The organism is Streptomyces sp. NRRL WC-3605, from assembly GCF_001509795.1.
In the GTDB taxonomy this organism is placed as follows: Bacteria; Actinomycetota; Actinomycetes; order Streptomycetales; family Streptomycetaceae; genus Streptomyces; species Streptomyces viridochromogenes.
The window spans coordinates 112,301-167,067 of the sequence record NZ_LLZN01000102.1 but is presented as its reverse complement, the minus strand read 5'-3'; the positions used below and the strand labels follow the sequence as shown (position 1 = coordinate 167,067).

Here is a 54,767-nt window from a genome sequence, read left to right as displayed (position 1 = left end):
GGGGACGGGGCCCTCGACGGGTTCGTCGGTGAGGCCGACGTACACCCGGCCGTCGCCCTGCGGCAGGACCAGCACGAAGCGGTTGGACTCCCCGGGGACGGGCACGTGCAGCCCGGCCGGCAGCGGGCCCAGCCGGTCGGAGCGCAGCACGAGGTGGGTGCCCCGGGAGGGGCGGATGCGGATGCCCTCCACCAGGCCGTCCGCCCAGACGCCCGTGGCGTTGACGACGACGCGGGCCTTGATCTCGCCCTCCTCGCCGGTCAGTTCGTCGCGGACGCGGGCCCCGGACGCGCCGAGCTCCAGCGCCCTGACCCGGGTCAGTACGCGGGCGCCGTGCCCCGCGGCGGTACGGGCCACGGCGGTGACCAGGCGGACGTCGTCCGTGAGCCGGCCGTCCCAGGACAGCAGTCCGCCGCGCAGGCCCTGGGTGCGCAGGGCGGGGGCGAGGTGCCGGGTCTCGACGGCGGAGAGGCGGCGGGGGGCGGGCAGCGTGGCGCGGGCCGTGCGCGCCGCGAGGCGCAGCGTGTCGCCGGCCCGGAAACCGGCCCAGGCCAGCGCGGACTGGGCGCGGGAGACCATCGGCGTCAGCGGCAGCACGAAGGGCTGGGCGCGCACCAGGTGCGGTGCCGTGCGCTCCATCAGCACCCCGCGTTCGACCGCGCTCTCGTGGGCGACGTCGAACTGGCCGGAGGCCAGGTAGCGCAGCCCGCCGTGGATGAGCTTGCTGCTGAACCGCGAGGTGCCGAAGGCGAGGTCGTGCGCGTCGATCGCGGCGACCGTCAGCCCGCGGGAGGCGGCGTCCAGGGCGGCGCCCGCGCCGGTCGCGCCGAGCCCGACGACCAGGACGTCGACGGCCGGGCCGCCGACGGTCGCGGCGAGTTCCCGGGTGCGCCGGGCGGCGGAGAGCGAGGCCCCGCCGGGCGGGGGAGTGGCGGTGCTCATGGCGTCAGGGTCCTCTCGATGATGCCGCGCAGCTCCGCCAGGAAGGCGTCGCCGTTCAGCTCGGTGTCGTCCGCGTCGGTCATGGTCCGCAGGGACAGGGCGAAGGACTGCACGATCAGCAGCAGGGCCCGCGCCTGCCGTTCGACGTGCCCCTGGCGCACCGACCCGTCGGCGTGGCCCTGGCGCAGCACGTCGGCGAGCTGGGCGAGCAGCGCCTCCTGGCTCGCGCCGCGCCGGTCGAGGACGTATGGCAGGAGCAGTTCCGGATCGACGTCGACGATCTTGTGGAAGAGCGGGTGCGCACGGAACGCGGCCACTCCGGCGACCAGCCCGTCGGCGATCAGGTCGCGGGTGAGGACGCCGGGCCGCCGCTCGGGCATGGCGCCGGTGGCGGCCGCGACCCACTCGCGGGTCATCAGGTCCCCGACCAGGGAGCGCACGTCGGGCCAGCGCCGGTACAGCGTCATCCGGGAGACCCCGGCGCGGCGGGCCACGTCGGTCATCGTCGTACGGCGGACTCCGACGGCGAGGACGCAGTCCCGCACCGCGTCGAGGACCGCGTCACCGTCCGAGTGGTTGTGACGAATAGGCGTCATGTGTCACAGTGTAACGCCTGCGAGGCCGTCCGGGACACGGCATCGCCCGATTCGACCGGTGAGGACGACAGCCGATGGACATGCTGTGGAGTGGCTGGGGCGACCCCGCCGAGGCGGCACCCCTGCCCGAGACCGTGACCGGGCTGCTGCGCGACCTGCTCGGCGTGAAGCCGCGCACCACCGCGCCGGTCGCCCTCGCGGACATCGCCGTGCCCGAGCCGGATCTCGCACCGGCCGCGCTCCAGGCCCTGGCGGCCGCGGCCGGCGGTGAGGAGCACGTCCACACCGACGCCGAGGCACGCGTCCGGCACACCCGGGGCAAGTCGACCCCCGACCTGCTCCGCATCCGCGATGGCGAGGTCGACGGCGACCTCCCCGCCGCCGTCGTGCTGCCCGCCGATCACGACGAGGTGGTCGCGGTCCTGCGGGCCTGCGCCGAACACGGCCTGTCCGTCGTCCCGTTCGGCGGCGGCACCTCCGTCGTCGGCGGCCTCGCGCCCACCCGCCGGGGCTCCTTCGTCGCCCTGGACCTGCGCCGCATGGACCGGATGCTCGCCCTCGACCCCGTCTCCCGCACCGCCACCCTGCAACCGGGCCTGCGCGCCCCCCAGGCCGAGGCGCTGCTCGCGGAACACGGCTTCACCCTGGGCCACTTCCCCCAGTCCTACGAGTGGGCCACCATCGGCGGCTTCGCCGCCACCCGCTCCAGCGGCCAGGCGTCCGCCGGGTACGGCCGCTTCGACGAGATGGTCCTCGGCCTGACCGCCGCCACCCCCGAGGGCACCCTCGACACCGGCCGCGCCCCGCGCTCGGCCGCCGGCCCGGACCTCCGCCAGCTCCTGCTCGGCTCGGAGGGCGCCTTCGGCGTCATCACGTCCGTGACCGTCCGCGTCCGGCCCGTCCCGCGGACCCGTGTGTACGAGGGCTGGCGGTTCGCCTCCTTCGAGGAGGGCGCCGCCGCGCTGCGCCGCCTCGCGCAGGACGGCCCGCGCCCGACCGTGCTGCGCCTGTCGGACGAGACCGAGACCCTGGTCGGCCTCGCCCAGCCCGACGCGATCGGCGGCTCCCTCCCGCAGGACGCGGGCTGCCTCGCGATCACCGGCTACGAGGGCACCGAGGAGGACACCGCCCACCGCCGCGAGCAGGCCGCGGCCGTCCTGCGTGCCTGCGGCGGCACACCCCTCGGCGAGGAGCCGGGCCGGCGCTGGGCGCACGGCCGCTACTCCGCCCCCTACCTGCGGGACTCCCTGCTGGACGCCGGCGCGTTCGCGGAGACGCTGGAGACGGCCACCTTCTGGTCGTCCCTGCCCGGCCTCTACGCCGCCGTCCGCGAGGCCCTCACCGGCACGCTCACCGACGCCGGCACCCCGCCGCTGGTGATGTGCCACATCTCCCACGTGTACGAGAACGGCGCCTCGCTGTACTTCACCGTCGTCTCGGCGCAGGGCGACGACCCCGTGGCCCACTGGGACCGGGCCAAGCGCGCCGCCAACGACGCGATCCTCGCGGCCGGCGGCACCATCACCCACCACCACGGCGTCGGCACGGACCACCGCGACTGGTACGTCCGCGAGGCCGGGGTCCTCGGCGTCGCGGCGCTGCGCGCCGTGAAGCGACGGCTGGACCCGTCGGGCCTGCTCAACCCGGGCGTCCTGCTGCCCCTCGACTGACGCGCCCGCGCACCACCCCGGTACATTCCCCTCCACCTCCCGCCTCTGGCGGCTCCTGACCGCCGGCCCGAAAGGCACACCGATGCGACAGTTCACGGCCATCGTCAACCCCACGGCGGGCGGGTCCGCCGCGGCTGCCGCGCTGCTGGACGTGGCCCGGCCGCTGCGGGAGGCCGGGGCCGGTCTGGAGACCCTGTACAGCCGCAGCCTGGCGCACGCCCAGGAACTGGCCCGGGACGCCGGGGAGCGCGGGCGGGTGGTGCTCGCCGTGGGCGGCGACGGCATGGCCGGCGGTGTCGGCGGCGCCCTCAGCGGCACCGACGCCCTGCTCGGGCTCGTCCCCGCCGGCCGGGGCAACGACTTCGCGCGCGCCCTCGACCTGCCCACCGATCCGGCGGCGCTCGCCCGGGTGCTGCTGGACCACGAGCCCCGCGCGGTCGACACCATCGAGGTCGAGTCTGCCGTCCACCCGCGCACGGCCGTCCTCGGCAGCGTGTACGCCGGGGTCGACGCCCTGGCCAACCGGCACGCGAACAACTCGACCCTGCTGCGCGGGGCCGCCTCCTACTACGCGGGCGGCCTGCGAGCCGTCACGACCTGGCGGCCCGCCCGCTACCGGGTCACCGTCGACGGTCACGAGCACCTGCACGTCGGCTACACGGTGGTGGCCGCCAACTCCGGCTACTACGGTTCCGGCCGCCGGATAGCGCCGGACGCGCGCGTCGACGACGGACTGCTGGACGTCGTGATGATCCGGCAGGCGCCGCGCCGGCTGTTCTTCGCCCTGATGAACGAGCTCAAGACGGGCGCGCACGTGCGCCGCCCCGAGGTGGAGATCCTGCGGGGCAAGGAGATAAGGATCGCCGCCGACCGGGACGTGCCCTACGGCGCGGACGGCGAGGTGGACGCGACGCTGCCGGTCACCGTGCGGGTCCTGCCGGGCGCCCTGCGCGTCCTCTGCTGAGCGGCCGCGGCCCGTGCCAGGGTCGTCCGTCAGTCGCCCTCGGCCTGGACGGACGAGCCCTCCATCTGGATCGGTGAGCGTGGCGCCCGCAACTGCTCGGACGCGGTCTCGCGCTGCGCGTGGTCCTGGATGAGCAGACCGATCAGCGCCGCGACGGGGAGCCCCGCCTCGGCGGGATGCCGCAGCAGCTTCCCCGACTCGACCCGGTAGGTGTTGGTGCGTCCCTCGCGCTTGTGGGACAGGTAACCGTCCCTCTCCAGCTCCGAGATGATCTTCTGGACGGCGCGTTCGGTGAGCCGGCAGTGCGCCGCGATGTGCCGGATACGGACATCCGGATTGTCGGCGATCGTGGCCAGCACGCGTGCGTGATTGGTGAGGAACGTCCACCCGGTGTGCGGCTCAGGGACTGCATCCATGGCGTCAGCATACGACCAGGCATTCACGTATACAAAAACACGTACTGCGTTTCATGTATCGGTTGACGTGTACGGCGGTTCGGGTTCAAGCTGTACGGGAGACGGGGAGATCTGAGGGAGAGGCGGACATGCCCGAGCTCGCGTCGGTACACCTTTCTGCCGTAGGCGACGCCACGGACGCAGAGGTCGCGGGGGCGCCGGTGATAGAGCCGCTTCCACTGGTCGCGGCCCTGTGCCCGGACGGCGACCGCATGAAGGTGGTCGTCCGCGGGGAGCTGGACCTCGACTCCGGGGGCCGGTTCCAGCGGATCCTCCGGGACGCCCTGCACCGCTCGGTGCGCGGCGTCGACCTCGATCTGCGCGGCGTCACGTTCTGCGACTGCGCCGCACTCAACATCCTGCTGGCCGTGCGCCAACGGGCCCTGGCCGACGGCAAGACCGTCGCGCTCCACGGCAGCAGCTCCATGGTCGACCGGCTGCTCGTGCTGACCGGCACCCGGGACCTGTTCGCCGGCCCGGACCGTCCCGACGTCACGCGCCCGCCGGCCCAGGGGGCCGCGGACGTGACCGACCACGAGCTGCGGGCCGAACTCACCCAGCTGCGGCAGGCCATGCGCACCCGGCCCACCGTCGACCTCGCACGGGGCATCCTCATGGCGTACTACGGCCTGGGCCCGCAGGACGCCTGGGCGGTGCTCGTCTCGGCCGCCGAGCGCGCCGGCACCGAGCCGCACACCCTCGCCGGGGATCTGGTGGAGTGCGCCCAGGGCGGCGCGCAGTTGCCCGCCGGACTGCGGGCGGAGCTGTCCTCGGCCATCGCGCGCGTGCACGTCACCGACGGCTGAGCGCCGCCCGGCGCCGGGCGTGGCGCTTGCGCGGAGCGGCGTCGCGAGGGCAGGGTGCGGTCGTGCCCACCTTGCTGATCGTGCATCACACGCCGTCGCCCAACTGCCAGGCCCTGCTGGAGGCCGTCGTCTCCGGTGCCACCGCGCCCGAGATCGAGGGCGTCGACGTCGTACGCCGCCCGGCGCTGTCCGCCACCGCCTCCGACGTGCTGGACGCGGACGCCTATCTGCTGGGCACCCCGGCCAACCTCGGGTACATCTCCGGCGCCCTGAAGCATTTCTTCGACCAGATCTACTACCCGTGCCTCGACGCCACCCGCGGCCGCCCGTTCGGGCACTACGTGCACGGCGGCAGCGACGTCACCGGCGCCCTGCGGGCCGTCACCACCATCACGACCGGACTCGGCTGGCAGCCCGCGTCCCGGCCCGTGACGGTGACGGGCGAACCCGCCAAGAGCGACATCGAGGCGTGCTGGGAGCTGGGCGCCACCCTGGCCGCGGGTCTCATGTCCTGACCGACTCGCCCTCGGTCCACCTGTGTTGACCCAGGCCAGAGCGTTTCAAACCGCCGGGCACTGAGAAACTTGTGAGAATTTCCGATGCGGTTGAACACACCTGGGATCGCCTCCGTATGAGAGCAGGGGGATTTTCATGCCCTGACCGATCACGAGGCGATGGAGTAATTCCTTGGGACGCAGCACGCGGAGACGCCCCACGGGCGCACGGCGCGCGACCTTTGCAGCGGTCGCGCTGATGTTGGGTGGTGGCGGCCTCGTCGCGGCCAACGTCTATGCCTCGGCCACCGAGGAGGGCGGGACCGACCCCGCCCAGACGCTGTCCACCCCGGCCGGCACGATCGACTGCCCCGACGTGGGCACCAAGCTGACGAACGTGCCGGAGGGGGCGAAGGAGGACGTCGCCAAGGAACTCGCCCTCCTGGACCAGCAGATAGCCGATGCCTACCAGCGTCTGATGAACGCGGGGCAGGCCATCGAGCAGGACGCGGCGTTCGCCGACAACTCGATCATGAACCCGCTGAAGGAGAAGCGCGCGGCGACGATCGAGCGGATCGCCATCGCCGTGGACCGTCAGGGCGACCGGCCCGAGGGCCTGGACGCCCTCGCCGCCTGCACCCTGCGCGCCCCTGAGAGCAGCGCCCCCGCCGGCGAGGAGAGCGACGGCGCCCAGAACACGGGCGACGCCGGACAGGGCGGCCAGCAGGGCGGCGACGACCAGAACGCCGGGAACGGCCAGAACGGCCAGAACGGCAACGGCGGTCAGGCCGGCAACGGGCCCGTCGCCGAGGACTACGTGGACATCAAGTCCGTCCAGCCGAACGTCTCCGAGCCCGCCGTGCGCAAGGGCGGCTCCCGCGGCACCTTCGCCACCAGCTGCGGCGTCAACGAGAACGGGCTGTTCAACTCGGACAACGTGATCGTGGCTCCCGGCGTCTCCAACGGAGCCCACCACTTCCACGACTACATCGGCAACCAGTCCAACACCGCCTTCGCGAGCGACGAGGACCTGGCCAACGCCGAGACCAGCTGTGTGGACCAGAGCGACAAGTCCACGTACTACTGGCCGGTGCTGCGCCTGCAGAACGGCAAGCAGGAGCAGGACGCGGACAAGCCCGGCGGCGGCATCGAGGGCAACGCCGGCGAGATCGTCCGGGCCAAGGAGGTGACGCTGAACTTCGTGGGCAACCCGCAGAGCAAGGTCACCGAGATGCCGCGCCTGCTGCGCATCATCACCGGCGACGCCAAGGCGTTCGTCAACGGACCGGCCAACGCCAACGCCTCCTGGAGCTGCACCGGCTTCGAGGACCGGCAGCTGAAGGACAAGTACCCGCTGTGCCCGAAGGGCAGTGACGTGGTGCGCACCTTCAAGTTCCAGAGCTGCTGGGACGGCCAGAACATCGACAGCGCCAACCACCGCGCCCACGTGGCGTTCGCCGCGGCCGACGGCAGCTGCGGGAACGGCTTCAAGGCCATCCCGCAGCTCGTGCAGCGGATCGTGTACGACGTCGACGCGCCCAGCCTCCAGGACGGCGGGAAGACCACGCCGCTGTTCGCGGTGGACTCCTTCCCGGAGCAGCTGCACAAGCCCATCACCGACCACGGCGACTTCATCAACGTCTTCGACGAGAAGCTGATGAGCGAGATGGTCGACTGCATCAACGCGGGCCGCACCTGCGGTGTCGGCGCGGGTGACGGCGGTGACGGCGGTGACGGCGGCCAGGAGGAGCCGACCCAGGCTCCCACCACCCCGCCGGCCGACAACGACGGCGGCAACGGCGGGAACGACGGCGGCAACGGCGACGACCAGACGGAGCCGCCCGCCACGCAGGACCCGACGACCGAGGCCCCGCAGACCGACCAGCCCGGCGACGGCAAGGACGACGGCGGCAAGGGCGACGACGGCCAGGGCGACGGCGGAAACGGCGGCGCCGGCAACGGAGACGACGGCAACGCCGGCACCGGACAGGACGACGAGCCGACCGGGGCCACCACGGTGGCGCCGAAGGTCAGCGGCCAGCCGGACGCCGGGAACGACGCGGGTGACGACCAGGCCGAGGTCATCGGCACCCCGGCGCAGACCCAGCCCCCGACGAGCGACACCGACTCCCTCACGGGGGGTGCGCGCGCGCAGGCGGTCGGCGGCGACCTCGCCGAGACCGGTACGTCGCTCTGGCCCGCCGCGGGCGGAGCGATCCTGCTGATCGCCGGGTTCGTGGTGCTCATGCGCACGAGGCGTCACGCGCGCTGACGCCGACGCACAGCTGAAGGGCCCGGACCGGGAACACCGGTCCGGGCCCTTCGGCGTCAGGGGGTGGGCAGACCCGCCGGGCGCGCCGGACGTCCCAGCCTGACCGGCACACCGGGGGAGTAGAGCACACTGACCGGGTCCCCCGCGGGTGCGGGCAGACCGGCCGCCGTGATCAGGTCCTCCTCGCAGGTGAGCACCTCGGCACGGTGCAGCGGCCAGCGCGGATGGTCGTTCGGCAGGTACGCCGACGGTCCGGACGCGCCGAAGAAGGCGTTGTGCATGCCCCAACGAGCCGTCAGGAAGTGCTCCAGCCCCGTCGGCTCCGCGATCCGGTCCCCGATGCGCACGGTGAGCCGGCTGGACGCCCCGCGCGGTCCCGGCCACCTGCGCGAGCTGGTGTACGTGACGGTGTCGCCGACCCGCCGCACGGACATCCGCGCCCACACATACGGCAGTCGGAAGCCCAGACGGCCCATCACGACCGGGATCAGCCGGGAGGCGTCCATGGAGCGGAACACCACCCCGCGCCGGCCATGTGCGTCCACCGAGTACAGCCGCACGTTGGTCTCCGGGAACGTCCCCAGATACGGCACCCCGGGCAGCCCGAGCCAGCCGACCCGGTGCATCCGGAAGGCGACCAGACCGACGTAGGTCGCCCCGTCGTGCGTGTCGGGGGCGGTGCCGCGCGGCAGCAGCCCGGCGACGGCTCCGGGCTCGACCGCCCAGTGCAGGAAGGCGAGATCGAGCCACTGCTGGGTGAGCAGCGGAATGCGGACACGGGCGGGGGCGTCCGGGGAGACCGGCGACGGCTCGAACACACGCCCAGCATGCCAGAGCGCCACCGGCCGGCCGGCGTCGAGCCGGTGGTCCGCCCGGACGCGGGTGGCGGGCAGCAACTCCCGTACGGACACGGCCCGCAGGCCGTCCCCGGAGCCCGACGCCGGTCCGGCCGGAGACGGGGGAACCGGCGGGCCTCAGGCCGGGTAGGCGTGGGTCTGGGCCGCCTTGACCGTCGCCCAGACCGTCGCGCCGGGCCGCAGGTCCAGTTCGGCGGCGGCGATCGTCGTCAGGTCGGCGGCCAGCGGGAGTTCACCCGAGAGCGCCGCGCGGATCTGGTCGCCGTGCGTCTCCAGACCGGCCACCTCGCAGCGCCACAGATTGCGGGCGCTCGAACCGGTCGGCCGTTCCCGGTGCAGGGTCACCGCGCCGGGCGGGAAGGCGACGAAGACCGGGCCGGTCAGCTCCTCGGTGGTCGTCACCACCGGCCCGCCGTCGACCCGGACCGCATGCCCGTCCGCCTCGCCCCTGTACAGGTTCAGGCCCACCAGCCGGGCGATGTAGTCGCTGCGCGGATGCCGCGCGATGTCGGCCGGGCCGCCCTCCTGGACGACGCGTCCGTCCTCGATGACGACGAGGTGGTCGGCCAGCACCATCGCGTCCAGCGGATCGTGGGTGACCAGGACCGCGACCGCCTCGAAGTCCGCCAGGTGGCGGCGCAGCCGCGCCCGTACGTCGAGCCGGGTGCGGGCGTCGAGCGCGGCGAGCGGCTCGTCGAGGAGGAGCAGCCGCGGACGGGTCGCCAGGGCGCGGGCGAGCGCGACCCGCTGGGCCTGCCCGCCGGACAGCCGGCGGGGCCTGCTCGCGGCGTGCGCGGCGAGCCCCATCCGCTCGAGCCAGTCGGCGGCCTGCGCACGGGCGGCGGCCTTGGGGACCTTCTGGCAGCGCGGCCCGAACGCCACGTTGTCCAGCGCGGACAGATGGGGGAAGAGCAGATAGTCCTGGAAGACGACCCCGACCGGGCGCGCCTCGGGCGGCGTACGGGCGAGGTCGGCGCCGTCCAGGAGCAGATGCCCGGCGGACAGGGGGACCAGCCCGGCCAGGGCGCGCAGGGCCGTCGTCTTGCCGGCCCCGTTCGGGCCGAGGAGCGCGACCACGTCACCGGGAGCGGCGCGCAGCGCCACGTCGAGGCGGAAGGCGTCCCGCTCCACGACCAGACGGGCGTCCAGGCCCTCGCCGCCGCGCGAGGACCCGGTCCCGGTCGTCCCGTGGCCGGTGCCGGTCGTCCCGTGACCCGTCCCGGTCATCTCGTGGCCCGGGCCGGTCATGAGGCCGTCATCCAGCGGTCACGCAGCCCCGCGAGCACCGCGACCGACACGGCGAGCAGGACCAGGCTGAGGGCGATCGCGGCCTCCGGGTCGTTCTGCAGGGCCAGGTACACGGCGAGCGGCATGGTCTGGGTCCGGCCGGGGAAGTTGCCGGCGAAGGTGATGGTCGCCCCGAACTCGCCGAGCGCCCGCGCCCACGCGAGCACGGCGCCGGCCGCGATCCCGGGCGCGACCAGCGGCAGCGTGACCCGGCGGAACGCGGTGAACCGGGAGGCGCCCAGGGTGGCGGCCGCCTCCTCGTAGCGCGGGTCGGCGGCCCGCAGGGTGCCCTCCACGCTGATCACGAGGAACGGCATCGCCACGAACGCCTCGGCCACCACCACCCCCGCCGTGGTGAACGGCAGCGTCACCCCGAACCAGTCGTCGAGCAGACGCCCCACCACACCGTTGCGGCCCAGCGCCATCAGCAGGGCCACACCGCCGACCACGGGCGGCAGCACCAGCGGCAGGGTGACCAGGGCCCGCACCAGCCGCCGCCCCGGGAACTCGACCCGCGCCAGCAGCCAGGCCAGCGGCACGCCCACGACCAGGCTCACCGCGGTCGCGGCCGTCGCGCAGACCAGGGACAGGCGCAGCGCCTGCCACACCTCGGTGCTGGTCAGCAGCTCGGGCATGCTCCGCCAGGGCGCCCGGACGAGCAGGGCGGCCAGCGGCAGGACGAGGAAAGCCACCCCGATCAACGCCGGGACGAGCAGCGCCGGCGGAGCCCCACGGCTCAGCGGGCGGCTCCGCCGGGCGGTGGCGCGGGGAGCGGCGGCGTCCTTCTCCACGTCGGCCTCCTCCACTCCCTCGGGCGCGCTTCCGGATCACGCACGCGTACGCCGATGATACTGACGCAGATGCGAGGGACAGGAGCCCTGTCGCTTCGCACGAGCTGGCATCCCGGCTCAGCGACCTCGCATGTGCGTTCGTACGGAACCGCCGGGCCGCTCAGGTGCGGTCGACATGGACATTCGTCGACTTCACGCGTGCCGTGGCCTCCATGCCCACTTCCAGACCCAGCTCCTCCACGGCCTCCCGGGTCAGGAGCGACACCAGCCGGTGCGGTCCGGCCTGGATCTCCACCTGGGCCGCCACGTCCCCCAGCTTGATCGCGGTGACGATCCCGGGGAAGGCGTTGCGCACCGAGGTGGAGGAGGGTGCCTCCTCGCCCGTACCGCTGCGGGCGAGGTCCACGGAGAACGCGGCGAGGTCCCGGCCGTCGATGAGGCGCCGGCCGCTCTCGTCGCGATGGGTGGCCACTCTGCCCGCGTCCGCCCAGCGCCGGGCCGTGTCCGGACTGACGCCCAGCAGTCGCGCCGCCTGGCCGATCGTGTATGCCTGCATGGCGCCAAGATAGGTCAGCCACCGGGGTGTGCCGCCGCCGGACCGGGCGGACCGCGGCCGGCATGCGCCGTACGCATGAGGCATGAGCGGCCCGCGCTAGAGTCGCCCCCATGCGTATGGGTCTCGACGAGCGGGCGCGGGCGGCGGTCGCCGCGCTCCTGCACGCCACCGGTGAGTCGCAGACCGCCCTCGCGGCGGCACTCGGTGTCAGCCAGGCGCAGGTGAGCCGGCGTCAGTCCGGCGGGGCCGTCTGGAGCCTGGCCGACTGCGACGTCGTCGCCGCGCACTACGGCATCGACGTGCTCGACCTCCTCGCCGGCCCGACCCGCGCCACCGAGGCCCTCCCCGCCGAGCGCCGCCGCCGGCCGGCCCGCCCGGCCGCCGCCGCCCGCGCGGACGTACCGGACGGGGTGGCCCGGTGACCGGCTTCGACGCGATCGACGCCCTGCTCGCCGGGGCCAGGAAAGAGGTCCCGCTGCCGCCGGTGCCGGAGCGCCGCACCCTGCGGGAGGAACTGGGCCTGTCCCGGCCCCAGCTGGCGCAGGCCCTCGGCGTCGGACCGTCCACGATCGCCGGCTGGGAGTCCGGCCGGGACCCGAGCGGCGAGGTCCGGGAGAAGTACGCCTACTTCCTGGAAGGCGCCCGCACGAAACTGTCCGCCGCCCCCACGCCTCAGGCCGCCGAGCCCACGCCCCAGGCTGCCGACCCCACTCCTCCTGCCGCCGACCCCACACCTTCGGCCGCCGAGCCCACGCCTCAGGCCGTCGACCCCACGCCTCTTGCCGCCGAGCCCGCACCTTCGGCCGCCGGCTCAACGCCCCCGGCCGCCGACTCCCGGCCCGAGCCGGCCCCCGCTCCCACCCCGGCGCTCTCCGCCACCGCGAGCGGCCCCGGCGACGGTGACGAACTGGCCGTCCCGCAGCCCTGCGTCCTGTGCGGCCGGCCCGCCCGGCACCAGGTGGAGGGCTTCCCGCAGCACCTCGACCCCGCCGAGTGCGGCACGGACGCCGAGCACCCCCCGGTCCCCGCCGAGACCGCTCCGCGTGAGGAGCCCGGCCCCGCGCCCGCCACCGCCCCACGCCCCCAGAAGGTCGTACCGGCCGGACGGCGGCTGCGTACGGCCGAGCCCCCCGACCCGATCGCCGCCGCCGTGGCGGCCGCCCTCGACCAGCACTCCGGTGACGTCGAGGCCGCCACCGCCGCCCTGGTCAGACGGGCCATCCCGGACGCCATGGCGCTGCTGGACCAGACCCGCAAGGGCGGCCGGTACGACGTCGTCGCCCACCCCTGGCTGCCCGACGTCCTGCGCAAGCCCACCGCCCGCGGCGCCGACGAGATCTGGGAGGCCCGGCCCAAGTGGAGCCGGCCCACGCTTCCGCCCGGCGAGCACCAGGTGACCGCGCTCGACGTCAACGGCGCCTATCTGTCCGCCCTCAAGACCCATCTGCCGATCGGCCGGCTCGAACACTCCACCGGCGACCACCACGACCGGCGCCGCGCCGGCGTGCACCTCGTCACCCCGCCCGAGTGGGAACACGACGCCTGTCTGCCCAACCCGATCGGCAACCGCGACGAACCCGGCCCCCTGTGGGTGACCGAGCCGACGCTGCGCCTGCTGCAGCGGCTCTCCGGGCCCCGGTACGGCCTGTGCGACCCGCCCGTGATCCACGAGTCGTGGACCTCCGGTGCCACCGAGAACCTGCTGGAGAAGTTCCGGGTCCTGCTGAAGGACGCCCGGGACCGGGCGATCGCCGAGGGCGACGAGGTCACGCTGGAGTACGTGAAGGCGATGTACTCGAAGTTCGTCTCCACGATGGGGGAGTCGAACTACAACCGGGAGCTGTACCGCACCGACTGGATGCACCTGATCCGCTCCCAGGCCTTCGTGAACCTGTGGTGGAAGGCGCACCGCGCCTACGACGAGGGCCTGATGGTCGTCCGCGCCATGGGCACCGACGAGCTGCACGTGATCGGGGACTGGCGCGCGGTGTTCCCCGAGGGGCGCGCCGTCACCGAGGTGAAGGTCAAGGACGTCTACACCGTGGGCGAGGCCGTCCCGCCGGAGTAGTGGCGCCCGAGTTGCCCGCTGATGGCACTCGGTGTCCTGTGTGAGCACCCCGCCGCCGGGGAACCTGGCAGGCTGCACCTGGTTCGGGACGCGTATCCGCGCTCTCGTTGGGAACCAGCAGCGGAGGAAGCAGCAAGGACAAGTCACCGCGGCCGAAACGGCGGACGGGGCCGAAGAAGGTGTGATGGCGACCGAATCGCAGGACGGCGGCAAGAAGCCGTCGATGGAACAGACACAGGAGTGGGGGGCCCGCTTCGACGGGGGGTTCGGCGATGTGACGCGTGCCCGTCTGGGCGCGGAGGAGTATCTGAAGAGGCTCGCGCGGGCCTCGCCGCCGGCGACCCCGGAGTACCGGGACGACATCCTGCTGGTGGTGAGCGAGCTCGTCTCGAACGCGATCCAGTACGCGCCGGGGCCGATCGAGCTGACCATGCGCAAGGCGTTCGACGGTGTCCATGTGACGCTCGGCGACACCAGCACCACACGCCCCGCGCCACGCCCCTTCCACCCCGGGACGGGCAAGGGCGGGGGCATCGGCTGGTACCTCATCCACACGCTGTGCGACCAGGTCAGCGTGGTGGTGCGCGAGGACGGCAAGGACGTCCACGCCTTTCTGCCCTGGTGAGCCGGGCCGCGTGACCGTCCCGAAGGAGGGCCGCCCGGCGGCGGGACGGACGGTCACGTGAGCGGTGCCAGCACGCTGACCGTCTTCCCTCCCTCACGGCGGCGGTCGATCCGGATCTCCCGTGCCAGCCGGATGATCAGCGGCCAGCCGTATCCGCTGCCCTCGTGCGTCTGCGGCAGCGTGCCCGGGCCGAAGGCGGCCGACGGCACGGTGTCGCTGTAGTCGTGCACATGCAGCCGCAGCCCTCCCGGTTCCACGGCCACCTCGAACCCGGCCAGGCCGTCGCCGTGCCGGATCGCGTTGGTGACCAGCTCCGACACCACCAGCATCAGATCCATGACGGCGCGCTCGTCCACCGGGGAGGTGCGCGCGTGCTCCTCGACGACCGACTTCACGAAGCCGCGTGCCGAGGCCGCGCTGCCGATCTCGGCCGGCCGGAAACGCAGCGTGCCGCCGTCCCCGGCCGGCCGGTGCTCCGCCGGCCTCACGATCGCTCACCCGTGGTGCGAGCCCCGCGCCCGGGCGGCCGGGCCTTCCGGGCGCGCACCCGGCGCTCCGCGGCTGTGGTCACGTCACCGACCTCCGGACACGTTCGGCCCGTGCCCCTGGTCCCGTCTCCGTGCATGACCACCCTGCTACCCCGAAGCCCGCGACGCATGGGACAGAGCCGCGTAGTACGCGCCGACGGCGGCCAGATAGCCGGGATCACGGGTCTCGCGGTCCGTCTCGAACCGGGGCGCGTCCTTCGCCTCGGCGCGCGTGCACGCCACCGTGACGGTCCGCGCCCGCTCGTCGATGCCCGTGACCGTGCCCGCAGGCACGACCAGGCTCCTGCCGAACACCCAGGCTCCCGTGTCGACGATCAGATGGCGCGGGCCGGTGTCGTCGGCCTGCCGGTCGACGTGCCCGATGATCCCGTCGGTCGCCTCGACCCTGAACCCGGTGAGCGCGAGCCCTTCCCGGTGCCCGCTGCCGGGCGCGTAGGACCAGATTCCGTCCGTGCCCACATCGTTCCCTTCCATCGTGACCGTTCCGTCCGTGCCGGCGCGCTACACGGCGGCCCCCGTGCGGCGCGCCGGGACCTCGTCCAGCGAGGCCGCGAGCATCTGCCGTGCCCTCTCCAGGGCGTGTCCCACGTCGCGGGTCCCGGTCGACACGCACAGCGTGTACGCCAGGTCCTGGGCCCGCACGTCGCGCCGCCCGTGGACCTCGCCGGGGGCCGTCCGCGCCAGGAGCGCCTCGTACTCGTCGACGAGCCGGCGCAGCAGCGTCGGGTGGGGCATCAGCATCGGTGTCCGCTCCTGGGATGAAGTCGTGACGTACGGGGGAGGTCCGCGGGCCTCATCCGGCCCGGCCTCCGCCGCTGCGGCGCGGCGCGGCGTCCTGGTCGAGCACCTCGGCCCGCACCTTCGCGCAGCACCGGCTGATCAGCCGCGAGACGTGCATCTGGGAGATCCCGAGCTGCTCGGCTATACGGCTCTGCGTCATGTCCTCGAAGAAGCGCATGTAGAGGATGGTCCGCTCGCGCTCCGGCAGCCGCCGCAGCCCTTCCTTCGCCGCCTCCCGGTCGACGACCACGTCGTACGCCTCCTCGCAGCCGCCGATCGTGTCGGCGAGGCTGAAGCCGTCGTCGCTCGCGGACATCTCGGCGTCCAGGGAGAGCGTGCTGTAGCTCTCCAGGGCCTCCAGGCCGGCGTTGACCTCGTCCTCGGTGAGCCCGGTGTGCGCGGCGATGTCCGCGACGGACGCGGTGGCCCCCGACCCCGACTCGGTCAGCTCGCGGCGCGCGATGCGCACCTTGTTGCGGAGCTCCTGGACACGGCGCGGCACCCGCAGGGCCCACATCCGGTCGCGGAAGTGCCGCTTGATCTCCCCGGTGATGGTGGGGACGGCGTAGCTCTCGAAGGCGCCGCGGCCGGGCTCGTACCGGTCGATCGCCTTGACCAGGCCGAGCGCGGCGACCTGGCGCAGGTCCTCCAGCGACTCCCCGCGGTTGCGGAAGCGGCCGGCGATGCGGTGGGCCATGGGCAGCCAGGCCCGGGTCAGCTCGTCGCGGAGCGCGTTCCGCTCGGGCCCGTCCGGCAGCTCGGCCAGACGGACGAAGCCGCTCGCGGTGTCGGGGGCGTCGTCGTGGACGCGCCCGCCGGAGACACGGGAGCGGGTGGGGAGGTCGGAACCATGTGCGGACGTTTCAACCAGCATGAAGACAGCTCCTGAACGGCGATCTCAGGTATGTGCGTGTGGAAACGGTGCACGGGGCAGCGTGGCCCCGGAGCGGCTCACGTCGTTCGCACCGGCGCGCCTCTGGTCCGAAGCACGAATCCCCGCATGCCCCGGGTCATGGGGTGCAAACAGCACACACGCAGAAGAAGCGGAGGGAATTCTTCGGGCCGGACCGGCGGGGTCCCGGGCAGCGTACGCACCGTATGGTGGATGCATCCGGGCGCGGCTTCCGGCAGGAAGTCACCACGTTCGAAAGTTCCTCGAAGTTCTTCGGTTTTCTCGGGATTGGCCCGAGGAATCGGGGGCATCCGGGGGTACGACAACAGGTTCCGGCATCGGGAGGGCGGCATGGCAGCCGTGACGGTGGCGCAGGCAACGGCCACGGCACAGGAGAAGGAAGCGACGGAGGCGGCGCTGCCGCTGATCGAGGACCCGTCGCGGGTGAAGCCCCAGGACGCACGCGAGCTGTCGCGTCAGTTCTTCGACCGACTGGACATGCTGGAAGAGGGCACGCACGAATACCAGTACGTACGCAACACCCTGATCGAGATGAACCTGTCCCTCGTGCGGTACGCGGCTTCCCGCTTCCGTGCCCGCGGGGACTCGCTGGAGGACATCGTCCAGGTCGGCACGATCGGTCTGATCAAGGCCATCGACCGGTTCGAGATCTCCCGCGAGGTCGAGTTCACGACGTTCGCCGTGCCGTACATCGTCGGTGAGATCAAGCGCTTCTTCCGCGACACCAGCTGGGCGGTGCACGTGCCGCGCCGTCTGCAGGAGGCGCGTGTGGAGCTGGCCAAGGCCACCGAGGAGCTCAGCTCCCGGCTCGGCCGGACGCCGACCACACGTGAGCTGTCCGAGCTGATGTCGCTGTCGGAGGAAGAGGTCATCGAGGCCCGCAAGGCCTCCAACTGCTACCAGTCGGCCTCGCTGGACGCCGCCGTCTCCGGTGACGCGGAGAGCGGCGAGTCGGTCCTCGCGGACCTCCTCGGCGAGGAGGACCCGGCACTGGAACTGGTGGAGGACTTCCATTCGCTGGCCCCGCTGATCGCGGGACTGGACGAGCGGGAGCGGAAGATCATCCACCTGCGGTTCGTGGAGGAGCTGACCCAGTCGCAGATCGCCGAGCAGATCGGCGTCTCGCAGATGCACGTCTCGCGGCTCATCAGCCGCATCATCAAGCAGTTGCGGGTCGGACTGCTGGAGCCCGGGGTCGCCTGACCGCGGGCGGAGGGACACGCGAGGAGCATCACGGGTGGGCCGTGGCCGCGAGGCCGGCGGCCCACCCGCATGTGCGGGGTCAGGCGCCTCCCGGGTGCGGGTAGGGCCCCAGCAGCGGGATCACCGCCGTGACGCGCTTGCCGCCCGCGGGCAGGTCCGACACCTCCACCTCGCAGGCCAGCCGGCACACGATCGGCCAGCCGCGGCCGCCGCAGCGGTGCCGGTCCCCGCGGTCGAGGGAGTCCAGCGTCACCGGGTGCCGCCGCTCCCGGTCGCACACGGACAGGTAGAGGTTCTCGCCGACGACCTCCACATCGAAGTCGGTGACCCCGCCCCCGTGCAGCATCGCGTTGGTCGTCAGCTCCGAGGCGACGAGCAGCGCGTCGGACAGCGTGTCGGGGGTGTACGGGGTGCCCTGACCGGACGGCCGCTGCGTGAGGGCGCGCCGTACGGCTCCCCGCGCCTCGGCCGGGTTGAGCGGCCCGTGGTGCGGGTGGTCGCCCGCCGGGCCGGCGGGGCCACCGGCTCCTTGTTCCTGACTCATCCTGTCGCTCCCTGACCGGAGGGCGGAAGGACGGGGACCGCCGGGCATATGGGCCGGACGGACGGAACCGTTCCTTCCTCCTCCACGATCTGTGACGTTCCCTCCCTTTTCGCGTGACCAGACGATCGCGGGTCAAACCGGCCCCGGCCCCTCGTTCGGGCAGGTCGGGCCATCTGGGTGACCTGATCGCAAGCCCTTCGGACCGGGTCCGTGTACGGGGAGGATCCGGGGGTATACGGCCGACCGGAACGCGTCGGCGGTCATCCGCGTTCCGCGATGCATCGAATCGGCCGTTCGGGGCACCTGTCCCGATCGCCAACGCCTGTGGGAGGTACTTGTGTCCATTGCCCAGAATCCCTTGTCGATCAAGGTGGACGTGCCCAGGGAGGATGCCGTGCTGCTGACGGTGGAGGGCGACCTGGACATGGATACGGCCACCGAGCTCCAGCACCACCTGGCCAACCAGCTCCACCACGGCCGGCGCCACTTCCTGCTCGACATCGCCGGTGTGCCCTTCATGGACTCGTCCGGCATGAACATCGTGCTGCGGGCCTACCAGGAGGTGCGTGAGATCCCCGGCGGGGTGTATGTGATCTCCCCGACCCCCGCGGTGCGGCGCATCATGGATCTCACCGGGGTGAGCATCACCGTGCCGATCGTGGAGAGCGTGGAGGAGGCGCTGGCCGTGGCGGACTCCGGCGGCCCTGCGGCCCCGGAGCCGCCGGCCGAGGGCTGAGCACCGCTCGTTCGGCTGGCCTGCCCGGCCGGGCAGGCGTGCGCTCGCAGGCCCAACAGTTGCCGTTTGACAACTATGGTCATGAGGCAAGAGAGTGAGCGAGTCATAGCAGCGGGAGGGGTGTGGGACGTGCCGTTCAGCAATGACGGTCCGCGCCGCCGTCCGGTGGCGCGGACCCCGTCCCGCCCCGGCCCGGTGACCGGACGGGGCCTGGTATCAGGCGCTCCGGGCGTCGGAGTCCTCGTCGCTCTCGTGGATCTCCGCGCTCGCCGCGCGGCAGAAGGCCGCCAGGCCCTCCAGCAAAGCGTGCCGCTTGGCGACGGGCATCTGCTCCAGGACGGACTGCAGCGCGGCCTCGCGCCGGGCCCGCAGCTCGGCCAGGAAGGTGCGTCCGCGCCGGCTCAGATGCAGCCGCAGCTCCCTGCGGCTGGCGGCACTGGTCTCCCGCTCGACGAAGCCCACCGCCTGCAGCCGGTCGCACAGCCGGCTCGTCGACGGCGGGGTGGAGCCGAGCGCCTCCGCGAGCATGCGCAGATTGATGCCGTCACTGTGCTCCAGGATGAACAGCACCCGGATCTGGGAGGCGGACACCGGAGCCGTCGACGCGCGGCCCCACAGGACCTCCAGCAACTCGGCGGCCTCGGAGGTCATGTGTGCCACCTCGTCCGGCCCCGGGTGGGCGTAGGAGGAAGTCACGGCCCCACTCTTGCAGGCTCGGCGGATGCTGTCAGCCCACCGCTTCGGGCAATACGTGCAGAACGATAGATACGGACAAGAGGGACCGACGGCGGTTCCCGCGGTGACGCGGGGGCCCGCAGCCGTCACCGTGACGAGGATGGCCGATCCGACATCGTGAACAGATTCGTGGCAGCCGAGCGGGCGCTGCGCAACGCGGCCCCGCACCGGCTCGTGGACGCGGTGCGCGACGTGGTGCGCGCCGAGTACGGTGCGACGTCCGTCGACCTCTACCTGGCCGACTACGCCCTCGTCACGCTCCAGAGGGTCCCCTCCGGGGAAGGCCCGGCCGAGTCCGTCCCGGCCCGTGGCAGCAGCGCGGGACGCGCCTTCGGGGCGCAGGAACCCTTCGTCGAGAAGCTCGGCGGCGGCGAGGCGCGCCTGCATCTGCCGGTGACCGTGCGCGGCGACCGCCTCGGGGTCCTCACCGTCACGATGTCCTCCTTCGACCGGGCCGAGGAGGCCCGCGGCGACCTCACCGACATCGCCCAGGTGCTCGGACACGAGATCGTCGTCGCCGACCGGGACACCGACCTCTACATGCGGGCCCGGCGCGCCGACCGGCTCACCCTCGCCGCCGAGATGCAGTGGCAGCTCCTTCCCGGACGGTCCTGCGTCGGCCCCGAGTACGCCCTGGGTGCCCAGCTGGAACCCGCCTACGCCATCTACGGCGACAACTTCGACTGGTCCGCCGACGCCGAGCGGCTGATGGTCTACGTCACCAACGGCATGGGCGAGGGCATCGAGGCGTCCCTGCTCACCAACCTCGGCATCAACGCGCTGCGCAACGCGCGCCGGGCGGGCCTGTCCATCGGGGACCAGGCCGCCCTCGCCGACCAGGCCGTCTTCGCCCAGTACCGCGGCGAGGCGTACATCTCCGTCCTGCTGGTCGACCTCGAACTGCGCACGGGGCGGCTGCGGGTCGTCGACGCCGGGTCCCCGCGGATGATGCGGCTGCGCGGCCGCACCGTCACCCCCGTCGACCTGGAGGCCCAGCTCCCGCTCGGCATGTTCGAGGAGACGGACTACGTCGCCCACGAGGTCGACCTCGCGCCCGGCGACCGTCTCCTGTTCGCCAGCGACGGCGTCTACGCCGTCTGCGCGCCCGGCGGTGAGGAGTACGGGGAGCGCGCCCTGGCCCGCGCCATCGTGTCCACCAGCCTGCTGCCCGCCGCCGAGGTGCCCCGGGCCGTCCTGCGGGAACTGGCCGGCCATCGCGGCGGGAGCGAACCCGCCGACGACGCGCTCGTGGTGTGCCTCGACTGGTTCGGGCCGCCCGAGGTGGCCTGACCGGGCCGTACGACTTCCCCGTAGGGTCGGGGCAGCGCACAACCAACGAGGAGGGAACTTCGTGCCGGAACAGCACACGGCAGAGGACAGGACGGATCCCAGGCAGGAGGTGGCCGCCTTCCTGCGGGAGCGGCGCGAGCAGATCGCCCAGCGCTGGGCCGACGCCGCGGTCTTCCGCACCGTGTTCACCGTCTCCCGGGACGAGGCGGTCGAGGCCGGCCGCGCCGTCGTCGAGGCCCTGGCCGCGGTCGCCGCGTCCGGACGCATCGAGGACCTGGAGGCCGACGGCTTCGCCGTGGTCCGCGAGCAGCTCGCGCGCACCGCGCACGCCCGCGCCCGGGCCGGCGCCACCACGGGGCAGATCTCGGCGGAGATGGAGGCGCTGCGCCCGCCCGTCACCGAGCTGCTGCTCGACGAACTGTCCGGCGCGCCCGCCGACCACGTCCGCGAGTGCACCACCGTCCTCGCGGTGCTGATGGGCACCCTGCGGCTCGTCATGTTGGAGACGACGACCGTCGCGGGCCAGGACCTCATCAACCGGCAGCGGCTGGAGATGCTGGAGATCGCCACGCCCGTCATCAAGCTGTGGGAGGGCATCGTCGCCGTCCCGCTCATCGGCACCCTCGACAGCGCGCGCAGCCAGGTCGTCATGGAGACCCTGCTGGACGCCATCGTCGAGCAGCACGCGCGCATCGCGATCCTGGACATCACCGGCGTGCCCACCGTCGACTCCCTGGTCGCGCAGCACCTGATGAAGACCGTCGCGGCGGCCCGCCTGATGGGTGCCGAGTGCATCGTCTCCGGCATCCGGCCGGCCATCGCGCAGACCATCGTCCACCTCGGCATCGACCTGAGCTCGATCCTGACCCGCGCCAGCCTCGCGGACGCCCTGGCCTACGCCCTCCAGCAGCAGGGCGCGCACATCGTCCCGTCGTCCGGCCCCGTCGTGGAGCCGCGATGACCGGCGAGGCCGCACCGCCACCCGACGGCTACGTCCCCGTCCTGCGCCTCGGCGGCATCCTGCTGGTCACCCTCCAGGGGGACCTGTACGACAGCACGGCCGAGAGACTCCGGCAGGACATCGGCCGGACCGTCTCCGACGACGCGGTCACCGGTGTCGTCATCGACCTGTCGGGCGTCGAGATCGTCGACTCCTTCATGGGCCGCGTGCTCAGCGACATCGCGGCGATGACCCGGCTACTGGCCGCTCAGACCGTCGTCGCCGGGATGCGCCCCGCCGTCGCCATCACCCTGGTCGAGCTCGGACTCACCCTGCCGGGGCTGCGCACCGCCCTGAGCACCGAGGAGGCCATGAACCTGCTCGGGGCCGAGGTCGCGAACCTGCCCCGTACCGCCGGCGCCCGCCGGGAGCGCCCGTGACCCACACCGAAAGTGTCTCCGCCCGGCTGCCCCTGACCTCGGACCTCGACCTGGTCCGGGCGCGGCAGCACGTGCGGCAGATGACCGCCGAGCTCGGGTTCAGCCTGGTCGAGCAGACCAAGCTGGTCACCGCGGCCAGCGAGCTGGCGCGCAACGCCCTCGTCCACGGCGGCGGTGGTCGGATGGAGTGCGCGGAGGTGACCGACGGAGGCGTACGGGGACTGCGCCTCGTCTTCAGCGACGACGGCCCCGGCATCGCGGACCTCGACCAGGCGCTGTCCGACGGCTACACGTCGGGCGAGGGACTGGGCATGGGACTGCCCGGCGCCCGGCGCCTGGTCCACGAGTTCTCCGTCGACAGCGCCCGCGGCCGCGGCACCACCGTCACGGTGACGTCGTGGGTCGCCAGGCCGCCCCGGCCGCGCGAGGGCTCCTGATGCCCCGCGTCTGGGAGGTGCCGGTGCACGACTCGACCCGGGTCCGCGACGTCCGCGTCGCGGCCCGGGACGCGGCCGGGCGCGCCCGGCTGCCCGGGGAACGGCTCGCCGCCGCGGAACTCGTGGCCACCGAACTGGCGACCAACCTCCTCAAGCACGCGGGCGGCGGACGCGTCCTGATCGACCTCGTGGACCCGCCCGCACCGGCGTACGGCGACGACGACCTCCGGCTGGTGCAGATCGTGGCCGTCGACCACGGCCCCGGCATCGCGGACGTCGAGACGGCGCTGCGCGACGGCTTCTCGACCACCGACTCCCTCGGCGCGGGCCTCGGCACCTGCCGGCGCACCGCCGACGGGTTCGGCCTGCACAGCGTGCCCGGCCGGGGGACCATCGTCATGGCCCGGATAGGCCCGCGCTCCGACCCGGCCGGCACCGGCCCGTACCCCCCGCAGGTCCCGGTGCGGGCGGGCGGCGTCAACGTCCCGCTGGCCGGGGGCGAGTTCTCCGGCGACGCCTGGACGTGCGTGCGCACCGCCGACCGCGTCTCGCTGATGCTCGCCGACGGGCTCGGCCACGGCCCGCAGGCCGCCCGCGCCTCCTCGGCGGCGGCGCACGCCCTGCACCAGGCGGCCCACCTCCCGCCGGCCGAACTGCTGCGGCGGATGCACACCGCGCTGCGCGACACCCGGGGCGCGGCCGTCGCCGTGGCCCAACTCGACGTCAGCGCCGGGCAGTTGTATTTTGCCGGGGTGGGAAACGCGGGAGCCCGGCTGCGTCGGCACGACGCCTGGCACGGGCTGGTGTCGCGCCCCGGCATCGTCGGCGCCCACCTCCCTACGCATCTGCACCAGCACCAGGAGCCCTGGACGCCGGACAGCCTCCTCGTGCTGCACTCCGACGGCCTGCCGAGCCGCTGGAACCCCGGCCCCGCCACCGGCGGGCCCGCCCTGCTCGACCCCGCCGTCGTCGCCGCCTCCATCGTGCGGGACGCCAGCAGCTCCGCCCGGCCGGTGCGCGACGACACCGCCGTCGCCGTACTCAGCCCCAGCCCCCCGGACCCCTCCTCATGATCCGAACCTGGTCCGTCCGCACCGTCACCGACGCCGCGCGGGTCCGCATCGCCGCGGCGCGGCTGGCGGCCGCGTGCGGGATCAGCACGGTCGAACGCACCCGCATGGTCACGGCGTTCACCGCGCATCTGCGCCAGTGCCTCACCAAGGGCGGCGCCTGGCGCGTCGGCGTGACGGCCACCCCGACGCCCGGCGGCGGCGAGTTCGTCATCGAGGTGGAGGCCGAGGGGCGCCGCCCGCAGGACACCCGCCGGCCCTGGCGCACGGCGATCTCCTGCGCCGAGGACGTGGACCTATCCGACGGCGACCACGACGGCGACGACCCGGCCGCCCTGGCCGAGGCCCTGTTCGGCGCCGACGAGGACACCGCCCTGCTGCTGGAACGGCTCGACGAGCAGGAGGCCCTCGTCGCCTTCCACCGGGAGGAACTGCACCAGACCAACCAGGGCGTCCTCGCCCTGCACGCGGAACTCGACGCCGCCAACCAGGCCCAGCGCCGGCTCTTCGACGCCGAGCAGAAGGCCCGCCGGGAAGCGGAGGCGGCCCGCGGGCGGCTGACCTTCCTCGCCGACGCCAGCGCCGCCCTGACCGCGTCCCTGAACCACGAGGCCATCGTGCGGCTGCTGCCGGCCCTGCTCGTCCCGCGCTACGCCCGCACCGTCGACGTCTGGCTCTTCGACGGCACGGAGGGCGCCCCCGAGCGCGGCGCCTCCCACCCCGCCGCGGCGGTCCTCGCCGCCCGCCGCGGACGCCCCCAGTACGCCGCCGACCACCCCGGCGGCCTGCCCGGCGTGGACGACCAGCCGCCCTCCGCGCTCGACCCGGGCCGGCCCCTGCTCTGCATCCCCCTGCTGACCCGCCGGGCCCCGCAGGGCGTCCTCACGCTCACCGCGCCCGACGAGGGCTGGGACGCCGACGACGCCGTCATGCTCATCGAACTGACCCGCCGCGCCAGCATCGCCCTGGAGAACGCCCGCAGATTCGAGCACAACCGGGACATCGCCGAGACCCTGCAGCGAGCCCTGCTCACCGACCTGCCCAGCACCCCCGGCCTGACCCTGGCGGCCCGCTACCTCCCCGCCACCCGCGGTCTCAACATCGGCGGCGACTGGTACGACGCCTTCCGCCAGCCCGACGGCAGCCTCATCACCGTCGTCGGCGACGTCACCGGGCACGGACTGCACGCGGCGGTGATGATGAGCCAGCTGCGCACCGCCCTGCGCGCCTACGCCGTCGACGGCAGCAGCCCCGGCCAACTCCTCACCCGGCTGCACGAGTTCCTGCACCGGCTGCGCATGGACCTGTACGCCACCGCCGTCATCGCCCGCTTCCACCCGCACGACGACACCCTCACCTGGGCCGCCGCCGGGCACCCGCCGCCGGTGCTGCGCGCCCCCGACGGCGAGGTGCTGACCCTGGACGCCAAACCGGGCGCGATGCTCGGCATCCCCCTGCAGCAGCGCATCGCCGACCACACGGCGCCGCTGGCCCCCGGCTCCACGCTGGCCCTCTACACCGACGGACTGGTGGAGCGCCGGGCCCAGGGCATCGACCCCGGCATCCGGCGGCTCACCGAGGCGCTGGCCACGTTCCGCGCCGACGAACTCGGCCAGGACCTCGAAGGATCCGCGGACCGGCTGCTGCACCCGCTGCTGCACGACTCCGAACACGACGACGACGTCTGCCTGCTGCTGTGCCATGTGCACGGCGACGAGCGCCCGGCCTGAGGCCGCGCGCGGCCCGCCCTCACACCGTGTCGAAGCCGTCGTGGTCCAGGGACCGCAACACCCCTTCGAGTCCGAGGCGTTGAGCGGCCGCGACCCCGTCGAACGCGGCCGTCAGCCGCACCGACAGCACCCGGGTCAGCTCCGCCAGGAACCGGTCGCCCTGGGCGGTGGTCTCCAGCCGCACCTCACGCCGGTTGTCCGGCTGCACACAGCGCCGCAGCAGCCCCGCGGCCTCCAGCCGGTCGCACAGCCGGCTCGCCGTGGGCAGGCCGATGCGCAGATGGCCGGCCAGCGCGGTCACGTTGAGCTCGGGGCGGCCCCGTACGGCTCTCAGCGCCCGTACCTGACGCGGCGACAGCCGTGGATTCACATCCGCGACCGCCGAGAACCACAACGTCACCAGTCCCTCCACGGCCTCGACGGTCTCGCGTCCGACCGCGCCGGAGGGGAGGGGGGAATCCTGTTCGGGGGGCATGGTCCGTCATCCTGCCTGGACTTCATCAGTGCAAAGGGGCGTACCCGAAGCGCGCGAGAGTACACGGCCGTACACAGTACGAACACGTTTCGACGCGCGGGCACGCGCCGGGCCGGCGTCAGGGCTCGATGAGGCCGACGCGGATGGCGTAGCGCGTCAGCTCCAGCCGGTCCCGAAGCCCCAGCTTCTGCAGCAGGTTGGCCCGGTGCCGCTCCACCGTCTTGACGCTGATCACCAGGAGCCGCGCGATCTCCTTCGAGGAGTGCCCCTCGGCGACGAGCTTCAGGATCTCCTCCTCCCGCTCCGTGATCGGGCGCGCCGGCAGCCGGTCACCGGAGCGGATGCGGTCCAGATAGGTGCGGATCAGCGCCGACTCGGCACCCGGGTAGATGAACGGCTCGTCGCGCAGCGCCGCGCGGCACGCCTCCACCAGGTCCCGGTCGGCGACGGACTTCGGGACGTACCCGGAGGCGCCCGCCTTGAGCGCCTCGAAGAAGTACTGCTCGTTGTCGTACATCGTCAGCATCAGTGTGCGCAGGCCGGGCTGGACGCGGGACAGCTCGCGCGCCGCCTGGAGCCCGGTCTGCCGGGGCATGGCGATGTCGAGGATGGCCAGGTCGACGCCGTCGCCCAGCTCCCGGGCCCGCTCGACGGCCTCCGCGCCGTCGGCGGCCTCGGCCACGACCGTCAGATCGGGCTCGGCGTCGAGGATCAGCCGCACTCCGCGACGCACCAGGGCGTGGTCGTCGGCGAGCAGGATGCGGGCGGGTGCGGTCATCGTGCGTTCTCCTGGGGACGGGGGCCGGACGGACTGCCGTCGACGCACAGGCGGATCTCGGTCCCGCCGCGCGGGCCGGGGCCGACGGTGAGCTCGGCGCCGACCAGCAGGGCCCGCTCCCGCATGCCGCTGAGGCCGGCGCCCTCCGGTGCCGACCCGATCCCGCGGCCGTCGTCGCGGACCAGCAGGGTCACCCGGCCGTCGGCCTCGGGGCGCAGGTGCGCCTCGACCCGGGTGGCACGGGCGTGCCGGGCGGTGTTGGTGAGCCCTTCCTGCGCGACGCGGTACAGGACGAGTTCGGTCGCCGGGTCCAGGGCGGGCACCCCGGGCGCGATGTGCGTCGTGGCGCTCAGCCGGGAGGTGGTGAACTCGTTCGTCAGGGCCCGCAGGGCGCTGTGCAGCCCCAGCTCCTCCAGGACGCCGGGGCGCAGCCGGCGGGCGATGCGGCGGATCTCCTCCAGGCCCGCGCGGGTGGTCTCCTGCGCCTGGCGCAGATCGGCGCGCACCGTCTCGGGCGCCCGGTCGGCGGCGTGCTTGAGCTGGAGCAGGACCGCGGTGAGGGTCTGGCCGACCTCGTCGTGCAGCTCCTGCGCGAGACGGTGCCGCTCGGCCTCCTGCGCGGACAGCACCCGGCCGGTGCTGGTGGCCCGCTCGGCCTCCAGACGGGCGAGCATCGCGTTGAACGTGTTGGTCAGCTCGGCCATCTCACCGGGCCCGGTGACGTTCGTACGGCTGCCGGGGCGCAGCAGGTCGGCGGTGGCCATGGCGCGGGTCAGCCGGGCCAGCGGGGCGAGCCCGAAGCGCAGCAGGACGGCGTTGGCGACCAGCATCACGGCGAGTCCCGTCAGCAGGACCAGCGCCTCGCCGAGCAGCACCGGGGTGGACACGGTGACCGGCCCCAGGAGCAGCAGGACCGCGGCGAGCAGCACCGCCGCGTCGAGGAGGAAGATCCGCCAGTACAACGTCATGATCGCCGCCCTTCCCGCCGATGCTCACCTCCACTGTCTCCCGTGGCGCCGGAGGACCCGACAGGGGCCCGGCCTGTGAAGGGGCACACTGCCCCGCGCGCATTCTCACCGCCGGCGCCACCCTCCGTCCATCCGTGCTGACACCCATGTCGCCCGCTCCCGCTCACCTGGCACGATGAGCCCCGCACGGTGGGCCACCGGGCCGACGCGCCGTGCCCGCACCACAATCGCGAACGAACATGGAGGGGAGGGGTTGTGCCTGCTCCGCGGATGAGCACCACGCCCTTGCCGGGGATCGGTGTCCAGTACGACCTCACCACACGGGAGCACCGCCATCTGTCGGTGATCGCCCACCGGGACGGCACCAGGACGGTGAACGTCTACCGGGCCGACGACCCCGACGCGTGCGCCCAGTCGCTGCACCTGACCGAACCGGAGACCGCCTCGCTGATCGACGCGCTGGCCCCCTCCCACCACAGCCCGAACCTGCTGTCGACGACCGACCTGGGTCTGGTCGCCGAGCGCATCGAGCTGTCCAGCACCTCGTACTGGAACGGGCGCGTCCTCGGCGACACGAAGATGCGCACCGAGACCGGGGCCTCGCTCGTCGCCGTCCTGCGGCGCGCCCAGGCGATCCCCTCGCCGACGCCGGACTTCCGGCTGGCCGGGGGAGACATCCTGATCGTCATCGGCACCCGCGAGGGCGTGGAGGCGGCCGCCGCGATACTCGGGCGGGAGTGATTCGATGCACTCCTCCGCAGTCTTCCTCATCGAGTTCGGCGCCATCATCCTCGGCCTGGGCCTGCTCGGCCGGCTGGCCGGACGCCTGCAGTTCTCGCCGATCCCCCTCTACCTGCTCGCCGGTCTCGCCTTCGGCGAGGGCGGGCTGCTGCCGCTCGGCACCAGTGAGGAGTTCGTGGCGATCGGCGCCGAGATCGGCGTCATCCTGCTGCTGCTGATGCTCGGCCTGGAGTACACGGCCAGCGACCTCGTCTCCAACCTCAAGACGCAGTACCCGGCGGGTCTCGTCGACGCCACCCTGAACGCCCTGCCGGGCGCCGCCATGGCGCTGCTGCTGGGCTGGGGCCCGGTCGCCGCCGTCGTCCTGGCCGGCGTCACCTGGATCTCGTCGTCGGGCGTCATCGCGAAGGTCCTCGGCGACCTGGGGCGGCTCGGCAACCGCGAGACCCCGGTCATCCTGAGCATCCTGGTCCTCGAGGACCTGTCCATGGCCGTCTACCTGCCGATCCTCACCGCCCTGCTGGCCGGGGCCGGCATCGCGGCGGGCAGCCTCACCCTGGCCATCGCGCTCGGTGTGGCCGGGCTCGTCCTGGTCCTGGCCGTGCGCTACGGACGGCACATCTCGCGCTTCGTCTCCAGCGACGACCCCGAGAAGCTGCTCCTGGTCGTGCTCGGCCTGACCCTGCTGGTCGCGGGCATCGCCCAGCAGTTGCAGGTCTCCGCGGCCGTCGGCGCCTTCCTCGTCGGCATCGCCCTGTCCGGTGAGGTCGCCGAGGGCGCACACAACCTGCTCGCGCCGCTGCGGGACCTGTTCGCCGCGGTGTTCTTCGTCTTCTTCGGACTGCACACCGACCCGGCGAGCATCCCGCCCGTGCTGCTGCCGGCCCTCGCGCTGGCCGTCGTCACGACCGCCACGAAGATCGCCACCGGCTACTGGGCGGCCAAGCGCGCCGAGGTCGGGGTCAAGGGCCGCTGGCGCGCGGGCGGCACGCTCGTCGCCCGAGGCGAGTTCTCCATCGTCATCGCCGGACTCGCCGTCACCGCCGGCATCGAGCCCTCGCTCGGCCCGCTGGCCACGGCCTACGTCCTCATCCTGGTCGTCGTGGGCCCCCTGACCGCCCGTTACACCGAGCCCGCCGCGGCCTGGTTCGCCCGCCGCCGGGGCGGCACCACGCCGCCTCCGGCGGAGGAACGGCTTCCCGAGGAGTCCGCGCAGACGGTCCAGAGCGGTCCGGCCGGATCTGTGTGAGCCCTGCGCGGCGACTGCCGGCAGCGCGCGAACGATGAACGGCCCCGTGCGGCGGTTCCGGTGGGGGACACCCCGCCGGGGCCGCCGCCCGGCGCCGTGTGTGCGAGGGGTTCGTGCAGGTCCCAAGTCCCGCGCTTGTGGGTGTCGCGCCCCGGGAAACATGGGTGCGGGGACCGATGGCGGGGGCGCGACCGCGCGGGTTCGACTGTCGGTACCCCCCCTCGATCGGAACGGCTCCAGGCGCGGCGACGCGCTCCGGGAAGGAGGAGCCATGCCCTCGTCCTCGTCCGACGACGACCGCCTGGTCGCGCTGGAGACCCGCCTCCTGCGGGACGATCCCCGCTTCGTCCGGCGGTTCCGCGCGGGCCGCCCCGCCCGCCCCCAGGAGTACCGCCGCACCCGCGCCCGGTGGCTGCTGGCGGTCGGCCTCACCACCCTCGGGACCGGCATCGCCGTGGCCGACGGGCTGGTCATCGCCGCGGGCCTGGTGCTCACCGGCATCGCCGTGGAGCGCTGCGACCCCCAGCGCACCCGCGGCGGGCGCCGCGACGGCCGTCCACCCGGCTGATCCGCGGGACGGGGAGGGCGACGTGGACGGGACATGGCCGGGGGAGGGGCCGCACGACTGGCCGGAACGGCTGTTTCCCCGGCGCACGGCCGGTGCCACCCTACGAGCGGACCCCGGGAACCGGGCGCGGAGGCCGCACAGGGCCCAGTGAGACAATCAGGGTTCAGTTTCATGCGCCGTGGCGACCGGGACGCTCTCCTCCCGCCGGGCGGCGGGGGCGGACCGGAAGGAAGCACCGCAGTGATCGAGTGGGTGTCCCTCGGCAATGGCGCCAGGCCCGTCCCTCAGCCCGTGCCCACGCGCCTGGTGTGGGCCGGGGCGTTCGGCGGGGCACTGACCCTCGTGGCCTTCGTCAACGCCGTCGTCGGCCCGGACCGGCCCTTCCTGGCGCTGACCGCGCTGTCGCTGCTGGCCGCGTTCCTGGGGCTGGGCGCCCGCTTCAGCGCGGCCCCGGGGACGGCCGTCCTGTGCTGGCTCTTCCTCAACGCCTTCGGTGTGCCGCCCGAGGGCACGCTGACCTGGGCCGGGTCCCGTGACGCGTTCTGGCTCGCGTGTCTGCTCACCGCCGCGCTCGTGGGCACGGTGCTGGCGAGGGTGCGCTACGCGCGCGCGGCGTACCGGCGGCTGGGCCCGGCCGCGGGCGGCGGCACCTTCGAGGGGGCCGGCGACGCCTGACGCCCCGGTGACGCGAACGGCCCGGCGTGGATCCCACGCCGGGCCGTCCTGTGCCGTCCGTAGGTCAGGCGGCGATGCCGGAGTCCGTGATGACGATCTTCTTGGCCGTCGTGCCCGAGCGGCTGCCCAGGGCCTCGACCGCCTTGACGACGTCCTGGCCCTCGACGACCTCGCCGAAGACGACGTGCTTGCCGTCCAGCCACGGCGTGACGACCGTGGTGATGAAGAACTGGGAACCGTTGGTGTTCGGTCCGGCGTTCGCCATGCTCAGCAGGTACGGACGGTCGTGCTTCAGCTGGAAGTTCTCGTCGGCGAACTTCTCGCCGTAGATGCTCTTGCCGCCGGTGCCGTTGCCGTTGGTGAAGTCGCCGCCCTGCAGCATGAACTCGGGGATGACCCGGTGGAACGGCGCGCCGTTGTAGCCGTAGCCGTTCTGGCCGGTAGCCAGCTCACGGAAGTTGCGCGCGGTCTTCGGCACGACGTCGTCGAAGAGCCGGAAGACGATGCGGCCGAGGTCCTCGCCGTCGGCCGAGATCTGGAAAAAGACGTTCTCGCTCATGGCCCCGATTCTCCACTCCCGGCTCGGCGACGTCGAACACGGCCCCCCGGGCGTGGCGGGAGGGCGGTGGTCTAGAGTGCGGGCCGCCCTCCGCACAGGGGCCCGCCCCTCAGGTCAGGGCGCCCTTCTCGCAGACCAGCCGGGCGACCTCGCGGAGTTTGACGTTGTTCTCCTGCGAGTAGCGGCGCAGGACGTCGAAGGCCCGCGTCTCGTCCAGTCCGTGACGGCCCATGAGGAGGCCCATGGCCTCGCCGATCACATGGCGGGTGGCGACGGCTTCCGCCATCTGGGCGTGGGTGCGGGCGCTGGAGAAGGCGATCGCGGCGTGGGAGGCGAGCAGCCACCCGGCGAGCTCGCTCGCCTCGGTGAAGGCGCCCGGCTCGCTGGAGTAGAGGTTCAGGGCGCCGAGATCCTCGTCCTCGGTGTAGAGCAGGAAGCCCATCATGCTGCCCACGCCGATCTCCACGGCGCGGGACGCGAAGCGGGGCCAGCGGCCGGTGTCCGTGGTGAAGTCGTGGATACGGTAGAGCCGTTCACCGGTACGGGCGCGTGCGGCGTCGAAGCAGGGGCCCTCCCTCAGCTCCGCCTGGATCCGGTCGCTCGCCACGACGAGGTCGTCGGTGGGGGCCAGCGTCTGGACCTTGTCGCCGTGCAGCACCAGGATCCCCGCGGAGTCGCAGCCCTCCACCAGCTCGGTGGCGGAGTGCGTGATCCGTTCCAGGGTCGCGTCGACCGACTCCTGCGCCAGCAGATCGCGTGCCATCGACGCCATCTGCTGCGCGAACCGGGCCCAGTCCATCGCGTCCTCCACCTCTCGGTTCCAGGCCGTGCCGGCCTCAGCATTCCACGCGGCGGCGCGTCCGGCGGCCGTCCGCGCGGGTCAGCGCGGTGATCCGGTGACCGCCCGGCGGTCGAGCTCCGCGCCGATCGCGTCGCGCAGGGGGCCGTGGCGCGGGCCGAGGGCGTGCTCCGGGTCGCTCCAGGAGCCGCGCGGGTACAGCCACACCGGCACCCCCACCAGCTCGTCCGGCTCCCAGTCGTAGCGGGGCCACACGTGCGCGTGCAGGAAGGGGTCGGTGTTGCCCAGGATCTCGAGGTTCACCCGGCGGAAGCCGGGGTCCAGCATTCCGCAGGCGCGTTCGACGGCCTCGCCGAGCCGGTCCATGTCGGAAAGGAAGGCCAGCCGTCTGTCCCGCGGGAGGTCGGACAGCCGCTGGGCCGTCGGGTCGTCCGACAGGAGCACGCAGTAGCCGGGGAGGAACTGCGTGTCCCCGATCACCGCGAACCCGGCGTCCAGCCGGCGCAGCACGGTGGGGTTCCGCCCCCGCAAGGCACTGCCGATCCTGTCCTCGCGCCACGTGTCGTCCATGATCGCGACAGTAGCGCGCGGGGTGCCGTGGCGGAGGGGGCCGGTCACCGCTTGGGGACGCAGCGCCCGGCCAGGACGGCGGCCATGAGGTAGGCGGCGGCGCCGGCGGCCATGCTGATCCGCAGGCCGGACGACGGGTCGGCGGCGGAGGCGAGCAGGCTGCCGCCGAGAGCGACCCCTGTGGCGCTGCCGATCTGGCGCGTGGTGTTGAACAGCGCTGAGGCGGTGCCCGCGTACCCGGCGGGCACGGCGCCCATGACGGTGGTCGTCGAGCCGGTCAGCGCGAACGAGGTGCCGAAGCCCGCCGCCATCATCGGCGCCACCAGGAGGGCGTAGCCGGGGTCGGGGCCCGCCGCCGCCCATCCGGCGAGGCCGAGAGCGGCCACGAGCATCCCGGTGACCACCAGGGGCCGGTCGCCGGTACGGCGGGCCAGCCGGCCGGACAGGACGGAGGCGAACATGGTCATCGCCACCGCCGGGAAGAGCGCCAGCCCCGTCTCGAAGGCGCTGTAGCCGCGCTCCCGCTGGAACTCCAGGCTGGCGGTGAACACCATGCCGTAGAAGGCGAAGTTGAAGAGCAGGCCGATCGCGGCGCCGCCGCTCACCTCCCGCGCCCGCAGCAGACGCGGCGGCAGCGCGGGGGAGCGGGCCAGCCCCTCGCGGACGGCGAACGCGACGGCGGCGAGGACGGCCAGGCCCAGGCCCGCGAGGACGGCCGGATCGGTCCAGCCGCGCCGCCCGGCCTCGTTGAGAGAGGCGGTCAGCAGGGCGACGGCCGCCACGACCGCGCACTGCGCGGGCCAGTCCAGGGCTCGGTCGGCCCGGCGGGGCGAGGGCGCCACATGGCGCAGCGTCAGCGCCAGACAGGCCGCGCCGACCGGGAGGTTGACGAGGAAGACCCAGCGCCAGCCGACGGTGGACACGAGCGCTCCGCCGAGCAGCGGGCCGGCCGAGGCCGCGATGCCCGCCATCGACCCCCACAGCCCGAAGGCGCGCGAGCGGGCCGCCGGTTCCGGATACGCCTGCTGGAGCAGGGCGAGGGAGCCCGGAACGATGAGGGCCGCGCCCAGCCCCTCCACGAGGCGGGCGGCGACGAGGAACGTCGCGTCCGGCGCGAGCGCACAGGCGGCGGACGCGGCGGTGAACACGGCCACGCCCGCGCAGAAGACCCGGCGGTTGCCCAGCCGGTCACCGAGCGCGCCGCCGGTCAGCAGGAACCCGGCGAGGACGAGCGTGTAGCCGTCGGTGACCCACTGGACGCCGGTGAGCGAGGCGGAGAGGTCGCGGCCGACGACGGGGACGGCGACGTTGATGACGGTCACGTCCAGGATCACCATGAAGTACCCGGCGCACACGGCCAGCAGCGGAGCCCGGCCCCGCGCTTCGCCCCCGGGCCGTGCCTGGGCCACGGTCATCCCTCCTCGGATCGCGGCGAGATCGCGTGGCTCGCCACAGTAGGCGGCGAGGGCCCCGTGCCGGGGAAGCGTGCCGGGCGGGTCCGGAGGGAGTCGTGTCCGGGGAGCGGACCCCCTGATCATGGGAGCTTAGGTTAGGCTAACCTGAGTCCGTGCGAGCAGAGGAAACGGCTTCGGCGGCGGCGCGTCCCCGCGGGCATGAACTGTCGGCCACGGACGTCACCGTGGCATACGAAGGCGTCGACGTCGTCCATGGCGCGTCGCTGTCGCTCCGGCCCGGTGAGGTGACCGTGCTGGTGGGACCCAACGGCAGCGGGAAGTCCACGCTGCTGCGGACCGTGGCGCGCCTGCAGAGGCCGCGCACCGCCACCCTCCTGGTCGACGGCGCCGACGGACTCGCGCTGACCCCGCGTGCGTTCTCGCGCCGCGTCAGCCTGCTGACGCAGGGCCGCCCCACCCCCAGCGGCCTGACCGTACGGGACGTCGTCGAGTTCGGCCGGTACCCCCACCGGGGCCGGTGGGGCGGGGCGGACCCGGACGGTGCCGCCGCGGTCGAGCGCGCGCTCGACCTGACCGGCGTCGGCGATCTCGCCGGACGCGGTGTCGAGCACCTCTCCGGAGGGCAGCTGCAGCGGGTCTGGCTGGCGAGCTGCCTCGCCCAGGAGACCGGAGTGCTCCTGCTCGACGAACCCACCACCTACCTCGACCTGCGCTACCAGATCGAACTCCTCGACCTGGTCCGCGACCTGGCCGACGACCACGGCATCGCCGTCGGCGCCGTCCTGCACGACCTCGACCAGGCCGCGGCGCTCGCCGACCGCGTCGTCCTGCTGCACGAGGGACGTGTCGTCGCGGACGGCACTCCCGACGACGTACTGACCGCCGAGCGGCTGACCCGTGTCTACGGCATCCGTATCGAGGTCGGCACCGACCCGCTCACCGGCCGGCCGCGCACCCGCGCCCTCGGCCGCCACCACACGCGAACCGAAAGGACCGGCACTCCCTCATGAGACGCCTGATCACGACCGCTGCGGTCGCCACCGCCGCGGCCCTCGCCCTGACCTCCTGCGGCACCACCGAACCCGCGGCCGACGACGCCGCGCCGAAGAAGCGGGACGAGGCCATCACGCTCACCGATGCCTCCGGCACCGAGGTGAAGCTCGACGGACCGGCCGAGAAGGTGGTCGGCACCGAGTGGCACGAGGTCGAGCTGCTGGTGTCGCTCGGCGTCGACCCGGTCGGCGTCGCCGACGTCAAGGGCTACAAGACCTGGGACCAGGCGGTCCCGCTGAAGAACGACCCCAAGGACATCGGCACCCGCGGCGAGCCCAGCATGGACACCGTCGCCGCGCTCGCCCCGGACCTCATCGTCGCCAGCACCGATCTTCCGCCCGCCGCCGTGAAGCAGCTGCGCGAGATCGCGCCCGTGATCGAGGTGCGCTCCGCCGACGCGTCCGACCCGCTGGGGCGGATGACGAAGAACCTCGACCTCCTCGCGGAGGCCACCGGCACCAGCGAGCGCGCCGGCGAGATCAAGAAGGGCTTCGAGGCCAAGCTGAAGGAGGGCGCGAAGGCCCTCGCCGACGCCGGTCTCGACGGCGCGTCGTTCGCCTTCGCCGACGGCTACGACATCTCCAACCAGGTCTCGCTCCGGCCGTACACCAGCGGTTCGCTCATCGGCGCCGTCAACGAGAAGCTCGGCCTGAGGAACGCCTGGACCGTCGAAGGCGACAAGGACTACGGCCTCGGCACCACCGACGTCGAGGGCCTCACCAGGCTGCCCGCCGACGTGCGGTTCGCCTACATCGGCAACGACGGCGACAAGAGCAGCACCCCGTTCACCGGCGCCCTCGCCGACGACAAGGTGTGGACTTCGCTGCCGTTCGTGAAGAAGGACCACGTGCACCGGCTGCCCGACGGCATCTGGATGTTCGGCGGCCCCGGCTCCATGGAGCGGTACGTCGACGCGGTCGTCGGCGAGCTGACGAAGTAGCAGATGACCGTCACCGCACCCCCTTCCGTCGCCCGTCCGACGGCCGCCGCCTCCGGGACGGGCACGGCCGCGGTGACGGCCGCCCTGGTCCTGCTGGTCGCGGCCCTCGCGGTCGTCGACATCACACAGGGCACGGCCGACGTCGGAGGCGGCGAGGTCTGGAAGGCGCTCACCGGCCGCGCCGACGCTGGCGACGCCTCGGTCGTCATCGCCTCCCGGCTGCCGAGGGCGGTCGCCGGTCTCCTCGTCGGCGCCGTCCTCGGTATCGCGGGCACCGCCCTGCAGGCGGTCAGCCGCAACGTGCTCGCCTCGCCCGACACCCTCGCCGTCAACGCCGGTTCCTACCTGGCTCTCGGCGTGGCCGCCGTCACCGGTGTCTCGCTGCCGCTGATCGCCTCCTCCGGGATCGCGTTCGCCGGCAGCCTCGCCGCGGCGGCCGTCGTCCTCGGCCTGTCGGGCCTGGGCGCCGGCACCGTACGGCTCGTGCTCGCCGGCACCGCCCTCGCCCTCGGCCTCACCGCCGTGACCGAGGGACTGCTGCTGCTGTTCCCGCAGGAGACGCAGGGCCTCTACCAGTGGAACCAGGGCAGCGTCGCGCAGAGCGGCTTCGACGGCGTGCTCCAGATGGCACCCCTGGCCGTCGCCGGCCTCGTCGGCCTGCTGCTGGTCGCGCGGCGTCTCGACGCCCTGGCCCTCGGCGAGGACGCCGCCCGCGGCCTCGGCGTCCCGGTGCGGGCCACCCGGGTCACCGTGGTGGTGCTCGCCTCGCTGCTGTCGGCCACGGCCGTCACCCTGGCCGGGCCCATCGGCTTCGTCGGCCTGTGCGCCCCGGCCCTGGTGAGGGCCCTCGCCCGCAGGGCCCACGGCCTCACCCGTACCCGCGGCCGCCTGCCGGCCGCGGGCCTCACGGGCGCGGCCCTCGTGCTCGGCTCGGACGTGCTGCTGCGCGCACTCGTCCCCTCCGACCTGGCGGTCGCCGTGCCGACGGGCGTCGTCACCAGCCTCCTCGGCGCCGTGTTCCTCGTCGTGATGGCGACCCGGCTGAAGGACGGCGCCGCGAGCGCCCCGCCCGACCGGCTGCGCATCCGCAGCCGGGCCGTGTTCCTCACCACCACGGCCGTGCTGGCCGCCCTCCTCGTGGGCGTCGCGGTCGTGGCCGTCCTGCTGGGCGACAGCAAGCTGCTGCTGGGCGACGTCGTGAACTGGGCGCAGGGCAGGGCGGGCCGCAGCGTCTCCTTCGTCCTCGACACCCGGACGCCCCGCGTCCTCGCCGCGCTCCTCGCGGGCGCGGCGCTCGCCCTGGCCGGCACGCTCGTGCAGGCGGTGACACGCAACCCGCTCGCGGAGCCCGGCGTCCTCGGCGTCTCGGGCGGGGCGGCGCTCGGCGCGGTCCTGCTGGTGACCACGGTGCCCATGGCCGGGTCGTGGGGCATGGCCGGCGCGGCCTTCGCCGGTGCCGCGGTCAGCTCCGCCCTCGTCTTCGGGCTGGCCGCGCGCGGCGGCTTCCAGCAGAACCGGCTCGTCCTCGTCGGCATCGGCGTGGCCACCGCGTCCACCGCGCTGATCAGCCTGCTCATCGTGCTCACCGACCCGTTCAACGCGACGAAGGCGCTCACCTGGCTGTCCGGCTCCACCTACGGCCGGACCCCGCCGGACCTCGTGCCGCTCGCCGCCGTCCTCGTCGTCGGGCTGGCCGTCGCCGTGTTCCGGCGGACCGAGCTGGACCTCGTCTCGCTGGACGACGACACGCCGCGGCTGCTCGGACTGGGCCTGGCGCGGGGGCGGTTCGGCTTCCTCGTGCTCGCCGTCCTGCTCAGTGCCACCGCCGTCGCCGCCGCCGGCACGATCGGCTTCGTCGGGCTCGTGGCCCCGCACGCGGCACGGGCGCTCGTGGGGCGGCGGCACGTCCGGGTGCTCCCCGCCGCCGTGCTGCTCGGGGCCGTGCTGGTCGGCACGGCGGATCTGCTGGGCCGTACCGTGATCGCGCCGGCCCAGCTCGGCGCGGGCCTGATGACGGCGGCCGTCGGGACGCCGTACTTCCTGTATCTGCTGGTGCGCAGCCGGCGTCAGGGCCGCTGAGCCCGGGCGGCGTCCAGCAGGGCCTCGGCCTCGTCGCGGGCGTGGCCGATGGGGTCCGGGAAGACGCGCAGGCCGTACGCGACGAGCGCGCCCTCGTGGAGCAGCGTCAGCGAGCGCCCGAGCCGCTCGGCGTCCCCGGGGGCGGCCTCCCGCGCGAGCCCGGTGAAGAGGGCCAGCATCCACGCCTTCTGGCCGGTGATGATCGGGTACGCGGGATGGGCGGGGTCGCTGATCTCGGCATGCGCGTTGACCATGCTGCAGCCCTTGGAGTTGTGGTCCCCGGCCCAGGCGAGCGAGGCGTCGAAGACGGCCCGGACGCGGGCGCGGGCGTCCGGCCCGGCGGCGTCCAGTCGGCCGTCGAGGAAGGCCCGCCAGCGTTCGTCCCGGTCGGCGAGGTACTCCACGACCAGCTGCTCCTTGGAGCCGAACCGGTCGTAGATCGTCTTCTTGGTGACCCCGGCCTCGGCGGCGATCAGGTCGACGCCCACGGCGTGGATGCCCCGCTCGTAGAACAGCCGGTCCGCGGCCGTCCGCACCCGCAGCGCGGCCGGCGTCATCGTGATCCGTCGCGGACTCCGCACGCTCTCCATGGCTCCAGTGTATACCGATCTGTATAGTGGGTCGGGCAGTGACTATACCGATCTGTTTACTGGAGGCCCACGCATGAACGCGCTGCTGTCGGCCGCCTTCGTGATCTGCTGGAGCTCCGGGTTCATCGGGGCAAAGCTCGGCGCGGGGAGCGCCTCCGCCGTCACCCTGCTGATGTGGCGGTTCCTGCCGCTCGCCCTCGTGCTGCTCGCCGTGGCGCTGGCCCGGTCCTCCTGGCGAGGCCTCACCCTCCGGGACGTGGCCCGGCAGGTCGTCGTCGGCGCCCTCTCGCAGAGCGGCTATCTGCTCACCGTCTACTGGGCCATCCAGCTCGGCGTGTCCAGCGGCACCACGGCCCTGATCGACGGCGTGCAGCCCCTCGTCGCCGGGGCGCTGGCCGGGCCGCTCCTCCACCAGTACGTCTCACGCCGCCAGTGGCTCGGTCTCGGCCTCGGCGTGGCCGGCGTCGCCGTCGTCACGGGCGCCGACGCCGCGTCCGGCGGGCACGCGGCCTGGTGGGCCTACGCCGTCCCGTTCCTCGGCATGCTGTCGCTGGTCGCGGCCACCTTCCTCGAGGGCCGCTCCCGTACGAAGGTGGCGCCCGGGGCCGCGTTGACCACGCACTGTCTGACCAGCGCCGTCGTCTTCACCGCGCTGGCCGTCGGCACCGGGGCGGCCGTCCCGCCCGCCGAGCCCTCCTTCTGGGTCGCGACCGCCTGGCTCGTCGTCCTCGCCACGTTCGGCGGGTACGGCCTGTACTGGATCATCCTCAGCCGCTCGGGCGTCACCCAGGTCAACACCCTGATGTTCCTGATGGCACCCGTGACGGCGGTCTGGGGAGCGCTCATGTTCGGCGAGCCCTTCGGCGCGCAGACCGCCCTCGGTCTCGCCGTCGCCCTGGCCGCCGTGCTCGTCGTCCGCCGCGGTGCCTCTTCCGGTCACCGGCACGCCGGGACGTCCCCGGACGACACCGCGAAGGCGGCGGCCGGGACCCGGCGCTGACTCACCCGCCGAAGTCGACGTCCGCCGCGTCGACGATCCGCGCCCCCATGTTGAGCTCCATCATCTCCAGCGCGGCGGACGCCAGATGCGGGTGGATCGAGGCGACGGCGTCCCTCGGCACCGTGACGCCCAGGTGCCGGATGTGCGCGTCCAGCGCCGAGTACAGCACGCACTGCTCCGTGACCTGCCCCGCCAGCACCACGTGCCCCACCCCCAGCCGCCACAGCAGATACGACAAGGGCGTCTCGTAGAAGGCGGAGTGCCGGGCCTTCACCACGAACAGCGACTCCTCGTCCGGGCGGATCGGCTCGACCAGGTCGGCGCGCGGCTTGGACAGCGCGTTCTCCACCAGCTCGCCGTGATGGGAGCGCCAGGCCCCGAAGTTGTCGTTCGCGTAGATCACCGGCACGTCCGCCGAGCGCGCCCGCGCGATCAGGTCCGCGAGGACCGGCACGACCCGTTCGACGGACGGCACGAGCAGCTCGGCGTCCTCGTGGTCATAGGTGTTGATCATGTCGACCACCAGGAGGGCGACCTTCTTCGTGTCCGTCGGGTCCGTGCGGGGGGTGCTCCCGGAGTCGTCAGTCACGTCTCTCCCTGGGAAATGGTCGATATGGGCGAAACGCGCAGTCGAGTACCCGGTGGTGATGCCGGTGTAACGGCGGTGCACGGGTGAGGCGGGCGGGGCGGCGGTCAGTCCTCGGCGACGACCCGGACCGTACCGAGCCGCTGGTCGGCCGCGTCCGGCAGGAACATCCCCGCCTCGACCCCCGTCAGCAGGTACTCCAGCACCGGTTCGGTCAGCCGCTCGCCGGGCAGTACCGCGGGGATGCCGGGCGGGTACGGGGTGATCATCTCGGCGGCGACCCGGCCGACGGCGTCCCGCGGGGCGACCTTCTCGTGCCGGGCGAAGTAGGCGTCCCGGGGCAGGTCGGCCTGCTCCATCCGCAGCTCGGCGGGGGAGGGGACCGCCACCCGCGGGGCGTCGTGGAGCTCGGAGGCGTGGCCGGCGAGGTCGCGCAGCGCCGTCAGCAGACGGTCCGTGGTCTGCTCGTCGTCGGCGTGGGTGAGCTGCGCGCTGATCCTCCGGTGGTCGAACAGGTGCCCGTCGATGTGGTGGTGTTCGCGCAGCCAGTCCGCCGCCCGGTAGCCGGTCGTGCCGAGCGCGCTGATGTCGATGACCACCGGCAGCGGGTCGAAGCCGGAGGCCAGGCCGGGGCCGCAGAAGTCCGCCTCGTCGTGGACGTGCATCCCGTCGATCGCCTCGATGGCCTCACGGGTGCGCGCGGCCAGCTTGAGCGCCCCGCCGATGAGGTCGTGGCCGTGCTGCACCATCTGCCGCCGCCACGCGTCGATCCCGGCGTAGATCAGCACGTTGGGGCTGGTCGTGTCCAGGAGGTCGGCGCGGGAGGCCAGCTCCGCCGGGTCGATCAGATCACCCTGGAGGTGGAAGACCGAACCCTGTTCCAGGCCGCTGCCCATCTTGTGGATGCTGGTCACGCAGATGTCGGCGCCCGCGTCCATCGCCCAGGCCGGCAGGTCGGTGTGGAAGGGCAGGTGCGCGCCCCACGCCTCGTCCACGACCAGCGGCTTGCCGCGACGGTGGCAGACCTCCGCGATCCCGGCGAGGTCGGCGGCCGCCCCGTACGGGGTCGGGCTGGTGACCAGGGCTCCGTCCGCGTCCGGATGCTCCTCGAACGCCTTCTCGTACGCCTCCGTCGACGGCGGGTGCGCGATGCTCCGCTCGGCGTCCCACCGGGGCTCCACCCACACCGGCGCCACGCCGGAAAGGATCAGCCCGGCGACGACCGACTTGTGGGCGTCGCGGCCGACGAGGAGCTTGTGGCCGGGGCAGGCCACGGTCAGCATCGCGGCCTTCACCGACAGGGAGCTGCCGCAGGTCGAGAAGAACGTGTGGTCCGCGTGGACGGCGTCGGCCATCAACTGCTCGGCTCGGACCAGGACCTGGTTGCGCGCGAGCCGGTCGTCGAGACCGCCGTTGGCGAGGACGTCCCCGAAGAACACGGCGTCGCCCAGCACGGCACGCGCCCGCGGGTCCGCGCCGCGGGCCCTCTTGTGACCCGGGGGCGTGAAGGCCAGTTCGTCGGCGTTCTGATAGGCGGCGAGCGCCTCGAGGACAGGGGCTTCGGCGTGGTTGATGACCATGGGGACCGGGTTCCCCGAGTCCCGTCCCCGATGCGGCGCCGTAGGTCAGGCGGCCGTGCCGGCCCGCTCCGGGGACCGCAGCGCCGACCTGCCGTCCCGCCACGCGGCGAGCAGCCGGTCCGCCAGCCGGTCCTCCAGATGCCCGGTGGCGCGGATGCCGAACACCACGTCGGCCTCCAGAGCGGGTTCCTCCTCCAGGAGCCCGCCGATGACGTCGTGCCGCACGACCTGCTCGTGCACCGCGTCCGCCTCGACGTGCTCGGCGTAGAACCGCACGGCAGCCGCGCCCGCCCCCACCCGCCGCAGCGCCTCGGCGAGCCGCCGCGAACCCGGCGACGAGGTGACCTCGACCGAGGCGAAATGCCCCACGAGGGCGGCCCGCAGCGCCCGGTGCAGACCGAACAGGGACATCAGGTTGACCGTCGCCAGCATCTCCGCGGGTGCCGCGTCGAGATAGTGCCCGTACGCCGTCTCCAGCCCCAGGTCCGTCATCAGGTCGGCGAACAGCTGGGCGTGGATCTCGTCCGCACGGCCCCCGCCGAACTCGTCGAACTCCACGGCGACCATCGCCGCCTTGGCCCGCCCATAGAGGCGGGGGATGACCCAGGCGTGCGGGTCGGCCTCCTTCAGGTGGTACAACGAGCGCAGCGCCGCGTACTCGCGCAGCTGGGCGACGGTGCCCTCGTCCCGCAGGAAGTGCGAGACGCTCCCGGTGCCGTCCACCGGCTCGACCTGCAGCTCGTCCAGCGCCGCCCACGCGCTGTCGCCGGCGCCGACCGGCACGTCGGCGCGCAGTGCGCCCAGGAACCGGTCCTCCAGCGCGCCGCGCACGGCGAGCAGTCCGCTGTCCCACTCCCGCTCGTCGGGCACGCCGTCGAAGCCCTGGTAGTGCAGTTCGTACAGGACGTACAGGGCGAGCTGAAGGTCGTCGCCGTACGGCTCCGACGCGGCCGGCGAGGGGACGTCGACGTCCCGCTCACCGCGCAGCAGCCCCATGACGGCGGCGGACAGCGGGCCGCGCGGCTCGGGCAGCGCGGGCACCGTGCGCCGTGAGAGGCGCCGGGCGGTCGTCGTGGTCATGCAGTCCCGTCCTCGTCCTTCGTCGTCCGCTTCGCGCGCTTGCGGTGACTGGTGTCGCACCAGGGGAAGATCTTGCTGCGGCGGCAGGTGCACACGGCCACGCTGAACCGGTCGCAGACGGTCACCTCGCCGTCCTCGCCGACCACCTCCACAGGCCCCTCCACCAGCATCGGGCCGTCCCGCTGGACCCGGATGCGGCGGGGCCGTTCAGACGCGTTCACCACGGATCACCACCAGTTCCTCCGTCAGGTCCTCGTCCGCCATCCCGCGTTCGCGCAGCCAGTCCACCCGGGAGCGCAGCACCCGGCCGTACGGCAGCTGGGCGCGCTCGACGACCCGGGCGCGCAGGCCCGCCGCCGTCAGCCGGGCCAGCGTGGCGTCGACGCCGCACAGGTGCGAATGCACCATCAGGAGCCTGCCGGAGGGGCGCAGCAGCGCGGGCGCGTGGTCGCAGATCCGGTCGATCAGCAGCCGGCCGTCGGCCCCGGCGTCCCAGGCGCGGGCCGCGCCCTTGGGGGGACGGCCGCCCGGAGCGGGCACGTACGGCGGGTTGGAGACGACCAGGTCGAACCGCCGGCCCGGAACCGCCGTCATCAGGTCGCCGCGGCGCAGCCGCAGCGTCTGCCCGTTCTGCCGGGCGTTCCACCAGGCGGCGGCCAGCGCCCGCCGGGAGATGTCCACGGCGGTGACGCGCCCGCCCAGCCGGGCCGCCTCGACGGCCAGCATGCCGCTGCCCGTGCCCAGGTCCAGCACGTCGGTACCGGCGGTGACCCCTTCGCGGTGCAGGGCACGGGTCAGCAGCCGCGTGTCGAACTGCGGGCGGTACACGCCCGGCAGGACCCAGCAGCGCAGGGGAGGGTGCGGAGCGAGAGCCTCAGTGGTCATGGACGCGCTCCTCAGCCCGCGGCCTGCGGCGACCGCTCGGACAGCATCACGTCCCCGCGTTCCGGGAAGGACACCTCCACGCCCTGCTCGACGAGCCGGTCCGCGACCACCGAGGCCGGCGAGTCGGTGTGGGAGGGCTCGGGAGACCCCTTCAGGGTGCAGTTGATGACAAGTGCTTTCACAGTCGCTCCGGGGATCGAAGACGGGGGGATCGGCCACCGGCCGGGGAGGGGGTCAGTCCTCGCCGCGGACGATGTTCCACTCGGTTCCGGCGCGGGCCGAGGGCTGTGTGCTCCTGTCCTCCACGGCGGCGACGCAGGTGCGTATCGCCCGCTTCTCCGGGGGCCTGGATCCCAGCCAGCCGGTCCGGGGCGTGTGCAGGACGTCCTTCTTCGCGGTCCGCGCGGTCACGGCGCTTCAACTTCTTCCTTGTCCGGGAGGAGCCCGGTCGGGGCTCCCTCTGAGGTGCCGACCGGGTGCCCCCCACCTGCGGCAGGGAAACGCCGGTCAGAGATCGCGCCGGGGCAGCGGCCGCACCGCCGGTCCCTGCACGACCGCGCCGTCCGGGGCGAACCGGGAGCCGTGGCAGGGGCACTCCCACGCCTGCTCGGCACGGTTGAACGACACGATGCAGCCGAGGTGGGTGCAGCGCGCCGACAGCGTGTGCAGCCGCCCCTCCTCGTCCCGGTGGACGGCGCACAGCCCCGCGCCCGCCCGCACCACCGCCCCGTCCCCGGGCGCGATGTCGTCCGGCGACGGACCGGACCCGGCCAGCGGGGCGATCCGATCGCCGACGAAGTGCCGCGCGACCTGTGCCTGATGGGTGAGGAACCGGCCCCCCTCGCGAACGACCGGGCCCAGCCGGCGCGGGTCGTACAGTCCGCTCCACGCGACCTCGCGCCCGCCGACGAGGTCCGCGAGCAGCCGGCCCGCCATCACGCCGCCGCTCATGCCCCAGCCGCCGAAGCCGGTCGCCACGTAGGTGTGGCGGCTGCCGGCGTGGAACGGCCCGACGAGCGGCACGGTGTCCGTCGAGTCGTTGTCCTGGGTGGCCCACCGGTGCGTGAGCGTCACCTCCGGGAAGTGCCGCTCGGCCCAGGCGGCCAGCCGCTCGAAGCGTTCCTCCGCGTCGGCGGTGCCCGGGGTGAAGTGCTCACCCGTGACGATCAGGAGCCGGCGTCCCTCTCCGAGGGGTGCCGTGCGCACCGAGCGCGTGGACCGCTCCGGCGTGATGTACATGTGGCGCGGTGCCCGCCTCTCGGGGATCGGGCCGGCCACGACCAGCTCCCGCCGCGAGGACAGCCGGGCGAAGAGCAGCGCGCGGTCGAACACGGGGTAGTGCGTGGCGACGACGACCTTCGTGGCGCGCACCCGCACGCCCGCCTCCGTGGTCAGCACACAGGGCTCGCCCTCGGTGAGCCCCGTCACCCGCGTGTTCTCGTACACCGCGCCGCCGAGCCGCCGCAGGTCCTCCGCGAGCGCCAGCAGGTACTTGCGCGGATGGAACTGGGCCTGCCCGTTCACACGGACCGCTCCGGCCACCGGGAAGGGCAGGTCCGTCTCCGTGACGAACTCCGCGTCCAGCCCCGCCTCGCGGGCCGCGTCCGCCTCGGCGCGCAGTTCCCCGACGTGCCGCGGGTCCTCGGCGTACGTGTGGGCCGCGGCCTCCTCCCACTCGCAGTCGACGCCCAGCTCCCGGGCGCACTCCTCGACGCGCCGGATCGCCTCGGACTGCGAGCGCGCGTACAGCCGGGCGGCCTCCGGGCCGCGGGTGCGGCGCAGCCGGTCGTAGACCAGGGTGTGCAGGGCGGTGAGCTTGGCCGTGGTGTGCCCGGTGACCGAGGCGGCGAGCCGCCCTGCCTCCAGGACGGCCACCTCGCGGCCCTGCCGGGCCAGCTCCCAGGCCGTGCTGAGGCCAGCGACGCCCCCGCCGACCACGGCGACGTCGACCTCGAGGTCGACGTCCGGCGGGGGAGCGGGATCGCCGGGCGGCGCGGTCTGCAGCCAGTACGACTCGTGCGGCACTCTCTCAGCGTTCATGGGCGCCGGGTTCCCGGCTGGACGGCACCACACCCCGAATCGCCCGCCCGCACGATCTTTCACATGCCGAGACCCGGGTACCCGCCCCGCGAACACGCACGGCGGGCCGGTCCGCGCAGCGCGGACCGGCCCGCGAGACGAGCGCACAGGAGGATCGATGAGCACGGTCAAGGAGACGGTCGACGTGGAGGTCCCGCTGCGCCGGGCCTACGACCAGTGGACCCAGTTCGAGGACTTCCCGCGCTTCATGGAGGGCGTCGAGGAGGTCCGCCAGCTGGACGAGCGGCACAACCACTGGGTGACGAGCATCGGCGGCGTGAAGCGCGAGTTCGACACCGAGATCGTCGACCAGCTCGCCGACGACCGCATCACCTGGCGGTCCGTGGGTGGCGACACCCAGCAGCGCGGCTCGGTCCGCTTCGAGCAGCTGGACGACACGCACACGCGCGTGGAGCTCACCATGGACGTCGAGCCGACCGGCATGGCCGAGAAGGGCGCGGACGCGCTCGGCATGATCGACCGCCGGGTCAAGGGCGACCTGCACCGGTTCAAGGAGTACATCGAGAAGGGCGGCAGCACCGGGGGCTGGCGCGGCCGCATCCGGCCGGAGGACCCGGGCACCGTCCTCTGACGGACGCCGGCGGGAGCACTGCCGGCCGGCCCGCACGACGGCGGGCCGGCCGGCCGGCCCGTCCGGTGAGGGCGGGCGGACGACGACCCCGACCGTGGGAAGCGTGGCGACAGGTCATGCGCGCCGAGGTGGACCGGATCGCCGAACCGTGGGGGGACCGCACCCCGTACGGCCCCGGCACCCCGTGGCCGGTCCGGGTGGACTCGTATCTGGAGCCCGGCGTCACGGCCGCCGACGTGGACGCGTGGGTGCCGACGGCCTCCGTCCTGCACTCCAACGGCGACGCGCTGGACGTCGCCGTCGCCGACGGGCGGATCGTCGGGGTCCGCGGCAGCGCCCGGGACCGGGTGAACCACGGCAGACTCGGTCCGAAGGACCTCTTCGGCTGGCAGGCCAACCGGTCCGAGGACCGGCTGACCACGCCCCTCGTCCGCCGGGACGGGCGGCTGGTGCCCTGCGACTGGGACACCGCGCTGGCCCGGATCGTCGACCGCAGCAAGGCCCTGCTGGAGACGTACGGGCCCGGCTCGATCGGCTTCTACACCAGCGGTCAGCTGTTCCTGGAGGAGTACTACACGCTCGCCGTGATCGCGCGGGCCGGGATCGGCACCAACCACGTCGACGGCAACACCCGGCTGTGCACGGCGACGGCCGCCGAGGCGCTGAAGGAGACCTTCGGCTGCGACGGCCAGCCCGCCTCCTACACCGACGTCGACCACGCCGACGTCCTTGCCTTGTTCGGGCACAACATGGCCGAGACCCAGCCGGTGCTGTGGATGCGGGTGCTCGACCGGCTGGCCGGCGGCGACCCGCCCCGCCTGGTCTGCGTCGATCCACGCCCCACCCAGGCCGCCCGGCACGCCACCGTCCACCTCGCGCCCCGCGCCGGCACCAACGTGGCCCTGCTGAACGCCCTGCTGCACGAGATCATCCGCACGGACCGGATCGACCGCGCCTTCATCGACGCGCACACCGTCGGCTTCGACGAACTCTCCGAGCGCGTCGCCGGCTGCACCCCGCGATGGGCGGCCGGCATCTGCGACGTCCCGGCCGCGGCCGTCACCGAGGCCGCCGAGGTGCTCGGGGACGCCCGGCGGCTGCTGTCCACCGTGCTCCAGGGCGTCTACCAGTCCCATCAGGCCACCGCTGCCGCCGTCCAGGTCAACAACCTGCAGCTGATCCGCGGCATGCTCGGACGCCCCGGCTGCGGCGTACTCCAGATGAACGGCCAGCCCAGCGCGCAGAACACCCGCGAGTGCGGTGCCGACGGAGACCTGCCCGGCTTCCGGAACTGGGAGAACGACGCCCATGTGGCCGACCTCGCCCGGGTCTGGAACGTCGAGCCCTCCCGCATCCCCAGCCACACGCCGCCCACCCCGGCGATGCAGATCTTCCGCTACGCCGAGCAGGGCTCGATCCGGATGCTGTGGATCTCCGGCACCAACCCGGCCGTCTCCCTGCCCGAGCTGGAACGCGTCCGCGGCATCCTGCGCCGCGACGGGCTCTTCACGGTCGTCCAGGACCTGTACCTCACCGAGACCGCCCGGTTCGCGGACGTCGTCCTGCCCGCCGCGACCTGGGCCGAGAAGACCGGCACCCTCACCAACGCCGACCGCACCGTCCACCTCTGCGAACGCGCGGTCGAGCCGCCCGGCGACGCCCGCTCCGACCTGGACATCTGGCTGGAGTACGCCAGCTGGATGGACTTCCGTGACCAGGACGGCCGCCCGCTCGTCGGCTGGCACGACCCCGAGTCGGCGTTCGAGGCGTGGAAGGAGTGCAGCCGGGGGCGGCCCTGCGACTACACGGGGCTGACCTACGAGCGGCTGCGGACGACCGGGGGCATCCAGTGGCCCTGCACGGACGAGGCGCCCGAGGGCACGGAACGCCTCCACACCGACGGCGTCGGCTGGGCCGCCCCCGACGACTGCGAGACCTACGGCAGGGACCTGGTCACCGGCGCCTCGGTGTCCGAGACCGAGTACCGGGCGCTCAACCCGCACGGCAAGGCCGTCCTCAAGGCGGCCGAGCACCTGCCGCCACACGAACCGACGAATGACGAGTACCCCTTGCAGCTGACCACGGGCCGCACCCTGTACCACTTCCACACCCGCACCAAGACCGGCCGCAGCCCCCAGCTCCAGGCCGCCGCCCCCGAGGTCTGGGTGGAGATCTCCGCCGCCGGGGCGCGGCGCCACCAGGTCGCCGAGGGCGATCTGGTCGAGGTCACCAGCCCCCGCGGCTCCGTGCGCGGCCGGCTGCGCGTCACCGCGATCCGCGACGGCCTGGTGTTCCTGCCGTTCCACTACGGCTACTGGGACACCCCGGGCGGCGACGGCCCCGGCGAGGACGGCGGCCGCGCCGCCAACGAGACCACCGTCACCGACTGGGACCCGGTCTCCAAACAGCCCCTCTTCAAGACCGCGGCCGCCCGTCTCACCCTGGTCGAACGCGCCCACGGGGCGGTGTCGCCCGCCCCGACGACGACGGCCTCCGCGCCGGTCGACCCGGGCGCCGCCCCGCCGACGACGGGCGGCCCGGCCGCGATGGCCCGGCACAGCGCCGGCGCGCGGGGAGGTGAGCGGTGATGAGCGCCGTCCCCGCCGTGCTGCGGGCCCTGTACGAGGGCGAACGCGCGATGGAACGCAAGCTGCTGGAGACGGCCGCGCGTGACGCCGCCGAGCACGAGGTGCACCACGTGGCGGTCGACCTCGCCCGCTGGTCCCACGAGCACGCGGAACGCCTCGCCGAGGCCGCCGAGCCGTACGGGCTGCGCCTGTCCCGGTCCGCCGAGGAGCCGCCCGGTCCGGAGGACCGCGGTGAACGGGCGGCCCGCGCCCTGGCCGACACCCGCTCCGGCCTGGACCTGCTGAACGACCTGCGCGAACTCCATCTGGCGGCGACCGGCAACTCCCTGGACTGGGAGATGCTCGCCCAGGCGGCACAGGCCGACAAGGACAGCTCCCTGCTGGACCTCGCCACGGCCTGCCATCCGCAGACGCTGCGGCAGATGCGCTGGACCAACACGATGATCAAAACGCTCTCGCCCCAGCTGCTGTCGAAGGCGGGAGCAGCGTCCCGCGAGGCCTGACCGCCGGCGCCGGGCGCGCCGCGGCCCGTGCCGGGCGCGCCTCGCCGCCGGTGGGGGTGCGCCGGGCGCGCGGCAGCGGCGGGTGCGACCACCCGGAGACCCGCACGGCGACACCCCCGGCCCGTGTCTGCTGCGCCATCGGCGCCAACAAGGTCGTCCTCGTGGCCTGGTCGCTGCTGCCCGCCCCGCCCGCGACCCCGCACGGCACCGAGGGAACCGGCGTCCGGCGCCCGCACCCGTTCGTGACCGGCCGCTCCGGCGTTCGGCCACGGCCGCGTGCCCCTCGACGGTTTTCTCTCCTTGCCCTCACGCCACAGGCGAGCGAGGGTGGAGATGCGGTCGGGCGGCGGGCACACCGACTACCCGCCCGTCCGACGCACGCGGCCGACAGGAGCGGAAGAGCGAGGCACGATGACCAGTCGTTCCCCCCTCACCATGGTGCCGGCCACCGACCGAGTCACGGTGGTGTGCCTGGCCGGAGCACTGGACGCCGAGGCCGGCGTCGTCTTGACCCGGGAGCTGACGCGGCAGCTGGACCGCGCCGCCCGCCAGGGGCATCGGCTGGTTCTCGACATGACGGCGGTTCCCACGGTCGACGAGGCGGCCCGCCGGACCCTGCGGAGGGAGACCCTGGACCTCGCGGCCACCCCCGTCCTGGTGGTGGCGACGCCCGAGCTCCGCAAGGAGCTGGAGCAGGACGACCTCCCCGGCCTCCGCCTGCACGGCACCCTCATCGAGGCCCTGACGTCCCTGCCCCCCACGCCCGCGCCCGGCGCCGGGCCCGCACGACCGCGCCGGGCCGGGAAGCCGCCCGCCGACGCCGAGAGCCTGCGCCGGGAGATCTTCGGGCTCCGCGCCAAGGCACGCACCAGCGGACTCATCGGCATCGCGCAGGGCATGCTCATCGCCCGCTACGGTCTGCCCGGCCCCGACGCCGCGTTCTCGCTGCTGCGCGAGGGCTCCCAGCGGTGCAACGTGCCGCTGCGGGTCCTCGCGTCCGCCGTCGTCACGGCACCCCCGCCGCAGACGGACACCCGCTGGTTCGCGGGCCGCGGCACCCACGCCCCGCACCCCGACACCGCGTTCCTGCGCTCGTACGGCGGAGACGTCACGGACCGGCGGCAGATCCTCGCCGCCGCCCTGGACACGGCGATCGCCGTGTCCGAGGCCGACGCGGGCGAGCTGCACTTCACGGACCCGGCCCAGGACCACGCGCTGTTCCTCGAAGGGCACCGGGGGCTGGACGCCGCCTACTGGGACGAGGTCGCTCTCGTCACCGAACCGCCCGTGGTCTGCGCCGTGGCCCAGGAACGGCTGGAGCCGGTCGCTGTGCCCGACGTCGCCGCCGACGAGGCACTCTCGGCCCACCCGGCCGGTCGGTCCCTGCTGGCGGCGGGCTGCCGGGCCGTGTACAGCGTGCCCCTGATCACCGCCGAGAGGTACTGCACCGGCACGCTGACCGTGCACAGGAACGCGCCGGGCATCTGGCCGGGGCCCACCCGGCGGGCCGAACTCGCGCGCCTCGCGGCGGACGTCGCCGCCTGGCGCTCCTGGTACCGCCGCACCGTCGTCCTGGACGCCCTGGAACACCTCCACCAGAGCCGGCCGGGCCGGGGCGCCGAGAGCGGCTGAAGCGGGGCTCACGGCCCCGGCCAGCCGTTTGCCCACTCCGGCCGGCGTTCCCGGGGCGGGTGGTCCGACGGATCGTCTGTCCCCGGAGCGGACGAACGGTCCGACGGTCCTCGTCGTCCCGGTCCCCCTCCGCCTGGCCCGTTTTCCACCAGTCGGCCCCCGGCCCACCCGGCTCACCGCGCGCCACCGCCCCGGTGGTGCCAGCGTGGAGGGCGGGAGCGGGCCGGTGCGAGGGTGCCGGGACCCGGACGGAGACGACGGAGCGGGACGGTCATGGCACGGGCGATCTGGACAGGTGTGATCACGTTCGGGCTGGTCAGCGTGCCGGTCGGCCTGTACACGGCCACCTCGGACCACACCGTGCACTTCCACCAGCTCCAGCGCGGCACCTCCGACCGCATCCGCAACCGCCGCGTGAAGAGCGCACCGGCGAGGAGGTGTCCGGCGACGACATCGTCAAGGGCTTCGAGGTCGCCGACGGCGAGTACGTCATCGTCGAGCCGGACGAGCTGGACGAGATCGCGCCGGGCCGCAGCCGCACCATCGAGATCTCCGACTTCGTCGACCTGGACGAGATCGAGCCGGTCTACTTCGCCCGCACCTACTACCTCGCGCCGCGCGGCGAGGAGCACCTCAAGGTGTACGAACTCCTGCGCGCCGCCCTGGAGAAGGCGAACCGGATCGGTGTCGCCACCTTCGTGATGCGGGGCAAGCAGTACCTCACCGCGCTGCGCGCCGAGGACAAGGTGCTGATGCTCCAGACCCTGCACTGGGCGGACGAGGTCCGTGACCCCACCCGCGAGCTGCCGCAGCTCCCCGAGCGGCGGGCGGGCAGCGGAAAGGAACTCGACATGGCGCTGCAACTGGTCGACGCCCTGAGCGGCCCGTGGGACCCGTCGCGCTACCACGACACCTACGAGGAGAAGGTGCGCGAACTCATGCAGGCCAAGGCGGAGGGCCAGGAGGTGGCCCCGGCCGAGGAGGCGCCGACCGCCACCAACGTCGTCGACCTCATGGAGGTCCTCCAGGGCAGCATCGACCGCGCCCGCTCCGGCCGCGAGAAGCGGGGCGGGGAGCGCGGCGGTGAACGCGGCGGTGCCCGGAGCGGCAGGAAGCCGGCGTCCAAGTCCGCCGCCAGGCCCAAGACTTCGGCACGCAAGACCTCCGACGCCCCGAAGAAGAGCGAGCTGCGCGAGCTCAGCAAGGCCGAGCTGTACGAACGGGCCACCGAGCGGGAGATCCCCGGACGGTCCCGGATGAGCCGCCAGGAGCTGATCGACGCCCTCGCGGGAGGCGGCCGCCGGCGCAAGAAGGCCGCGGCCTGACCCCCGCGCGGAGCGCCGGCTGGGCCGGCCGGATGAAAAGCGCCTGCTCCATCGGAGGTGCCGGGAGCGGCCCCGGCACCCGGTGCCCCGGCAGTCCCCGATGATCTTCGCGTCGGCGCTGGGCCGGCCCGGAGACGAGGAGTGACGATGGCGGACCGGACGCTTTCCCGCAGCCGTGCGAACCGGCCGGGCGGCCGCTGGGCCGCGCTGTGCGCGTCGGTCGCCCTGCCGCTGGCCCTCGGCCTGACGGGCCCGGCCGCCGCGTCCGCCGCCCCCGCGCCTCCCGCCCCCGTCCCCGCCCTCGACCTCGCCACGGCGGTGGCGTACGGGCTCGTCCACCCGGAGGCGGCCCCCGCCGGGGCCGACGACTGGTCGTGCCGCCCCTCGCGCGCGCACCCCCGCCCGGTCGTCCTGCTGCACGGCTCGGCGGCGAACGCCTACAACAACTGGAGCATGCTGGCCCCCTATCTGAAGAGCCTCGGGTACTGCGTCTTCGCCCCCAACTACGGCGGCACGCCCGGCAACCCGTTCAAGGCGACCGGGCCCGTGCCGAAGTCGGCCCGGCAGATCGCCCGGTACGTCGACCGCGTCCTGAAGGCGACCGGCGCCCGCAAGGTCGACCTCGTCGGGCACTCGCAGGGCGGCGGCCCGACCCCGCGCTGGTATCTGCGCTTCGAGGGCGGCACCGACCCGGCGCACCCCGAGCGCGGCAAGGTGCGCCGCCTGATCGCCCTCGCCCCGTCCAACCACGGCGGGAACCTCTCCGGGGTCGGCACGGTGACCGGCCGGCTGGGCCTCGACCCCACCGTGTCCGCGGTGGTCGGCCAGGCGTGGTCGGACCAGATGCCGGGCTCCGAGGTGAACCGCACCCTCGACCGCGACGGTGACACCCGGCCGGGCGTCTCGTACACGGTCGTCTCCACCCGGTACGACCTGTTCGCGACGCCCTACCGCAACAACTTCCTGACGGCCGGCCCGGGCGCCACCGTGCGGAACATCCTGATCCAGGACGTCTGCCCGCAGGACGTCTCGGACCATCTGTCGCTCGCCTACGACACCAACGCCGCCCAGCTCGTGCGCAACGCCCTCGACCCGGCGCACGCCCGGCCCGTCCGGTGCGGGATCACCCTGCCCCTGCTGGGCGGCTGATCTCCGGGGGCGCGGGCACTCACCCGGATGTACTAAGCTGCTCCCAGAGCCGGTCACCGCAACTCGCGGTCGCCGACCCTGCGTTGGTGGTCCAAGGAAAGACGCCCCGCTTCCTGCGGGGAGATGCAGGTGCAAGGCCTGCCCGGCGCTCCAGACGAGGCCCGTCCGCATGACGCGGACGGGCCTCGGCGTTTCCCCGTGGCGCACATGCGGCGCATGGATCAGGGCAGTAGTCGTCATCAGTGAGGGTCCCGGCCGCCACCACGACGAGGAGTACGCCATGTCATCCACGGGACAGAAGGATTCACCCGCCACCGACGCCGACGGCGAACCTACGCTCAAGCGGGTCATGGGTCCCGGTCTGCTGCTGCTGTTCATCGTCGGGGACATCCTCGGCACCGGCATCTACGCCCTTACCGGACAGGTCGCCGGCGAGGTCGGGGGAGCGGCGTGGCTGCCGTTCGTCATCGCGTTCACCGTGGCCCTGATCACCGCCTGCTCCTATCTGGAGCTGGTCACCAAGTACCCGGAGGCCGCGGGTGCCGCGCTGTACGTGCACA

59 protein-coding genes and 1 pseudogene (2 of these 60 running past the window's edge) are annotated in these 54,767 nt (G+C 73.7%); 31 read left to right on the top strand and 29 right to left on the bottom strand.

Annotated features, from left to right (window positions below; genetic code table 11):
• Both ADL34_RS32095 and ADL34_RS32090 read right to left on the bottom strand, forming a co-directional pair.
• Positions 1-942: the 5' portion of a glycerol-3-phosphate dehydrogenase/oxidase gene (locus ADL34_RS32095; protein WP_062664680.1), read on the bottom strand. Its footprint begins 648 nt before the window's first position; 942 of the gene's 1,590 nt are visible here — the first part of the coding sequence; its start codon is at positions 940-942; the stop codon falls past the left edge of the window.
• Positions 939-1,538 (bottom strand): TetR/AcrR family transcriptional regulator, encoded by a 600-nt coding sequence (locus tag ADL34_RS32090; protein ID WP_062664682.1) that lies wholly within the window; start codon positions 1,536-1,538, stop codon positions 939-941. Before ADL34_RS32090 ends, ADL34_RS32095 begins: the two co-directional genes overlap by 4 nt.
• Before the next feature lie 74 nt (positions 1,539-1,612).
• Between ADL34_RS32090 and ADL34_RS32085 the strand changes: the two genes are divergently transcribed.
• On the top strand, positions 1,613-3,208 hold the full coding sequence (locus tag ADL34_RS32085) for an FAD-binding oxidoreductase (protein ID WP_062664684.1): 1,596 nt from the start codon (positions 1,613-1,615) through the stop codon (positions 3,206-3,208).
• A gap of 82 nt (positions 3,209-3,290) precedes the next feature.
• On the top strand, positions 3,291-4,172 hold the full coding sequence (locus tag ADL34_RS32080; RefSeq protein ID WP_062664686.1) for a YegS/Rv2252/BmrU family lipid kinase: 882 nt from the start codon (positions 3,291-3,293) through the stop codon (positions 4,170-4,172).
• Between the two features lie 29 nt (positions 4,173-4,201).
• On the opposite strand, the gene ADL34_RS32075 is transcribed toward ADL34_RS32080, so the two are convergent.
• Positions 4,202-4,588, bottom strand: a complete 387-nt coding sequence (locus ADL34_RS32075) for a helix-turn-helix transcriptional regulator (protein ID WP_062664688.1) — start codon at positions 4,586-4,588, stop codon at positions 4,202-4,204.
• 128 nt (positions 4,589-4,716) lie between these two features.
• On the opposite strand from ADL34_RS32075, the gene ADL34_RS32070 reads away from it, so the two are divergent.
• From ADL34_RS32070 to ADL34_RS32060, 3 genes are all read left to right on the top strand, one after another.
• Positions 4,717-5,433, top strand: coding sequence for an ANTAR domain-containing protein (locus ADL34_RS32070; RefSeq protein ID WP_159039010.1), 717 nt, complete (start codon positions 4,717-4,719; stop codon positions 5,431-5,433).
• Between the two features lie 62 nt (positions 5,434-5,495).
• The gene (locus tag ADL34_RS32065) at positions 5,496-5,948 is read left to right on the top strand and encodes a flavodoxin family protein (RefSeq protein WP_062664692.1); all 453 of its coding nucleotides are present in this window, start codon (positions 5,496-5,498) and stop codon (positions 5,946-5,948) included.
• A 238-nt stretch (positions 5,949-6,186) separates the two neighbouring features.
• Positions 6,187-8,199 (top strand): DUF1996 domain-containing protein, encoded by a 2,013-nt coding sequence (locus tag ADL34_RS32060; RefSeq protein ID WP_062664694.1) that lies wholly within the window; start codon positions 6,187-6,189, stop codon positions 8,197-8,199.
• A gap of 56 nt (positions 8,200-8,255) precedes the next feature.
• Here ADL34_RS32060 and ADL34_RS32055 read toward each other — a convergent pair whose 3' ends face one another.
• The 4 genes from ADL34_RS32055 to ADL34_RS32040 all read right to left on the bottom strand — a co-directional run bounded on the left by ADL34_RS32055 (position 8,256) and on the right by ADL34_RS32040 (position 11,690).
• Positions 8,256-9,017, bottom strand: a complete 762-nt coding sequence (locus ADL34_RS32055) for a YqjF family protein (RefSeq protein WP_062665029.1) — start codon at positions 9,015-9,017, stop codon at positions 8,256-8,258.
• A gap of 156 nt (positions 9,018-9,173) precedes the next feature.
• A complete protein-coding gene (locus tag ADL34_RS32050; protein ID WP_234375152.1) occupies positions 9,174-10,304 on the bottom strand; it encodes an ABC transporter ATP-binding protein in 1,131 nt (376 codons plus the stop codon).
• Positions 10,301-11,134 (bottom strand): molybdate ABC transporter permease subunit, encoded by an 834-nt coding sequence (gene modB / locus ADL34_RS32045; RefSeq protein WP_062665032.1) that lies wholly within the window; start codon positions 11,132-11,134, stop codon positions 10,301-10,303. The genes ADL34_RS32050 and modB overlap by 4 nt, the downstream gene beginning before the upstream one ends.
• Positions 11,135-11,294: 160 nt before the next feature.
• The gene (locus ADL34_RS32040; RefSeq protein ID WP_062664696.1) at positions 11,295-11,690 is read right to left on the bottom strand and encodes a TOBE domain-containing protein; all 396 of its coding nucleotides are present in this window, start codon (positions 11,688-11,690) and stop codon (positions 11,295-11,297) included.
• A 110-nt stretch (positions 11,691-11,800) separates the two neighbouring features.
• On the opposite strand from ADL34_RS32040, the gene ADL34_RS32035 reads away from it, so the two are divergent.
• From ADL34_RS32035 to ADL34_RS32025, 3 genes are all read left to right on the top strand, one after another.
• On the top strand, positions 11,801-12,112 hold the full coding sequence (locus tag ADL34_RS32035) for a helix-turn-helix domain-containing protein (protein WP_062664698.1): 312 nt from the start codon (positions 11,801-11,803) through the stop codon (positions 12,110-12,112).
• A complete protein-coding gene (locus ADL34_RS32030; RefSeq protein WP_062664700.1) occupies positions 12,109-13,758 on the top strand; it encodes a helix-turn-helix domain-containing protein in 1,650 nt (549 codons plus the stop codon). Before ADL34_RS32035 ends, ADL34_RS32030 begins: the two co-directional genes overlap by 4 nt.
• A gap of 184 nt (positions 13,759-13,942) precedes the next feature.
• Entirely contained in the window at positions 13,943-14,383 is a 441-nt protein-coding gene (locus ADL34_RS32025) for an ATP-binding protein (protein ID WP_062664702.1), read from the top strand.
• A 53-nt stretch (positions 14,384-14,436) separates the two neighbouring features.
• Here ADL34_RS32025 and ADL34_RS32020 read toward each other — a convergent pair whose 3' ends face one another.
• The 4 genes from ADL34_RS32020 to ADL34_RS32005 all read right to left on the bottom strand — a co-directional run bounded on the left by ADL34_RS32020 (position 14,437) and on the right by ADL34_RS32005 (position 16,585).
• Complete coding sequence (locus ADL34_RS32020) at positions 14,437-14,871, bottom strand: ATP-binding protein (protein ID WP_062664704.1); 435 nt, start codon at positions 14,869-14,871, stop codon at positions 14,437-14,439.
• 147 nt (positions 14,872-15,018) lie between these two features.
• Entirely contained in the window at positions 15,019-15,405 is a 387-nt protein-coding gene (locus ADL34_RS32015; RefSeq protein WP_234375151.1) for a PRC-barrel domain containing protein, read from the bottom strand.
• Positions 15,406-15,432: 27 nt separating this feature from the next.
• The gene (locus ADL34_RS32010) at positions 15,433-15,672 is read right to left on the bottom strand and encodes a DUF5133 domain-containing protein (RefSeq protein ID WP_062664708.1); all 240 of its coding nucleotides are present in this window, start codon (positions 15,670-15,672) and stop codon (positions 15,433-15,435) included.
• 52 nt (positions 15,673-15,724) lie between these two features.
• A complete protein-coding gene (locus tag ADL34_RS32005; protein WP_062664710.1) occupies positions 15,725-16,585 on the bottom strand; it encodes a SigB/SigF/SigG family RNA polymerase sigma factor in 861 nt (286 codons plus the stop codon).
• Positions 16,586-16,954: 369 nt separating this feature from the next.
• On the opposite strand from ADL34_RS32005, the gene ADL34_RS32000 reads away from it, so the two are divergent.
• Positions 16,955-17,827: an RNA polymerase sigma factor SigF gene (locus ADL34_RS32000; RefSeq protein ID WP_079033997.1), complete on the top strand. Its 873-nt coding sequence runs from the start codon at positions 16,955-16,957 to the stop codon at positions 17,825-17,827.
• A 79-nt stretch (positions 17,828-17,906) separates the two neighbouring features.
• Here ADL34_RS32000 and ADL34_RS31995 read toward each other — a convergent pair whose 3' ends face one another.
• Positions 17,907-18,371, bottom strand: coding sequence for an ATP-binding protein (locus ADL34_RS31995; protein ID WP_062664712.1), 465 nt, complete (start codon positions 18,369-18,371; stop codon positions 17,907-17,909).
• A 337-nt stretch (positions 18,372-18,708) separates the two neighbouring features.
• On the opposite strand from ADL34_RS31995, the gene ADL34_RS31990 reads away from it, so the two are divergent.
• The gene (locus tag ADL34_RS31990) at positions 18,709-19,107 is read left to right on the top strand and encodes an STAS domain-containing protein (protein WP_062664713.1); all 399 of its coding nucleotides are present in this window, start codon (positions 18,709-18,711) and stop codon (positions 19,105-19,107) included.
• 216 nt (positions 19,108-19,323) lie between these two features.
• On the opposite strand, the gene ADL34_RS31985 is transcribed toward ADL34_RS31990, so the two are convergent.
• Entirely contained in the window at positions 19,324-19,758 is a 435-nt protein-coding gene (locus ADL34_RS31985) for a MarR family winged helix-turn-helix transcriptional regulator (protein WP_062664714.1), read from the bottom strand.
• A gap of 201 nt (positions 19,759-19,959) precedes the next feature.
• Here ADL34_RS31985 and ADL34_RS31980 point away from each other — a divergent pair, with 201 nt between their 5' ends.
• The 6 genes from ADL34_RS31980 (at position 19,960) to ADL34_RS31955 (ending at position 25,749) form a co-directional block, all read left to right on the top strand.
• Positions 19,960-21,132, top strand: coding sequence for a PP2C family protein-serine/threonine phosphatase (locus tag ADL34_RS31980; protein ID WP_062664715.1), 1,173 nt, complete (start codon positions 19,960-19,962; stop codon positions 21,130-21,132).
• Positions 21,133-21,193: 61 nt separating this feature from the next.
• A complete protein-coding gene (locus ADL34_RS31975; protein ID WP_062664716.1) occupies positions 21,194-22,093 on the top strand; it encodes an STAS domain-containing protein in 900 nt (299 codons plus the stop codon).
• The gene (locus ADL34_RS31970) at positions 22,090-22,512 is read left to right on the top strand and encodes an STAS domain-containing protein (protein WP_062664718.1); all 423 of its coding nucleotides are present in this window, start codon (positions 22,090-22,092) and stop codon (positions 22,510-22,512) included. The genes ADL34_RS31975 and ADL34_RS31970 overlap by 4 nt, the downstream gene beginning before the upstream one ends.
• Positions 22,509-22,949, top strand: a complete 441-nt coding sequence (locus ADL34_RS31965) for an anti-sigma regulatory factor (protein WP_062664719.1) — start codon at positions 22,509-22,511, stop codon at positions 22,947-22,949. The genes ADL34_RS31970 and ADL34_RS31965 overlap by 4 nt, the downstream gene beginning before the upstream one ends.
• Positions 22,949-24,022, top strand: a complete 1,074-nt coding sequence (locus ADL34_RS31960) for an ATP-binding SpoIIE family protein phosphatase (protein ID WP_062665037.1) — start codon at positions 22,949-22,951, stop codon at positions 24,020-24,022. Before ADL34_RS31965 ends, ADL34_RS31960 begins: the two co-directional genes overlap by 1 nt.
• Positions 24,019-25,749: a PP2C family protein-serine/threonine phosphatase gene (locus ADL34_RS31955; protein ID WP_062664721.1), complete on the top strand. Its 1,731-nt coding sequence runs from the start codon at positions 24,019-24,021 to the stop codon at positions 25,747-25,749. Before ADL34_RS31960 ends, ADL34_RS31955 begins: the two co-directional genes overlap by 4 nt.
• A 19-nt stretch (positions 25,750-25,768) precedes the next feature.
• On the opposite strand, the gene ADL34_RS31950 is transcribed toward ADL34_RS31955, so the two are convergent.
• The 3 genes from ADL34_RS31950 to ADL34_RS31940 form a co-directional block, all read right to left on the bottom strand.
• A complete protein-coding gene (locus ADL34_RS31950) occupies positions 25,769-26,224 on the bottom strand; it encodes a MarR family winged helix-turn-helix transcriptional regulator (protein ID WP_062664723.1) in 456 nt (151 codons plus the stop codon).
• Positions 26,225-26,342: 118 nt separating this feature from the next.
• Positions 26,343-27,002, bottom strand: a complete 660-nt coding sequence (locus tag ADL34_RS31945; protein WP_062664725.1) for a response regulator — start codon at positions 27,000-27,002, stop codon at positions 26,343-26,345.
• Positions 26,999-27,970, bottom strand: a complete 972-nt coding sequence (locus ADL34_RS31940) for a HAMP domain-containing sensor histidine kinase (RefSeq protein ID WP_062664727.1) — start codon at positions 27,968-27,970, stop codon at positions 26,999-27,001. Before ADL34_RS31940 ends, ADL34_RS31945 begins: the two co-directional genes overlap by 4 nt.
• A gap of 255 nt (positions 27,971-28,225) precedes the next feature.
• On the opposite strand from ADL34_RS31940, the gene ADL34_RS31935 reads away from it, so the two are divergent.
• The 4 genes from ADL34_RS31935 to ADL34_RS31920 all read left to right on the top strand — a co-directional run bounded on the left by ADL34_RS31935 (position 28,226) and on the right by ADL34_RS31920 (position 31,203).
• The gene (locus tag ADL34_RS31935) at positions 28,226-28,711 is read left to right on the top strand and encodes a cation:proton antiporter regulatory subunit (RefSeq protein WP_179199536.1); all 486 of its coding nucleotides are present in this window, start codon (positions 28,226-28,228) and stop codon (positions 28,709-28,711) included.
• Between the two features lie 4 nt (positions 28,712-28,715).
• Positions 28,716-29,960 carry a cation:proton antiporter gene (locus ADL34_RS31930; protein ID WP_062664731.1) on the top strand — a complete coding sequence of 415 codons (1,245 nt, stop codon included), beginning with the start codon at positions 28,716-28,718 and terminating at the stop codon, positions 29,958-29,960.
• 271 nt (positions 29,961-30,231) lie between these two features.
• Positions 30,232-30,528, top strand: a complete 297-nt coding sequence (locus tag ADL34_RS31925) for a DUF3040 domain-containing protein (RefSeq protein ID WP_062664733.1) — start codon at positions 30,232-30,234, stop codon at positions 30,526-30,528.
• 240 nt (positions 30,529-30,768) lie between these two features.
• Positions 30,769-31,203 (top strand): hypothetical protein, encoded by a 435-nt coding sequence (locus ADL34_RS31920; RefSeq protein ID WP_062664734.1) that lies wholly within the window; start codon positions 30,769-30,771, stop codon positions 31,201-31,203.
• A gap of 64 nt (positions 31,204-31,267) precedes the next feature.
• On the opposite strand, the gene ADL34_RS31915 is transcribed toward ADL34_RS31920, so the two are convergent.
• The 4 genes from ADL34_RS31915 to ADL34_RS31900 form a co-directional block, all read right to left on the bottom strand.
• Positions 31,268-31,762: a peptidylprolyl isomerase gene (locus ADL34_RS31915; RefSeq protein ID WP_062664737.1), complete on the bottom strand. Its 495-nt coding sequence runs from the start codon at positions 31,760-31,762 to the stop codon at positions 31,268-31,270.
• Positions 31,763-31,871: 109 nt separating this feature from the next.
• On the bottom strand, positions 31,872-32,561 hold the full coding sequence (locus ADL34_RS31910) for a GAF and ANTAR domain-containing protein (RefSeq protein WP_062665039.1): 690 nt from the start codon (positions 32,559-32,561) through the stop codon (positions 31,872-31,874).
• A gap of 81 nt (positions 32,562-32,642) precedes the next feature.
• A complete protein-coding gene (locus ADL34_RS31905; RefSeq protein ID WP_062664738.1) occupies positions 32,643-33,131 on the bottom strand; it encodes an HIT family protein in 489 nt (162 codons plus the stop codon).
• A 44-nt stretch (positions 33,132-33,175) separates the two neighbouring features.
• On the bottom strand, positions 33,176-34,546 hold the full coding sequence (locus ADL34_RS31900) for an MFS transporter (RefSeq protein ID WP_062664740.1): 1,371 nt from the start codon (positions 34,544-34,546) through the stop codon (positions 33,176-33,178).
• Between the two features lie 152 nt (positions 34,547-34,698).
• Here ADL34_RS31900 and ADL34_RS31895 point away from each other — a divergent pair, with 152 nt between their 5' ends.
• From ADL34_RS31895 to ADL34_RS31885, 3 genes are read left to right on the top strand one after another with little or no spacing between them, the layout of a single operon-like run.
• Positions 34,699-35,556, top strand: coding sequence for an ABC transporter ATP-binding protein (locus ADL34_RS31895; RefSeq protein ID WP_062664743.1), 858 nt, complete (start codon positions 34,699-34,701; stop codon positions 35,554-35,556).
• Positions 35,553-36,539, top strand: coding sequence for an iron-siderophore ABC transporter substrate-binding protein (locus ADL34_RS31890; protein WP_062664746.1), 987 nt, complete (start codon positions 35,553-35,555; stop codon positions 36,537-36,539). The genes ADL34_RS31895 and ADL34_RS31890 overlap by 4 nt, the downstream gene beginning before the upstream one ends.
• Before the next feature lie 3 nt (positions 36,540-36,542).
• A complete protein-coding gene (locus tag ADL34_RS31885) occupies positions 36,543-38,618 on the top strand; it encodes an iron ABC transporter permease (protein ID WP_062664748.1) in 2,076 nt (691 codons plus the stop codon).
• Here ADL34_RS31885 and ADL34_RS31880 read toward each other — a convergent pair.
• Positions 38,606-39,208 carry a TetR/AcrR family transcriptional regulator gene (locus ADL34_RS31880; protein WP_079033998.1) on the bottom strand — a complete coding sequence of 201 codons (603 nt, stop codon included), beginning with the start codon at positions 39,206-39,208 and terminating at the stop codon, positions 38,606-38,608. The two genes, ADL34_RS31885 and ADL34_RS31880, sit on opposite strands and share 13 nt — an antisense overlap.
• A 73-nt stretch (positions 39,209-39,281) precedes the next feature.
• Here ADL34_RS31880 and ADL34_RS31875 point away from each other — a divergent pair, with 73 nt between their 5' ends.
• On the top strand, positions 39,282-40,208 hold the full coding sequence (locus tag ADL34_RS31875) for a DMT family transporter (protein WP_062664752.1): 927 nt from the start codon (positions 39,282-39,284) through the stop codon (positions 40,206-40,208).
• A 1-nt stretch (position 40,209) separates the two neighbouring features.
• Here ADL34_RS31875 and ADL34_RS31870 read toward each other — a convergent pair whose 3' ends face one another.
• From ADL34_RS31870 to ADL34_RS31845, 8 genes are all read right to left on the bottom strand, one after another.
• Positions 40,210-40,722: a cysteine hydrolase family protein gene (locus tag ADL34_RS31870; RefSeq protein WP_062665042.1), complete on the bottom strand. Its 513-nt coding sequence runs from the start codon at positions 40,720-40,722 to the stop codon at positions 40,210-40,212.
• 179 nt (positions 40,723-40,901) lie between these two features.
• Positions 40,902-42,374, bottom strand: coding sequence for an aminotransferase class I/II-fold pyridoxal phosphate-dependent enzyme (locus ADL34_RS37170; RefSeq protein ID WP_062664754.1), 1,473 nt, complete (start codon positions 42,372-42,374; stop codon positions 40,902-40,904).
• A 45-nt stretch (positions 42,375-42,419) separates the two neighbouring features.
• On the bottom strand, positions 42,420-43,454 hold the full coding sequence (locus tag ADL34_RS31860) for an iron-containing redox enzyme family protein (RefSeq protein ID WP_062664756.1): 1,035 nt from the start codon (positions 43,452-43,454) through the stop codon (positions 42,420-42,422).
• Complete coding sequence (locus ADL34_RS31855) at positions 43,451-43,678, bottom strand: CDGSH iron-sulfur domain-containing protein (protein WP_062664758.1); 228 nt, start codon at positions 43,676-43,678, stop codon at positions 43,451-43,453. The genes ADL34_RS31860 and ADL34_RS31855 overlap by 4 nt, the downstream gene beginning before the upstream one ends.
• A complete protein-coding gene (locus ADL34_RS31850; RefSeq protein ID WP_062664760.1) occupies positions 43,662-44,339 on the bottom strand; it encodes a HemK2/MTQ2 family protein methyltransferase in 678 nt (225 codons plus the stop codon). The genes ADL34_RS31855 and ADL34_RS31850 overlap by 17 nt, the downstream gene beginning before the upstream one ends.
• Before the next feature lie 11 nt (positions 44,340-44,350).
• Positions 44,351-44,521 (bottom strand): hypothetical protein, encoded by a 171-nt coding sequence (locus tag ADL34_RS36285; RefSeq protein ID WP_159039009.1) that lies wholly within the window; start codon positions 44,519-44,521, stop codon positions 44,351-44,353.
• 52 nt (positions 44,522-44,573) lie between these two features.
• The gene (locus ADL34_RS36480; RefSeq protein ID WP_199835664.1) at positions 44,574-44,750 is read right to left on the bottom strand and encodes a hypothetical protein; all 177 of its coding nucleotides are present in this window, start codon (positions 44,748-44,750) and stop codon (positions 44,574-44,576) included.
• A gap of 96 nt (positions 44,751-44,846) precedes the next feature.
• Positions 44,847-46,379, bottom strand: a complete 1,533-nt coding sequence (locus ADL34_RS31845) for an FAD-dependent oxidoreductase (RefSeq protein ID WP_062664762.1) — start codon at positions 46,377-46,379, stop codon at positions 44,847-44,849.
• Between the two features lie 157 nt (positions 46,380-46,536).
• On the opposite strand from ADL34_RS31845, the gene ADL34_RS31840 reads away from it, so the two are divergent.
• From ADL34_RS31840 to ADL34_RS31805, 7 genes and pseudogenes are all read left to right on the top strand, one after another.
• Complete coding sequence (locus ADL34_RS31840; RefSeq protein WP_062664764.1) at positions 46,537-47,010, top strand: SRPBCC family protein; 474 nt, start codon at positions 46,537-46,539, stop codon at positions 47,008-47,010.
• Between the two features lie 116 nt (positions 47,011-47,126).
• A complete protein-coding gene (locus ADL34_RS31835; RefSeq protein ID WP_062664766.1) occupies positions 47,127-49,598 on the top strand; it encodes a molybdopterin oxidoreductase family protein in 2,472 nt (823 codons plus the stop codon).
• Positions 49,598-50,101 carry a hypothetical protein gene (locus ADL34_RS31830; RefSeq protein ID WP_062664768.1) on the top strand — a complete coding sequence of 168 codons (504 nt, stop codon included), beginning with the start codon at positions 49,598-49,600 and terminating at the stop codon, positions 50,099-50,101. Before ADL34_RS31835 ends, ADL34_RS31830 begins: the two co-directional genes overlap by 1 nt.
• 411 nt (positions 50,102-50,512) lie before the next feature.
• Positions 50,513-51,733: an ANTAR domain-containing protein gene (locus ADL34_RS31825; protein WP_159039008.1), complete on the top strand. Its 1,221-nt coding sequence runs from the start codon at positions 50,513-50,515 to the stop codon at positions 51,731-51,733.
• Between the two features lie 273 nt (positions 51,734-52,006).
• Positions 52,007-53,058 (top strand): annotated as a pseudogene (locus tag ADL34_RS31820) (Ku protein).
• Positions 53,059-53,205: 147 nt separating this feature from the next.
• A complete protein-coding gene (locus ADL34_RS31815; RefSeq protein ID WP_062664772.1) occupies positions 53,206-54,207 on the top strand; it encodes an esterase/lipase family protein in 1,002 nt (333 codons plus the stop codon).
• A 280-nt stretch (positions 54,208-54,487) separates the two neighbouring features.
• Positions 54,488-54,767 carry the 5' portion of an APC family permease gene (locus ADL34_RS31805; protein ID WP_062664774.1) on the top strand. It continues 1,160 nt past the right edge of the window, so 280 of the gene's 1,440 nt are visible here — the first part of the coding sequence; it begins with the start codon at positions 54,488-54,490; its stop codon lies beyond the right edge, outside the window.

Coding starts and splice junctions, on each gene's coding strand:
- ADL34_RS32060 (WP_062664694.1), top strand. CDS start 6,187: ATGTTGGGTGGTGGCGGCCTCGTCGCGGCCAACGTCTATGCCTCGGCC.
- ADL34_RS31825 (WP_159039008.1), top strand. CDS start 50,513: ATGACCAGTCGTTCCCCCCTCACCATGGTGCCGGCCACCGACCGAGTC.
- ADL34_RS31900 (WP_062664740.1), bottom strand. CDS start 34,546: ATGACCGTGGCCCAGGCACGGCCCGGGGGCGAAGCGCGGGGCCGGGCT.
- ADL34_RS31955 (WP_062664721.1), top strand. CDS start 24,019: ATGATCCGAACCTGGTCCGTCCGCACCGTCACCGACGCCGCGCGGGTC.
- ADL34_RS31985 (WP_062664714.1), bottom strand. CDS start 19,758: ATGACCTCCGAGGCCGCCGAGTTGCTGGAGGTCCTGTGGGGCCGCGCG.
- ADL34_RS32090 (WP_062664682.1), bottom strand. CDS start 1,538: ATGACGCCTATTCGTCACAACCACTCGGACGGTGACGCGGTCCTCGAC.
- ADL34_RS32070 (WP_159039010.1), top strand. CDS start 4,717: ATGCCCGAGCTCGCGTCGGTACACCTTTCTGCCGTAGGCGACGCCACG.
- ADL34_RS32005 (WP_062664710.1), bottom strand. CDS start 16,585: ATGCTGGTTGAAACGTCCGCACATGGTTCCGACCTCCCCACCCGCTCC.
- ADL34_RS31815 (WP_062664772.1), top strand. CDS start 53,206: ATGGCGGACCGGACGCTTTCCCGCAGCCGTGCGAACCGGCCGGGCGGC.
- ADL34_RS32000 (WP_079033997.1), top strand. CDS start 16,955: ATGGCAGCCGTGACGGTGGCGCAGGCAACGGCCACGGCACAGGAGAAG.
- ADL34_RS32025 (WP_062664702.1), top strand. CDS start 13,943: ATGGCGACCGAATCGCAGGACGGCGGCAAGAAGCCGTCGATGGAACAG.
- ADL34_RS31925 (WP_062664733.1), top strand. CDS start 30,232: ATGCCCTCGTCCTCGTCCGACGACGACCGCCTGGTCGCGCTGGAGACC.
- ADL34_RS31945 (WP_062664725.1), bottom strand. CDS start 27,002: ATGACCGCACCCGCCCGCATCCTGCTCGCCGACGACCACGCCCTGGTG.
- ADL34_RS32040 (WP_062664696.1), bottom strand. CDS start 11,690: ATGCAGGCATACACGATCGGCCAGGCGGCGCGACTGCTGGGCGTCAGT.
- ADL34_RS31885 (WP_062664748.1), top strand. CDS start 36,543: ATGACCGTCACCGCACCCCCTTCCGTCGCCCGTCCGACGGCCGCCGCC.
- ADL34_RS32080 (WP_062664686.1), top strand. CDS start 3,291: ATGCGACAGTTCACGGCCATCGTCAACCCCACGGCGGGCGGGTCCGCC.
- ADL34_RS32015 (WP_234375151.1), bottom strand. CDS start 15,405: ATGGAAGGGAACGATGTGGGCACGGACGGAATCTGGTCCTACGCGCCC.
- ADL34_RS32085 (WP_062664684.1), top strand. CDS start 1,613: ATGGACATGCTGTGGAGTGGCTGGGGCGACCCCGCCGAGGCGGCACCC.
- ADL34_RS31870 (WP_062665042.1), bottom strand. CDS start 40,722: ATGATCAACACCTATGACCACGAGGACGCCGAGCTGCTCGTGCCGTCC.
- ADL34_RS31940 (WP_062664727.1), bottom strand. CDS start 27,970: ATGACGTTGTACTGGCGGATCTTCCTCCTCGACGCGGCGGTGCTGCTC.
- ADL34_RS31840 (WP_062664764.1), top strand. CDS start 46,537: ATGAGCACGGTCAAGGAGACGGTCGACGTGGAGGTCCCGCTGCGCCGG.
- ADL34_RS31880 (WP_079033998.1), bottom strand. CDS start 39,208: ATGGAGAGCGTGCGGAGTCCGCGACGGATCACGATGACGCCGGCCGCG.
- ADL34_RS31830 (WP_062664768.1), top strand. CDS start 49,598: ATGAGCGCCGTCCCCGCCGTGCTGCGGGCCCTGTACGAGGGCGAACGC.
- ADL34_RS31850 (WP_062664760.1), bottom strand. CDS start 44,339: ATGACCACTGAGGCTCTCGCTCCGCACCCTCCCCTGCGCTGCTGGGTC.
- ADL34_RS32035 (WP_062664698.1), top strand. CDS start 11,801: ATGCGTATGGGTCTCGACGAGCGGGCGCGGGCGGCGGTCGCCGCGCTC.
- ADL34_RS31930 (WP_062664731.1), top strand. CDS start 28,716: ATGCACTCCTCCGCAGTCTTCCTCATCGAGTTCGGCGCCATCATCCTC.
- ADL34_RS31835 (WP_062664766.1), top strand. CDS start 47,127: ATGCGCGCCGAGGTGGACCGGATCGCCGAACCGTGGGGGGACCGCACC.
- ADL34_RS31915 (WP_062664737.1), bottom strand. CDS start 31,762: ATGAGCGAGAACGTCTTTTTCCAGATCTCGGCCGACGGCGAGGACCTC.
- ADL34_RS31905 (WP_062664738.1), bottom strand. CDS start 33,131: ATGGACGACACGTGGCGCGAGGACAGGATCGGCAGTGCCTTGCGGGGG.
- ADL34_RS31845 (WP_062664762.1), bottom strand. CDS start 46,379: ATGAACGCTGAGAGAGTGCCGCACGAGTCGTACTGGCTGCAGACCGCG.
- ADL34_RS31910 (WP_062665039.1), bottom strand. CDS start 32,561: ATGGACTGGGCCCGGTTCGCGCAGCAGATGGCGTCGATGGCACGCGAT.
- ADL34_RS37170 (WP_062664754.1), bottom strand. CDS start 42,374: ATGGTCATCAACCACGCCGAAGCCCCTGTCCTCGAGGCGCTCGCCGCC.
- ADL34_RS32075 (WP_062664688.1), bottom strand. CDS start 4,588: ATGGATGCAGTCCCTGAGCCGCACACCGGGTGGACGTTCCTCACCAAT.
- ADL34_RS31970 (WP_062664718.1), top strand. CDS start 22,090: ATGACCGGCGAGGCCGCACCGCCACCCGACGGCTACGTCCCCGTCCTG.
- ADL34_RS31950 (WP_062664723.1), bottom strand. CDS start 26,224: ATGCCCCCCGAACAGGATTCCCCCCTCCCCTCCGGCGCGGTCGGACGC.
- ADL34_RS31960 (WP_062665037.1), top strand. CDS start 22,949: ATGCCCCGCGTCTGGGAGGTGCCGGTGCACGACTCGACCCGGGTCCGC.
- ADL34_RS31875 (WP_062664752.1), top strand. CDS start 39,282: ATGAACGCGCTGCTGTCGGCCGCCTTCGTGATCTGCTGGAGCTCCGGG.
- ADL34_RS31995 (WP_062664712.1), bottom strand. CDS start 18,371: ATGAGTCAGGAACAAGGAGCCGGTGGCCCCGCCGGCCCGGCGGGCGAC.
- ADL34_RS32050 (WP_234375152.1), bottom strand. CDS start 10,304: ATGACCGGCCCGGGCCACGAGATGACCGGGACGGGTCACGGGACGACC.
- ADL34_RS31860 (WP_062664756.1), bottom strand. CDS start 43,454: ATGACCACGACGACCGCCCGGCGCCTCTCACGGCGCACGGTGCCCGCG.
- ADL34_RS32010 (WP_062664708.1), bottom strand. CDS start 15,672: ATGCTGATGCCCCACCCGACGCTGCTGCGCCGGCTCGTCGACGAGTAC.
- ADL34_RS31890 (WP_062664746.1), top strand. CDS start 35,553: ATGAGACGCCTGATCACGACCGCTGCGGTCGCCACCGCCGCGGCCCTC.